Source organism: Arthrobacter sp. NtRootA1 (assembly GCF_019976975.1).
Taxonomy (GTDB): Bacteria; Actinomycetota; Actinomycetes; order Actinomycetales; family Micrococcaceae; genus Arthrobacter; species Arthrobacter aromaticivorans.
In genome coordinates this window covers 4072750-4130420 of record NZ_AP024630.1, presented here as the reverse complement: position 1 = coordinate 4130420, position 57671 = coordinate 4072750, and the positions used below count along the sequence as shown (strand labels likewise).

General features: G+C 62.7%; 51 protein-coding genes and 1 tRNA gene (2 of these 52 only partly in view). 31 read left to right on the top strand and 21 right to left on the bottom strand.

The features are described 5' to 3' along the window. Together LDN90_RS18790 and LDN90_RS18785 are read right to left on the bottom strand one after the other, a co-directional pair. Positions 1–1273, bottom strand: the start of a protein-coding gene (locus LDN90_RS18790) for an aminotransferase class I/II-fold pyridoxal phosphate-dependent enzyme (protein WP_223946644.1). Its footprint begins 1535 nt before the window's first position; the window shows 1273 of its 2808 coding nt (coding positions 1–1273); it begins with the start codon at positions 1271–1273; its stop codon lies beyond the left edge, outside the window. Between the two features lie 17 nt (positions 1274–1290). Beyond that, a complete protein-coding gene (locus tag LDN90_RS18785; RefSeq protein WP_223949331.1) occupies positions 1291–2742 on the bottom strand; it encodes an amino acid permease in 1452 nt (483 codons plus the stop codon). 388 nt (positions 2743–3130) lie between these two features. Here LDN90_RS18785 and LDN90_RS18780 point away from each other — a divergent pair, with 388 nt between their 5' ends. The 6 genes from LDN90_RS18780 (at position 3131) to LDN90_RS18755 (ending at position 11525) form a co-directional block, all read left to right on the top strand. Continuing rightward, positions 3131–4747, top strand: coding sequence for a helix-turn-helix domain-containing protein (locus LDN90_RS18780; protein WP_223946643.1), 1617 nt, complete (start codon positions 3131–3133; stop codon positions 4745–4747). Positions 4748–4751: 4 nt separating this feature from the next. Then, positions 4752–5663, top strand: coding sequence for a glutaminase (locus LDN90_RS18775; protein ID WP_216927365.1), 912 nt, complete (start codon positions 4752–4754; stop codon positions 5661–5663). Between the two features lie 160 nt (positions 5664–5823). Next, the gene (gene cobA, locus LDN90_RS18770; RefSeq protein ID WP_223946642.1) at positions 5824–7101 is read left to right on the top strand and encodes a uroporphyrinogen-III C-methyltransferase; all 1278 of its coding nucleotides are present in this window, start codon (positions 5824–5826) and stop codon (positions 7099–7101) included. A 103-nt stretch (positions 7102–7204) separates the two neighbouring features. Further along, positions 7205–8671, top strand: coding sequence for an FAD-dependent oxidoreductase (locus LDN90_RS18765; protein WP_223946641.1), 1467 nt, complete (start codon positions 7205–7207; stop codon positions 8669–8671). Positions 8672–9029: 358 nt separating this feature from the next. Continuing rightward, entirely contained in the window at positions 9030–10094 is a 1065-nt protein-coding gene (locus LDN90_RS18760) for an IS110 family transposase (protein ID WP_216927813.1), read from the top strand. 39 nt (positions 10095–10133) lie between these two features. Next, entirely contained in the window at positions 10134–11525 is a 1392-nt protein-coding gene (locus tag LDN90_RS18755; protein WP_223946640.1) for an MBL fold metallo-hydrolase, read from the top strand. A gap of 60 nt (positions 11526–11585) precedes the next feature. On the opposite strand, the gene LDN90_RS18750 is transcribed toward LDN90_RS18755, so the two are convergent. The 3 genes from LDN90_RS18750 to LDN90_RS18740 form a co-directional block, all read right to left on the bottom strand. Further along, on the bottom strand, positions 11586–12266 hold the full coding sequence (locus LDN90_RS18750) for a FadR/GntR family transcriptional regulator (protein WP_223946639.1): 681 nt from the start codon (positions 12264–12266) through the stop codon (positions 11586–11588). Further along, entirely contained in the window at positions 12263–13546 is a 1284-nt protein-coding gene (locus LDN90_RS18745; RefSeq protein ID WP_223946638.1) for an MFS transporter, read from the bottom strand. Before LDN90_RS18745 ends, LDN90_RS18750 begins: the two co-directional genes overlap by 4 nt. Positions 13547–13623: 77 nt before the next feature. Then, positions 13624–15066, bottom strand: a complete 1443-nt coding sequence (locus LDN90_RS18740; protein ID WP_216927352.1) for a PucR family transcriptional regulator — start codon at positions 15064–15066, stop codon at positions 13624–13626. Between the two features lie 146 nt (positions 15067–15212). On the opposite strand from LDN90_RS18740, the gene LDN90_RS18735 reads away from it, so the two are divergent. From LDN90_RS18735 to LDN90_RS18720, 4 genes are all read left to right on the top strand, one after another. After that, a complete protein-coding gene (locus LDN90_RS18735) occupies positions 15213–16643 on the top strand; it encodes a gamma-aminobutyraldehyde dehydrogenase (RefSeq protein WP_223946637.1) in 1431 nt (476 codons plus the stop codon). 54 nt (positions 16644–16697) lie between these two features. Next, the gene (gabT, locus tag LDN90_RS18730) at positions 16698–18053 is read left to right on the top strand and encodes a 4-aminobutyrate--2-oxoglutarate transaminase (RefSeq protein WP_223946636.1); all 1356 of its coding nucleotides are present in this window, start codon (positions 16698–16700) and stop codon (positions 18051–18053) included. A gap of 409 nt (positions 18054–18462) precedes the next feature. Further along, positions 18463–18909, top strand: coding sequence for a hypothetical protein (locus tag LDN90_RS18725; protein WP_223946635.1), 447 nt, complete (start codon positions 18463–18465; stop codon positions 18907–18909). A gap of 38 nt (positions 18910–18947) precedes the next feature. Continuing rightward, complete coding sequence (locus LDN90_RS18720) at positions 18948–19916, top strand: IS3 family transposase (protein ID WP_223946634.1); 969 nt, start codon at positions 18948–18950, stop codon at positions 19914–19916. A gap of 124 nt (positions 19917–20040) precedes the next feature. On the opposite strand, the gene rarD is transcribed toward LDN90_RS18720, so the two are convergent. Continuing rightward, complete coding sequence (gene rarD / locus LDN90_RS18715) at positions 20041–21135, bottom strand: EamA family transporter RarD (protein WP_223949330.1); 1095 nt, start codon at positions 21133–21135, stop codon at positions 20041–20043. Positions 21136–21263: 128 nt separating this feature from the next. Between rarD and LDN90_RS18710 the strand changes: the two genes are divergently transcribed. From LDN90_RS18710 to LDN90_RS18685, 6 genes are all read left to right on the top strand, one after another. Further along, entirely contained in the window at positions 21264–22736 is a 1473-nt protein-coding gene (locus LDN90_RS18710; RefSeq protein ID WP_223946633.1) for an FAD-dependent oxidoreductase, read from the top strand. Between the two features lie 149 nt (positions 22737–22885). Continuing rightward, the gene (locus LDN90_RS18705; protein ID WP_223946632.1) at positions 22886–24229 is read left to right on the top strand and encodes a GAF domain-containing protein; all 1344 of its coding nucleotides are present in this window, start codon (positions 22886–22888) and stop codon (positions 24227–24229) included. Positions 24230–24325: 96 nt separating this feature from the next. Continuing rightward, the gene (locus LDN90_RS18700) at positions 24326–25849 is read left to right on the top strand and encodes an aldehyde dehydrogenase family protein (protein ID WP_216924995.1); all 1524 of its coding nucleotides are present in this window, start codon (positions 24326–24328) and stop codon (positions 25847–25849) included. 94 nt (positions 25850–25943) lie between these two features. Further along, positions 25944–26966, top strand: a complete 1023-nt coding sequence (gene adhP / locus LDN90_RS18695; protein ID WP_216924996.1) for an alcohol dehydrogenase AdhP — start codon at positions 25944–25946, stop codon at positions 26964–26966. Further along, the gene (locus LDN90_RS18690) at positions 26966–27400 is read left to right on the top strand and encodes a DUF779 domain-containing protein (protein WP_223946631.1); all 435 of its coding nucleotides are present in this window, start codon (positions 26966–26968) and stop codon (positions 27398–27400) included. Before adhP ends, LDN90_RS18690 begins: the two co-directional genes overlap by 1 nt. 156 nt (positions 27401–27556) lie before the next feature. Further along, complete coding sequence (locus LDN90_RS18685; protein ID WP_223946630.1) at positions 27557–29113, top strand: amino acid permease; 1557 nt, start codon at positions 27557–27559, stop codon at positions 29111–29113. A gap of 140 nt (positions 29114–29253) precedes the next feature. Here LDN90_RS18685 and LDN90_RS18680 read toward each other — a convergent pair whose 3' ends face one another. The 4 genes from LDN90_RS18680 to LDN90_RS18665 all read right to left on the bottom strand — a co-directional run bounded on the left by LDN90_RS18680 (position 29254) and on the right by LDN90_RS18665 (position 32819). After that, the gene (locus LDN90_RS18680) at positions 29254–29889 is read right to left on the bottom strand and encodes a DUF2461 domain-containing protein (RefSeq protein ID WP_223946629.1); all 636 of its coding nucleotides are present in this window, start codon (positions 29887–29889) and stop codon (positions 29254–29256) included. Positions 29890–30018: 129 nt separating this feature from the next. Continuing rightward, positions 30019–31500 carry a catalase gene (locus LDN90_RS18675; RefSeq protein ID WP_223946628.1) on the bottom strand — a complete coding sequence of 494 codons (1482 nt, stop codon included), beginning with the start codon at positions 31498–31500 and terminating at the stop codon, positions 30019–30021. 14 nt (positions 31501–31514) lie between these two features. Continuing rightward, the gene (locus LDN90_RS18670; protein ID WP_223946627.1) at positions 31515–31994 is read right to left on the bottom strand and encodes a Fur family transcriptional regulator; all 480 of its coding nucleotides are present in this window, start codon (positions 31992–31994) and stop codon (positions 31515–31517) included. Between the two features lie 30 nt (positions 31995–32024). Then, positions 32025–32819, bottom strand: a complete 795-nt coding sequence (locus LDN90_RS18665; protein WP_223946626.1) for a hypothetical protein — start codon at positions 32817–32819, stop codon at positions 32025–32027. A gap of 108 nt (positions 32820–32927) precedes the next feature. Between LDN90_RS18665 and LDN90_RS18660 the strand changes: the two genes are divergently transcribed. Continuing rightward, a complete protein-coding gene (locus tag LDN90_RS18660) occupies positions 32928–34199 on the top strand; it encodes an MFS transporter (protein ID WP_223946625.1) in 1272 nt (423 codons plus the stop codon). Positions 34200–34314: 115 nt separating this feature from the next. Beyond that, the gene (gene htpX / locus LDN90_RS18655) at positions 34315–35184 is read left to right on the top strand and encodes a zinc metalloprotease HtpX (RefSeq protein ID WP_223946624.1); all 870 of its coding nucleotides are present in this window, start codon (positions 34315–34317) and stop codon (positions 35182–35184) included. A 98-nt stretch (positions 35185–35282) separates the two neighbouring features. On the opposite strand, the gene efeB is transcribed toward htpX, so the two are convergent. The 4 genes from efeB to LDN90_RS18635 all read right to left on the bottom strand — a co-directional run bounded on the left by efeB (position 35283) and on the right by LDN90_RS18635 (position 39583). Next, positions 35283–36722 carry an iron uptake transporter deferrochelatase/peroxidase subunit gene (efeB, locus tag LDN90_RS18650; RefSeq protein WP_223946623.1) on the bottom strand — a complete coding sequence of 480 codons (1440 nt, stop codon included), beginning with the start codon at positions 36720–36722 and terminating at the stop codon, positions 35283–35285. Then, positions 36719–37915 carry an iron uptake system protein EfeO gene (gene efeO / locus LDN90_RS18645; protein ID WP_223946622.1) on the bottom strand — a complete coding sequence of 399 codons (1197 nt, stop codon included), beginning with the start codon at positions 37913–37915 and terminating at the stop codon, positions 36719–36721. The genes efeB and efeO overlap by 4 nt, the downstream gene beginning before the upstream one ends. 69 nt (positions 37916–37984) lie before the next feature. Then, positions 37985–38845, bottom strand: coding sequence for an iron uptake transporter permease EfeU (gene efeU / locus LDN90_RS18640; protein ID WP_223946621.1), 861 nt, complete (start codon positions 38843–38845; stop codon positions 37985–37987). Positions 38846–39091: 246 nt separating this feature from the next. Beyond that, on the bottom strand, positions 39092–39583 hold the full coding sequence (locus LDN90_RS18635) for a YajQ family cyclic di-GMP-binding protein (RefSeq protein ID WP_018776783.1): 492 nt from the start codon (positions 39581–39583) through the stop codon (positions 39092–39094). Positions 39584–39763: 180 nt separating this feature from the next. Between LDN90_RS18635 and LDN90_RS18630 the strand changes: the two genes are divergently transcribed. Both LDN90_RS18630 and LDN90_RS18625 read left to right on the top strand, forming a co-directional pair. After that, entirely contained in the window at positions 39764–40030 is a 267-nt protein-coding gene (locus tag LDN90_RS18630) for a hypothetical protein (RefSeq protein ID WP_216925007.1), read from the top strand. 128 nt (positions 40031–40158) lie between these two features. Beyond that, positions 40159–40240: transfer RNA gene (locus tag LDN90_RS18625), tRNA-Tyr, on the top strand. Positions 40241–40396: 156 nt separating this feature from the next. Here the strand turns inward: LDN90_RS18625 and LDN90_RS18620 are convergent. Both LDN90_RS18620 and LDN90_RS18615 read right to left on the bottom strand, forming a co-directional pair. Further along, the gene (locus LDN90_RS18620; RefSeq protein WP_223946620.1) at positions 40397–41185 is read right to left on the bottom strand and encodes a potassium channel family protein; all 789 of its coding nucleotides are present in this window, start codon (positions 41183–41185) and stop codon (positions 40397–40399) included. A 45-nt stretch (positions 41186–41230) separates the two neighbouring features. Next, entirely contained in the window at positions 41231–41452 is a 222-nt protein-coding gene (locus LDN90_RS18615) for a hypothetical protein (protein WP_223946619.1), read from the bottom strand. Between the two features lie 190 nt (positions 41453–41642). Between LDN90_RS18615 and LDN90_RS18610 the strand changes: the two genes are divergently transcribed. Next, positions 41643–42188 carry an acyl-CoA thioesterase gene (locus LDN90_RS18610; protein ID WP_223946618.1) on the top strand — a complete coding sequence of 182 codons (546 nt, stop codon included), beginning with the start codon at positions 41643–41645 and terminating at the stop codon, positions 42186–42188. A gap of 6 nt (positions 42189–42194) precedes the next feature. Here LDN90_RS18610 and LDN90_RS18605 read toward each other — a convergent pair whose 3' ends face one another. From LDN90_RS18605 to LDN90_RS18595, 3 genes are read right to left on the bottom strand one after another with little or no spacing between them, the layout of a single operon-like run. Further along, entirely contained in the window at positions 42195–42995 is an 801-nt protein-coding gene (locus tag LDN90_RS18605; protein WP_223946617.1) for an ABC transporter permease subunit, read from the bottom strand. Further along, positions 42988–43974 carry an ABC transporter ATP-binding protein gene (locus LDN90_RS18600; RefSeq protein WP_223946616.1) on the bottom strand — a complete coding sequence of 329 codons (987 nt, stop codon included), beginning with the start codon at positions 43972–43974 and terminating at the stop codon, positions 42988–42990. The genes LDN90_RS18605 and LDN90_RS18600 overlap by 8 nt, the downstream gene beginning before the upstream one ends. Beyond that, positions 43971–44648, bottom strand: a complete 678-nt coding sequence (locus LDN90_RS18595) for a TetR family transcriptional regulator (RefSeq protein WP_216925013.1) — start codon at positions 44646–44648, stop codon at positions 43971–43973. Before LDN90_RS18595 ends, LDN90_RS18600 begins: the two co-directional genes overlap by 4 nt. A 202-nt stretch (positions 44649–44850) precedes the next feature. On the opposite strand from LDN90_RS18595, the gene LDN90_RS18590 reads away from it, so the two are divergent. Both LDN90_RS18590 and LDN90_RS18585 read left to right on the top strand, forming a co-directional pair. Beyond that, entirely contained in the window at positions 44851–46665 is a 1815-nt protein-coding gene (locus LDN90_RS18590) for a GDSL-type esterase/lipase family protein (RefSeq protein ID WP_223946615.1), read from the top strand. Between the two features lie 81 nt (positions 46666–46746). Continuing rightward, positions 46747–47124, top strand: coding sequence for a thioredoxin family protein (locus LDN90_RS18585; RefSeq protein ID WP_223946614.1), 378 nt, complete (start codon positions 46747–46749; stop codon positions 47122–47124). Between the two features lie 120 nt (positions 47125–47244). Here LDN90_RS18585 and LDN90_RS18580 read toward each other — a convergent pair whose 3' ends face one another. Further along, positions 47245–47523, bottom strand: coding sequence for an antibiotic biosynthesis monooxygenase (locus LDN90_RS18580; protein WP_216925016.1), 279 nt, complete (start codon positions 47521–47523; stop codon positions 47245–47247). Between the two features lie 83 nt (positions 47524–47606). Here LDN90_RS18580 and LDN90_RS18575 point away from each other — a divergent pair, with 83 nt between their 5' ends. Both LDN90_RS18575 and LDN90_RS18570 read left to right on the top strand, forming a co-directional pair. Then, positions 47607–49283: an AMP-binding protein gene (locus tag LDN90_RS18575; RefSeq protein WP_223946613.1), complete on the top strand. Its 1677-nt coding sequence runs from the start codon at positions 47607–47609 to the stop codon at positions 49281–49283. 132 nt (positions 49284–49415) lie between these two features. Then, positions 49416–50336, top strand: coding sequence for a hypothetical protein (locus tag LDN90_RS18570; protein ID WP_223946612.1), 921 nt, complete (start codon positions 49416–49418; stop codon positions 50334–50336). Between the two features lie 66 nt (positions 50337–50402). On the opposite strand, the gene LDN90_RS18565 is transcribed toward LDN90_RS18570, so the two are convergent. After that, on the bottom strand, positions 50403–51377 hold the full coding sequence (locus tag LDN90_RS18565; RefSeq protein WP_223946611.1) for a 3-methyladenine DNA glycosylase: 975 nt from the start codon (positions 51375–51377) through the stop codon (positions 50403–50405). A gap of 132 nt (positions 51378–51509) precedes the next feature. On the opposite strand from LDN90_RS18565, the gene LDN90_RS18560 reads away from it, so the two are divergent. The 6 genes from LDN90_RS18560 to LDN90_RS18535 form a co-directional block, all read left to right on the top strand. Continuing rightward, positions 51510–51902 (top strand): VOC family protein, encoded by a 393-nt coding sequence (locus tag LDN90_RS18560; protein ID WP_216925020.1) that lies wholly within the window; start codon positions 51510–51512, stop codon positions 51900–51902. A gap of 57 nt (positions 51903–51959) precedes the next feature. Then, a complete protein-coding gene (locus LDN90_RS18555) occupies positions 51960–53345 on the top strand; it encodes a cystathionine beta-synthase (RefSeq protein ID WP_216925021.1) in 1386 nt (461 codons plus the stop codon). 48 nt (positions 53346–53393) lie between these two features. Then, positions 53394–54563 carry a cystathionine gamma-synthase gene (locus LDN90_RS18550; protein WP_223946610.1) on the top strand — a complete coding sequence of 390 codons (1170 nt, stop codon included), beginning with the start codon at positions 53394–53396 and terminating at the stop codon, positions 54561–54563. A 4-nt stretch (positions 54564–54567) separates the two neighbouring features. Next, on the top strand, positions 54568–55857 hold the full coding sequence (locus LDN90_RS18545) for a glycosyltransferase 87 family protein (protein WP_223946609.1): 1290 nt from the start codon (positions 54568–54570) through the stop codon (positions 55855–55857). 150 nt (positions 55858–56007) lie between these two features. Continuing rightward, complete coding sequence (locus LDN90_RS18540; protein WP_223946608.1) at positions 56008–56532, top strand: helix-turn-helix domain-containing protein; 525 nt, start codon at positions 56008–56010, stop codon at positions 56530–56532. Beyond that, positions 56529–57671, top strand: partial view of an MFS transporter gene (locus LDN90_RS18535; RefSeq protein ID WP_223946607.1) — the 5' portion only. 282 nt of this gene lie beyond the right edge of the window; the window shows 1143 of its 1425 coding nt (coding positions 1–1143); the start codon lies at positions 56529–56531; its stop codon lies off the right edge, out of view. The genes LDN90_RS18540 and LDN90_RS18535 overlap by 4 nt, the downstream gene beginning before the upstream one ends.

The following is a 57671-nucleotide window of genomic DNA, read 5'->3' as shown; positions in this document are numbered from 1 at the left end:
AGGGGTAGGCATCCAGATATGAAACGCGGGCCCCGGCGAGCACGAAGGCGTAGTGGTGGGACTTGTGGCAGTTCCGGTCAACCAGCACCACGTCACCAGGTGCCAACAGTGACTGATGAACGATCTTGTTGGCCGTGGACGTGCCATTGGTAACGAAGTATGTTCTCTGCGCTCCGAAGGCCCGCGCGGCAAGGTCCTGCGCCTGCTTGATGGATCCGTGCGGGTCAAGCAGGGAATCGAGGCCGCCGGACGTTGCCGAAGTCTCTGCCAACAGTAGGTTGGTCCCGTAAAAATCGGCCATGTCCCGGATCCAAGGGGAGTTCCCTACGGATCCACCACGCGAAATGGGCAGCGCGTGGAAGACGCTTGCAGGCCGGCGGCTGTAATCCTGCAGGGCAGTGAAGAACGGAGCGTCGTATCGTTCTGCAACCCCGGACAATAGTGACAAGTGCAGGTCCAGGTGATCCTGCCTGCGGAAAATCCTGCGGAATTTCCTGGTCAGTGATCCGGCCAGGGACTCGATGGAGACGCCCGCCACCAGATAGACATCCAACTCGGGCCTGAGACCGGATATCTCCTCGGCCAGACCCAGGATCCGTTTGACGGGCCGCAAGGCCTGGAGGCCTTCGGGAGTGTGCCCAGCCAGGAACCGGCGGAGGTCGCTGCCCAGCAGCTGGGAGCTGCGAACGGAAAAGCCCGGGCGAAGGATCACGGCCTGGATATCTGGATTAAGCAGGACGGCGACCAGCGCGTCTTCGTAGCTGGGAACCACATTGATTTCGTAGGTGAAAGCATCCGATGGGCGCCGCTGGGCTGCCATGTTGTTCTTCAGCGCCTCCGCTTCCTGGGGCGTGATGTTGTCCACCACCAGAACCTCGAAGCGCGGACGTTCAGCCTGCTCGGCTTGTGCAGCCTCGTCCTCCAGCGACTCCTGGACAAGCCCGGAAACTGAACCTTGCTCGGCTCCGGAAGCCAATGGAAGGTGCGCCAAACCGGCCAGAAGCTCGAGCGCGGCGTGGGGGTCGCCGTCGTCGACTAATTGGCGCAACTGTGCCACAGCGGCAACGCCCGGTTCTGCCCAGTAGGGCTCCACGGCGTCCAAGAGGGCAAAAGTCCGGCTGATCTGGGAGTGCAAACCCGAGTCGGACGATCCGGACTGACGGTCCAAGTCCAGCTGCTTGATGGCATATCCCAGGAACTCCCAAGCATCGGCGCGCGACCTCCAGGCGCGGCTGGGCGTGCCAATTTTTGGAAGGGGGGAGAGGGTGCTCATGTGACGTGTTTTCTCTTTCAAACTGAGGGCGGGTTCAAAGCGGACTGCTCATTACGGATTCGGCCACGGTGGGCATACCAGCCGGCCACCAGCAGCGGCGCCAGTACCAGCAGGGAAGCGAGCACCCATCGGCCCGTCTCCGAGAAGCCCATGGTGACCAGGACAAAGGCCAGGAATCCGAGGGTGAGATAGGAAGTAAAAGGGGCGCCGAAGAGTCGGAATGCGGGCCTGGCTACTTTGCCGCTGCGCACCCAAGCCTGCAACTTGATGTGGCAGAGCATGATGGTGGCCCAACCGCCGATGATGCCCAGCGCGGAGACCTCGAGCACGATTTCAAAGACCTGCGACGGAACGATGGCATTCAGGCCCACGCCCATCAAGGTGATGACGGCAGTCAGAAGGATGCCGCCGTAAGGGACACCGGAAGCGCTGATGCGGGCGGTAAAGCGGGGAGCTGAGCCCTTGATTGCCATGGAACGCAGGATCCGGCCGGTGGAGTACAAGCCTGCGTTGAGGCTTGAGAGGGCGGCGGTCAGAACCACGAAGTTCATCACGGAGGCCGAGATCGCGCCGGCCTGGGGATCGCCAAGGTGCGAGAAAAAGGTCACGAACGGCGATTCACCGGACTTGTAGGACGTGAAGGGCAGCAGAAGCGAAAGCAACAGGACGGAGCCGACGTAGAAAATGCCGATACGGAGGACCACCGTGTTGACGGCTTTGGGCATGACCTTGTGCGGGTTGGCGGTTTCGCCGGCGGCGGTGCCCACCAGCTCAACAGCTGCGTACGCGAAGACGACGCCGCTGATCGCCAGGAGCGGGGCCACCGCACCCGTAGGGAAAAGGCCGCCGTTATCGGCAATGACGTTCAGGCCGGGAACGCCCACATCCGTCCGGCCACCAAGGACAATGAAGCAGATTCCGACGACGAGGAAAGCCACCAACGCGCCCACCTTGATGAGGGCGAACCAGAACTCCATCTCGCCGAAGATCTTCACGGACAACAGGTTCAATGCCAGCACCACCACAAGTGCGATCAGGGCAATGAGCCACTGGGGGACGTCGTTAATGGGTTGCCAGAACTGGCCCCAAAACTTCACGTACAGGGCCACAGCGGTCACATCCACGATTGAGGTCATGGCCCAGTTCAGGAAGTACAACCAACCGGCCGTGTAGGCCATTTTCTCGCCGTAAAACTCACGGGCATAGGAAACGAACGAGCCTGAGGCCGGGCGGTAGAGAACAAGCTCACCCAATGCGCGCAGGATGAGGAAAGCAAAGAATCCGCACACGGCGTAGACCAGGACCAAGGCCGGGCCTGAACCATTGAGGCGGCCGCCGGCTCCCATGAACAGCCCCGTACCGATCGCGCCGCCTATGGCGATCATTTGGATCTGGCGGGGCTTGAGGGTCTTCCGGTAGCCCGATTCTTCCGTTGAGAAATCCTGGCCTGGCTCCTGGGCAACAAGCAGGGGGCCGGCCTCGTCGGACCGGTCGGGCGCAGCAGAATGCGCTGAAACTGACGTGGGTATCACTTGGGGGTCTCCTTTGACTCCGGCGCCGCCGTCGGCAGCTCAACAGTCCCAAATGGCACAGACGTGCTGTGTGCGCTGGCGCGATGCACAGCGTTTGTGGCGTTGGGGACAGTCAATAACTCTAGATCTCAGGCGAATCCCGCAAATTGGCTGGCGAACCAAATTCAGGGCCCGGCTCTTGTGCCAGCTGGACAACACTGGTGTCCTGAAGGCCCGGTAATGTTTCTGGCTGTGCGCGATTGCGCAGGAGCATGGGCAGGACTTCTTCAATGGCGAAGGACGTCCGGTTGACCCGAATTGAATACGAGAGGAAGCGATAGCTTCGTTGAAGGCCCTGGACATTGACGACGACGGCGTCGTCACCTTGCTGAGCGACGTACTTGAAGACCTGGGCGTGGACAACGCACGGTTGTTGCTTGCTCCGGACACGGACAACATGACGGTTCGTGAAACCGTCATTGTGGATGCAGAAGATGAGGATGCCACCCGTCCTGGGTCCTTGGTGATGCTCATCGGCGCCCGTGGACGTGTGGCGCTGCCGGCAATCCGCCGGATCATCAGCGGCCGGCCCACCGCGGTGGCAGTCAAGGGCAACGAACGTGAACTCGAAGCCGTGGCTGAACTGCTGCAATCCACCGGTATCGGATTGGTGGCCGTAGCCCCGGGCCTTCGCTGGGACAAGTTCGAAAGCGTCGCCGTGGACCGTATCCGGGAACGCGGTGTATCCGGGGGGAACCCCACCACGGTGCACAGGGACTTGTTCGCCATCGCCCAAACAACCGCAACCCTGACCAATGGCCACGTAGTTATCGAGGATCCAGGAAACAGGGTCCTCGCCTACTCGCCGGCATCCAACGATGTTGATGAGCTGCGTCGCCTGTCCATCCTTGCGCGGCGCGGACCGGAGCGGTACCAGAAACTCCTTAAGGAATCGGGCGTCTACAAGCATCTTCAGGCAACCGAGGAACCCGTCCATGTGGAGGCCAACCCTGATGCCGGCCTTCGGGAACGCGTGGCGATTGGCATCCACGCGGGAAGCCGGGTGATGGGCTACATCTGGCTGCAGGAAGGTGCCGAGCCGTTGGCGCCGAACACTGACAGGCTGATGATCGGTGCTGCCCGGCACGCCGCGATTGAACTGGTGCGCCACAGGAACCAACAATCCCAATCGATGCGCGAAGACCGGGTGTCCAGCCTGCTCAGCGGTACGGCACAAGTTCACTCGCAGGCCCAGTCGGCGGGCATCGACCCCTCCAAACCTGCTGCCTTGGTGCTGATTTCGGCGGGCGGGCTGGACCAGAGCGCCCCGGGGCAACAGCTCCGAAGGGGTGAGCTCTCCAATCTCGCATCCATCCACGCGGCGGCTTACCGTCCGGGAGCAGTGGTGGGAGCCCTGGGCACGGAAACAGCGATCATCCTGCCGGACCTGGACCCGGTGAAGTCCCTGCCCGCGATCAACCGGCTGGTCAACACGATCGTGCGGGACGCCACCACGCACCTGCACTTCCAGGTCCAAGCAGCCGTGGGCCCGATTGTTCCGCGGCTGGACGCCCTGTATGCCACGCTCGACCACGTCCGCAGCGTCCTCAAAGTGCTGCAGAGCACTCCGTCGATCCGTGTTGCGTCCTACCGGGATGTCGAAACCACGGTCCTCACCAACGAGTTGCTGGATCTGCTGGAAACCCGGAAAGGGCTACGGCACCAAGGCATAGCGAAGCTCTGCGACCGATACCCGGAGTTCGCTTTGACACTGCTCACGTACCTCGAATTCTTTGGCGACGTGAACCGCTGCGCGGAGGAACTGGCCATCCACCGCAACACCGTTCACTACCGGCTCCGACGTGCTTGCGAAGAGGCCGGCCTGGACCTGCAGTCAGCGGACGAACGATTGCTTGCCCACCTCCAGATAAGACTGTGGACCTACGCAGAGGCCAGGAGCTAGAACCTTGGACATCCAGAATCTCCTCGACGACATCGTCGGGGCAGTACAGCCGCACGTCGGGCAAGGCAACGTTGCCGACTACATTCCGCAGCTGGGAGCCGTAGACCCCCACCAGTTCGGCATCTCCATCGCAACCCGGGACGGTGACGTCTACTCCTCAGGGGACGCGCACGTGCCCTTCTCCATCCAAAGCATTTCCAAGGTGTTCGCGCTCGCCTTGGTGTTGGCCTTCGACGGCGATGGCATCTGGAAGCGCGTCTTCCGTGAACCTTCGGGCAACCCATTCAACTCGTTGATTCAGTTGGAGAGCGAGGACGGGATTCCCCGGAACCCCTTCATCAACGCCGGCGCGATCGTCGTCAGCGACCGGCTCCTCAGCGTCACGGGAAGCGCAGCCCTGGCTGTCCGCGACCTGATGCGCCGCGAAACCGGCAACTCTACTGTGGCCGCGGACCACTATGTGGCGGCGTCAGAACTCCGCAACAGCCACCGCAATGCCTCCCTTGCCCACTTCCTGGCCAGCTGCGGCAACCTGGAGAACCCCGTGGAAGCCGTCCTCGAGTCCTATGTGGAGCAGTGCGCCCTGGCCATGACGTGTGAAGACCTCGCGCTCGCAACCCGGTTCCTGGCCGCGAACGGCGTAGGAGCGGACGGCACGCGGTTGCTGTCCCCAGCCCAGACCAAGCGGATCAATGCCGTCATGCTCACTTGCGGGACTTACGACGCCGCCGGTGAATTCGCATATCGCGTCGGTCTCCCGGGAAAGAGCGGTGTCGGGGGCGGAATCGTCGCGGTGGTCCCCAACAAATGCGCCATCAGTGTCTGGAGCCCGGGCCTTGGGCGGTCCGGGAACTCGGTGGCAGGTGTGGCAGCCTTGGACGAATTCACGACGCGCACGGGCTGGTCTGTTTTTTAGAGGCTTGGGTTTTTTGCGGCACGCGTTTTTTGCGGCACGCGTTTCCTGACGTTTGCCCAAGGAAACAAGGGATGAATCGTATGTGACGCTGGATTACCCAGCGTTACCGGGTGTTTCCGAGCCTTTGAAGCATGTTACGGCGCCGCCCTACAGTTTTTTCATGGCAATACAGGACATTTACCCCACGGCGCTTCGGCTGCTCGGCCGCCCGGTGCTGGTTGTGGGCGGCGGACCGGTCGCGGAGCGCCGTGCCAAGGGACTGCTCGACGCCGGTGCGAAAGTCACCGTGGTCGCTCCCGTTGCCTCCGAAAACCTCCGCGGACTCGCCGATGCCGGACTTCTCACCTGGGAGCCGCGCGAGTACCGCACGTCAGACCTCGACGGCGTCTGGTTCGTTCAGACCGCCACGGGCACTGCCGCTGTGGACACCCAGGTAGCAGACGACGCCGAAGCGCAGCGCATCTGGTGCGTCAACGCCTCTGACCACGAATCCTCAGCTGCCTGGACGCCCGCAGTGGCCGTGGTGGATGACGTCAAGATCGCCATCAACGCCGGGGGAGACCCGCGCCGTGCCATGGCCCTTCGCAATGCTGTTGCCACTGCCCTGGAAGCGGGGGACCTGCCCCTGCGCCGTCACCGCAAACCGGACGCATCCGGCACGACGCCCGCTGGCTCTGTTGCGCTCGTTGGCGGCGGCCCTGGCGACTCGGGACTCATCACAGTCCGGGGTCGACGCTTGCTGGGCCAGGCCGACGTCGTGGTTGCTGACCGTCTTGGCCCGCGTGAGCTGCTCAAGGAACTGGCTCCGGATGTCCGGGTGATCGAGGTCGGCAAGACGCCGGGCCACCATCCCGTGCCGCAGCTTGAGATCAACCGCATCCTCGTTGACGAAGCCCTCAAGGGCAACCGCGTGGTCCGCCTCAAAGGCGGCGACCCCTATGTCCTGGGCCGCGGTGGCGAGGAAGCAGAGTTCTGCCGGCAGAACGGCGTCGAGGTTGAAGTGGTGTCCGGTGTGACGTCGGCCATTTCGGTTCCTGCCGCTGCAGGTATTCCCGTTACGCATCGCGGCTTGGCCAAGGGTTTCAGCGTCGCCACCGGTCACGAAGAGCTTTCCGAAGTGCCGGCTCGGCCGGATCACACTGTGGTGTTGCTCATGGGAGTGGCGCAATTGCGCGATTCCGCGGCTGCCCTTGCTGGCTCGGGTCTGCCTTTGGACACTCCAGTGGGTATCGTTGAGAACGGGTATTTGCCGGACCAGCGCGTCACTATCGGCACGTTGGGAACCATCGCGGACCAGGCTGAGGCCGTCGGCGTGGCCAATCCCGCGGTCATAGTGATCGGCGATGTTGTCCGTGTCAGCCCCTTCGCCCCACAGCATTTCAAGACCGCTGATTACAGCACGATTTCCCCCAACCGTCCCCGCGTCCGCACCAACTAAGCCCCCTTACCCAACTAGGTCGCACTTAAGCGCGTTTTGAGCCCTCAAAACGCGCACAGCTGCTACTTAGTTGGGAGGACTGAGAAGAAGAAGGAACACAGCCGTGTCAATTAGCACCCCCGTAGGTTCTGCGGACCGTCCGCTTCGCGTCGCCGTCATCGGCTCCGGCCCTGCCGGCGTGTACGCAGCAGACATCCTGACCAAGAGCGAAGCCGTCAAGAGCGGCGAACTCAACGTCAGCATCGACCTCTTTGACCGCTACCCGGCACCGTACGGCCTCATCCGCTACGGCGTCGCCCCGGACCACCCGCGCATCAAGGGCATCGTCAACGCCCTGCACAAGGTCCTGGACCGCGGCGACATCCGCTTCTTCGGCAACGTTGACTACGGTACGGACATCTCCATCGAGGACCTCCGCAAGCACTACGACGCCGTCATCTTCGCCACTGGCGCCATCAAGGACGCGGACCTGAACATCCCGGGCATCGAGCTTGAGGGTTCCTTCGGCGGTGCCGACTTCGTCTCCTGGTACGACGGACACCCTGACGTTTCACGCGAATGGCCGCTGGACGCCAAGGAAATCGCCGTCCTCGGCAACGGCAACGTTGCCCTTGACGTCGCCCGCGTCCTCTCCAAGCACGCTGATGACCTCCTGGTCACCGAAATCCCGGACAACGTCTACGCTGGCCTGAAGAATTCCCCGGTCACAGACGTCCACGTCTTCGGCCGCCGCGGCCCGGCGCAGGTGAAGTTCACCCCGCTGGAACTCCGCGAACTCTCGCACTCCAAGGACGTAGACATCATTCTCTACGCCGAGGACTTCGAATTCGACGAAGAGTCCGACCGCCAGGTCCAGACGAACAACCAGACCAAGACCATGGTTGGCACGCTCACCAACTGGATCGCCGAGCAGCCCGAGGACCTCTCCGAGCTCAAGGCCTCCCGTCGCCTGCACCTGCACTTCCTGCACAGCCCGGTTGAGATCGTTGACTCCCCGGAAACCCCGGGCAAGGTTGCCGGCATCAAGTTCGAGCGCACCGAGCTGGATGGCACGGGCAACGCCCGCGGTACCGGCGAGTTCGTCGACTACCCGGTCCAGGCCGTTTACCGCGCTATCGGCTACTTCGGTTCGGCCCTGCCGGATGTCGAGTTCGACCACAAGAAGGGCGTCGTGACCAACGACGGCGGCCGCGTCCTGGACGCCGACGGCCAGCACGTGCCGGGCCTTTACGCTACGGGTTGGATCAAGCGTGGTCCCGTGGGCCTCATCGGCCACACCAAGGGCGACGCCCTCGAGACCGTTACGTACCTCTTGGAGGACCGCGAAAACCTGCCGTTCGCCGAGGTTCCTGCGGCAGACGCCGTCGTGGATCTGCTCGACTCCCGCGGCGTGCAGTTCACCAGCTGGGAAGGCTGGCTGGCTCTGGACGCCCACGAGCTCGCGCTCGGTGCAGCAGCCACCGAGGCCGGCGGCTCCCACGGTGTTGAGGTTACGCGTGAGCGCATCAAGGTTGTGCCGCGCGAGGACATGGTCAACATCTCCCGCGACGGGGTCTCCGCCCAGGTCTAAACCAACGCGGGGTCACTTTCGGCCCATTAAGGTCTCTCCCATGGGCCGTAAGTGACTGTGAGGATTGGGGTGGCTGGTCTGGGACTGGCTGGCAGAGTGGTAGTAGTCGTTCTGCCTCGCGGGTGTGACTCTGTAAGTGACTGGCCCTGTAGAGGGTGCCTTTGAGTGGGATCTGTCCGTCCGCGGGGTGGAGCGGCCGGTACCGCCCGGCCCACCTCGGTAACTTGATCAGAAGGTTGTCCGCCCTCAGGCGTGACTCGTCACAGTGTTGTTCCGAAGTGACCTCTACCCGGGACCGGTACCGGCCGTTTTACGGCCCTGACCACATCCGCGAATAGAGGAAGACGCCAGAACCGCCATGACTATCGTCGCGCATTCCCGTCCTTTTGTCGTCGGCGTCGACACGCACGCCAAAAACCATGTCTACGCCATCATCACCGCAGGCACCGGTGAATTGATTGCCACCCGGGCCTTCCCGACCACCGGGGCAGGCATCAACCGTGCCATCGCCTGGGTCGCGCGCCACACCGGCGCTGACCTGGCTGCCTTATGGGTCGTTGAAGGAGCCGCGTCCTACGGCGCCCTGTTGGCCGGCGCGGTCGGCGCCGCCGGCTACGAGGTCGCCGAAGCCGCGCGCATGGATGCACGTCAGGGAACCGGTAAATCCGATCCGCTCGACGCGCACCGGATCGCCGCAGCCGTTCTGCCCTTGGATGAGCAGCAGCTGCGCCAGCCACGGCTGAACGAAGGGGTCCGCGCCGCCTTGCGGGTCCTGGTCTGCGCACGGGAAGCCATGACCACCGACCGTACCCGGGCGGTCAACGCCTTGACCGCCCTCCTGCGCGTAAACGACCTCGGCCTGGATGCCCGCAAACCCCTGACCGGAGCACAGATCGCCGAGGCGTCCCGGTGGCGTTCCCGGGAGGAACCACTGGCACTGACCGTCGCCCGGTCCGAAGGGGTCCGGCTAGCCAAACGCATCAGCGAGCTCGACGCGGACATCAAAACCAACAACCGCCAAATCACAGAACTGGTCCAAATAAGCGAAGCCGCCCCGCTCCTGCAGGAACCAGGCTTCGGTCCCGTCACTGCCGCCATCTGCCTTACCGCCTGGTCCCACCACGGACGGATCCGCTCAGAAGCAGCCTTCGCGTCCCTAGCCGGGGTCAACCCGATTCCGGCGTCCTCCGGCAACACCGTCCGGCACAGACTCAACCGCGGCGGCGACAGAACCCTGAACAAAGCCCTGCACATGGTCGCCCTGAGCAGAATGACCTTCGACCCGGCCACCATCGGATACGTCCACAAACGACAAGCCGAAGGACGAACCAAAAAGGAGATCCGCCGGTGCGTGAAACGCTATCTCGCCCGACGGACCTACCGAACCCTTAACGCCACAAACACGGACCCACGCCACCCTTGACAACCATAGAAGGATCCCCGCGTTGCTTTAACCTGAGGTATGGACGTCGTCGTCATTGAAACGCCCCAGTTGGGGGACCGGAGCTACCTGGTGCATGACGGCAGCGTGGCCTTGGTGATCGACCCCCAGCGGGACACCGATCGGATAGAGGCGGCAGCGAGGGAAGCCGACGTCCGGATCACCCATGTGGCCGAAACCCATCTTCACAACGACTACGTCACTGGCGGTCTGCTGCTCGCCGAGGCGCATGGTGCCGCTTACCTGGTCAATGCCGATGACCATGTTGAATTCAGTCGCGTGCCCGTCTCTGACGGACAGGTGCTTCACGTCGGCCGGCTCACTGTGACGGTGGTTGCCACGCCTGGCCACACGCACACTCACCTCTCGTACGTGGTGCGGGAGGACGCGCACGACGGCGGCACTGAGGCTGTGTTTTCCGGCGGCAGCTTGCTCTATGGTTCAGTCGGGAGGACGGACCTGGTGTCTCCTGATGACACTGCAAAGTTGGCCCACGATCAGTACTCTTCCGTCCGGCGCCTTGTTTCCTCGGCATCGCCGGGCGCAGCGCTTTATCCAACACACGGCTTCGGTTCCTTTTGCTCCGTGGGGCCCTCCAGCAAGGTGAACGCCTCAACCATTGGCCAGCAAGCCGCCGCCAACCATGCCCTGACTGATCCCAACGAGGACCATTTTGTGGCCGAGTTGCTGGAGAACATCACAGCCTATCCGGCCTACTACGCACACATGAGCCCTCTCAACGCCGCCGGCCCCGGTGTAGCGAACTTGCAGGTGCCTGATTCCGTGGACGCCGCAGAGCTGAGCCGTCGCTTGGGAGCGGGGGAGTGGGTGGTGGATCTGCGGCACAGAGTGGCTTTCGCGGACAGCCATCTCCAAGGCAGCGTGAGCTTCGAGTACGGGCGGGGCGATAACTTCACCAGCTACCTCGGCTGGGTGATCCCGTGGAATCAACCCCTTACCTTGCTGGGCCCGTTGGATGAGGTGGAGAAGGCGATCCGCGATTTGGCGAGGATTGGCATCGATGGGCCGGATGCCGCCGTCGGGCCTGATGCCACGGTTTTGAACGTTGGTGCGCTGGCACCTGACCATCCCCGGGCGAGCTACGAGCACGGGGACTGGGCTGCACTCCTCAAAGACCGGGAGCCTGAGGACGTGGTGCTGGATGTTCGCCGCCCCGAGGAATACAAGGCGTCGCACGTCAAGGGAGCGCTCAACGTTCCGGTCTATGAGTTGCTTGGCAGGATCACTGAGCTGCCGGACGCCAGGATCTGGGTGCACTGTGCCACGGGATACCGGGCGAGTGTCGCAGCGAGCCTCCTGGACCGGGCCGGGCGCGATGTGGTGCTGATCAACGCGAAGTTCAGGGATGCTGCCGGGGTGGGAATCGAGACCGTGTCCTACCAGGCCCGGTAATCCGTTGCAGGCCCGCTATCTCGTCGCTGGGCAACAACGGATCAGCGGGCTGGCAACGGATTAACGAGGGGTCTTGTCTGCGCAGAAATCCAGGTTCCGGTAAACGCTCTGGACAGCGGCGTCGGGATCGTGTGCTTCCAACGCGTCCACCAGTTCGTCGTGGCCTTCGCGGGGGATGCCGTTGAAGCCGCCCTTGCGCTGCTGGCGGAGGAGGTCGTTGTGGAAGACCCCGCCAAAGGAGACGTAGAGCTGATGTAGCAGCGGGTTTCCTGATGCCAAGGCAACGCGTTCGTGGAATTCCCAATCGGCGCGCGCCCACGTGGGGTAGTCCTCGGACTGCCAGGCGTCATGGCGCAGAGCCAGGAGGCGGCGCATCTCGGCCAAGTCTTCGGCTGTGGCGTGCTTGGTGGCGAGGCGGGCCGCCTGGGTGTCCAGGCCGAGCCGCACTTCCACGATGTGTTCCTGGGTGTGCTCCAAGTACATACGCTGTGCCGCGCCGGACATTTCGCTGTTGGCCCGCACGTATGTGCCGTCACCGCGGCGGACTTCGAGCATGCCCGAGTGCGCCAATGCCTTGATGGCCTCGCGGAGGGTTCCCCGGGAAACGCCCAGGGTTGCCATGAGTTCAGGCTCTGCCGGGATGCGCTCCTGAAGCGGCCATTCGCCTGATTTGATCATGTCCCGCAGCTTTGCGGTGATCTCCTCGGCGAGGGCCGGGCGATGCGAAGGGGTCAGGGTCATGCTGTCCTCGGTCCGGTCTTGGTAGCAGTGCGCTTGCTCGTGAGCATGTGGCAGGTAACCATGAGCGCCACCGCCACGATGGAGAGCAGGCTCATTGGCAGCGCCCAGCCGCCCGTTGCGCTGTGGAGCAGCCCCATGCCAAAGGGGCCAATTGCCGCAATCAAGTATCCCAGCGATTGGGCGATCGTGGAGAGCGCGGTGGTTTCCGCCGTCGACCGTCCGCTGCGGCTGATGATTACCAGGACCAACGGGAAGATGCCCAACCCGAAGCCGAACAGCACAGCAGGCACAACTGCCAGCGACGTCGACAGCCAGACCATGGCGGCAATGGCAACCAGCGTGGAGCTGCTTGCGAGGTAGAGGGCAGGCCGCAGCATTCCGGGCCTGGAGCCGAAGGCGAGCAGGATCATGCCTGCGGCCACGGAGACCAGCTGCATGACGCCAAACTGCAGACCGCTTTCGGAGGCGCTGAGGCCCTGGGACGTGAGGATGTAGGCGAACCAGCTCATCACGGCGTAGGCGAGGAAGGCCTGGAAGGTGAAGATGGCAGTGATCAGGATGCCCAGGCGAGTGCGGAGGAGGGGCCACATGGATATGCGCGGACGGTCCGTCCTGGTGGAGTTCCGGTGCGAGTGCAGGACCACCGGCAGGAAGCCCAGCAGTGCTGCGACGCCCAGGATTCCCCAAGCGGCAAGACCCATCGACGGCGAACCGAGCTGCTGCGCCAAGGGAACGCTGACGGCCGCTGCGAAGGTGGCACCACCGGACATCGTGAAGGTGTAGAGGCCGGTCATCATGGAGGTCCGGTCGGCGTGGTGCTCCCGGATGAACGACGGCATGGCCACGTTGCACACGGCAAGTCCGGACATCGCCAGGACTGTTCCGCCAAGGAGCGCTCCGGTGGCCGGTATGCCACGAACCAGTAGACCCCCGGCCAGCAAGGCCAAGGCAATCGCAATGGCCTTCTCCACGCCCACCCGGCGGGTTAGCCACGAGGTCCCCATCCCCGCAACCGCGAAGCACAGCAGCGGAATCGAGGGCAGGATCGATGCCACCAGCGGGCCGTAGCCCAGCACCTGCTGCAGCTCATGGAACAGGGCCGCAGCGCTGGTGATGCCGGCGCGCAGGTTCAGCCCAATCAGTACCACGGCGATGATTCCGACGACGGCGACGACGCGCGTCTTGGGTGCCTGCGCAGCGGGAAGGGCGCTCGCCGCAGGGGCAGGAGAGATCGTAGGGATGTTTCCTGTGGTGGGGGTAAGAGGGGTCGTCGCAGCCATATCTAAAGGTTAGACGTTTGACGTCTAATGTCTACACTTTTGTGGTGAACCTCTCCACGGGCTTCACAGCAGCGTACTTACCGCGGGTTTCGCGAACCCAAGCGCTGCACCGCCAAGGCGAGCCAAAGCTGCACGCGATCCTGCGTTTGGGACGGGTCATAGCCAGTCAGCTCGGTGATCTGGGCCAGCCGGTACCGCACGGTATTGCGGTGCAGGGTCAGGGCTTCGGCGACGGCGGCGACGGACCCGTTGTGGTTCAAGTAGCTTTCCAGCGTGGCTACCAGTTCAGCACCGTGGGCGGCATCGAACTTCCTCAATGGTGTGAGCGACTCGCTGGCCATGTCGGCCAAGGGGACATCCTCGCTCGCCAGCAGGAGGGATGTGAGGCTCAGCCGTTCGGGCTCGTTGACCGGTAAGCCGTGCGCCACGGCGTCGCGCGCTTCAAAGTAGCTCCAGCGCAGGCCGTTCGGCTTGGTGTAGGCGCCGCCGATTCCGATCACGGCGTGGATCCCGGCCTCCTGCAGGTGGTCGCTCAGGCTCTTGGCCAAGGCCGTCGCGGAGCTTCCGTCGTCGGTGATGACGGTGACCAGATCCTTCCCGACGACGGCGCTGACGCCGGCTTCCAGCGCCTGGGGCAGGGAGATGTTCACCAGTTGTTTATGGTGTGCCGTGGACTCCGCCACGAGCACCACGTTCTTCCGGGTGCTGTTGATTCCAACGCCTGCCAAACGGCGGGCAGCTTCTATGGTTTCCAGGGTCCCGTGGATGACGTCGTCCAGAACCTGTCCAGCCATGGCGCGCTGGGCCTGCCGCTGCTTGACCATGTTGTTCAGCTCCACGCTGATGAGGTTCTGCGCGTAGCTGACGATCCCCGAGTCCACGAACGGCTGGCGCAACCACAGTGTGCAGGCATCCCTGCGGCCGGTGGGGATCGGGTACGAAGCCCAGCCATCCGCCGTCGGGGCCGGTTTTCCGGGAACGCTGTTGTAGAGCTGCGCGCTGAACTGCGTGAGCACAACATCAGTGCGCAGCATGCTGCCCAACTGTTTCAGGAGCTCGCCCAAGCCGCCGCCAGTGAGGAGTGACCGGGCCAGGATCTGGTGTCCGGCCAGCAGCCGTTCCAGGTTTGAGTAGTGGTCAGCTGAATGTGACTCGGCGACGAGCTTTCCGATCGCGATAAAGGGAATCTCGTAGGGCACTTCAACCAGGGGCAAACCCCAACGGTTGGCTTCGGCGATGAGCGCCTCCGGAACGGACTCGTGGGTGAGGCCGATGCCGAAGCCGATGCCCACCGCACCTGCCCGCTGGACCTGCCGGACGAATCGGCGCTGGTCGGCGGCACTCTTCAGGCGCAGGCCCGTGGTGAGGACCAATTCCCCGCCGCTAAGGAAGCGCTGTGGATCCTCCAGCTCGGTTACGGCCACCCAACTGATGTCCTGGGTCCAGGTTGCCTCTGCGCTACCTGTTTTACGGAGCTTCAATGACGGGACAGCGACGAGCGAAGAGAGGGACATTGCCATGGTTACAAGCGTAACCCGGCGCTGGTCAAGCGCACTAAGGAGGGTATGCCGGTGTGTGCAGCTGACTATTCCTTGGACCCCTCCGCTGGCATAGGCTCTGATCAGCTAAAACCCATGCCCCAGACACCGAAAGAGGGTTGCACACCGTGGTTCAAACCTTGCAGAACTTCATCAACGGCGAATTCGTTACGCCGGCAGGTACGGGTCTCCTGGACATCGTGAACCCCACCAACGGGGAGATCGTTGCCAAGTCGCCGATTTCGGTGCAGGCCGATGTTGACGCCGCCATGACTGCAGCCAGCGAGGCCTTCAAGACGTGGAAGCACGTTACGCCGGGCCAGCGCCAGCTCATGCTGCTCAAGCTCGCTGACGCCGTGGAGGCCAACAGCGAAGAACTCGTTGACGCCCAGCACCGCAACACCGGTCAGGTCCGTTCCCTGATCGCTTCCGAGGAAGTTGCCGCCGGCGCAGACCAGCTCCGCTTCTTCGCCGGTGCGGCACGCATCATGGAAGGCAAGTCCGCCGGGGAATACTTTGAGGGCCACACCTCCTACGTTCGCCGCGAACCGATCGGCGTCGTTGCCCAGGTTGCCCCGTGGAATTACCCGTTCCTGATGGCCATCTGGAAGATCGGCCCCGCCCTCGCAGCCGGCAACACCGTTGTCCTCAAGCCCTCGGACACCACCCCGGAATCCACTCTGGTGCTGGCACGCCTCGCCGGTGAAATCTTCCCCGCCGGCGTGCTCAACGTTGTCCTCGGCACCGGCGAAACCGGCGCGATGATGGTCGACCACAAGGTGCCCGGCCTCGTGTCCATCACCGGTTCCGTTCGCGCCGGCATCGCGGTGGCCAGCGGCGCAGCCAAGGGCCTCAAGCGTGCACACCTGGAACTTGGCGGCAAGGCTCCGGCCATTGTCTTCAAGGATGCCGACATCAAGAAGAGCGCAGCGGCCATCGCCGAGTTCGCCTTCTTCAACGCGGGCCAGGACTGCACTGCCATCACCCGTGTGCTGGTGGAAGACTCTGTCCACGATGATGTTGTGGCAGCAATGGTGGAGCACACCAAGACCCTGCACACTGGTTCGCAGAACGACGAAGAGAACTACTTCGGCCCGCTGAACAACGTGAACCACTTCAACGCCGTCACTTCGGTGGTGGAGCACCTCCCGGCCAACTGCAAGATCGAAACCGGTGGCCACCGCGCAGGCGAGAAGGGCTTCTTCTTCGAGCCCACCATCATCACCGGCGCCAAGCAGACCGATGACATCGTGCAGAAGGAAACCTTTGGTCCGGTCATCACCGTCCAGAAGTTCAGCACGGAAGCCGAAGCGCTCGAGTTGGCCAACGACGTCGAATACGCCCTGGCGTCCAGCGTCTGGACCACTGACCACGGCACGGCCATGCGCATGAGCCGTGACCTGGACTTCGGTGCTGTCTGGATCAACACCCACATCCTCCTGACGGCAGAGATGCCCCACGGCGGCTTCAAGCAGTCCGGCTACGGCAAGGACCTCTCCATGTACGGCGTTGAGGACTACACGCGCATCAAGCACGTGATGAGTGCATTAGATGCATAACGCATTCGCGTAACCCGTACCCCCACCACAGCTTCCCAGAAAGGCCAATTCCCCATGACCACTACCGCGAATGAACTCTCGTACCGCATCGAGCAGAAGCGCAACATCAACGGCGCCTTCCCCGGCCCCAAGTCGCAGGCGCTGGCCGAGCGTCGCTCCGCCGTCGTTGCTGCCGGTGTCGCCTCCGGCGTCCCCGTTTATGTTGAAGACGCCGACGGCGGCATCATCCGCGACGTCGACGGCAACTCCTTCATCGACCTCGGCTCGGGCATCGCCGTGACCAGCGTCGGCGCGTCCGATCCCGCCGTCGTCGCCGCTGTCCAGGAAGCTGCTGCGCACTTCACGCACACCTGCTTCATGGTGACCCCGTACGAGGGTTACGTAGCTGTGGCCGAGCAGCTCAACCGCCTCACCCCGGGCGACCACGCCAAGCGCACCGTGCTGTTCAACTCCGGCGCTGAAGCCGTGGAGAACGCCGTCAAGGTTGCACGCCTGGCTACCGGCCGCGACGCAGTGGTTGCCTTCGACCACGCCTACCACGGCCGCACCAACCTGACCATGGCGCTGACTGCCAAGGCCATGCCGTACAAGACCAACTTCGGCCCGTTTGCGCCCGAGGTCTACCGCATGCCCATGAGCTACCCGTTCCGTGAAGAGAACCCGGAGATCACCGGTGCCGAGGCTGCCAAGCGCGCCATCACCATGATCGAGAAGCAGATCGGTGGCGACCAGGTTGCCGCAATCATCATCGAGCCCATCCAGGGCGAGGGTGGCTTCATCGTGCCGGCCGAAGGTTTCCTCCCGGCACTGTCCGCATGGGCCAAGGAAAAGGGCATCGTCTTCATCGCCGACGAGGTCCAGTCCGGCTTCTGCCGCACGGGCGAATGGTTCGCCGTTGACCACGAAGGTGTTGTCCCGGACATCATCACCATGGCCAAGGGCATCGCCGGCGGCCTCCCGCTGTCCGCGATCACCGGCCGCGCCGACCTGCTCGACGCCGTTCACCCGGGCGGCCTCGGCGGCACCTACGGTGGCAACCCGGTTGCTTGTGCAGCCGCCCTCGCTGCCATCGACACCATGGAACAGCACGACCTCAACGGCCGCGCCCGCCACATCGAAGAGCTCGCCCTCGGCAAGCTCCGCGAACTGGCGGCTGAAGTTTCCGTAGTTGGCGACGTCCGTGGCCGTGGCGCAATGCTGGCCATCGAGCTCGTACAGCCTGGCTCGAAGGAACCGAACGCCGAGCTCACCAAGGCCGTTGCGGCTGCCTGCCTCCAGGAAGGTGTCATCATCCTGACCTGTGGCACTTACGGCAACGTGATCCGCCTGCTCCCGCCGCTCGTGATCAGCGATGAGCTGCTCATCGACGGCCTCGAGGTCCTCGCTGCAGCCATCAAGGCCCACGCGTAAGATTCTCACGCTGTATACAAGGAGGGCCGGGATTCCCGGCCCTCCTTGTGCGTTAACGGGCGGCGCGTCGAGTTCGCCGGAACGCGTCCAGACCGCTGGAGCTATCCGGCGATTTCGCACTGTTCCCGCGTCCTCGGCGCAAGGAAGCCACGGAAGCGCTCGACGGCGGAGCTTGGCCATGTCCGTCGAGTTGTCGACTTCGCCGGAACGCGTCCAGGCCGCTGGAGCTGACCGGCGGTCTGGCAGTGTTCTCGCGTCCTCGGCAGGGGATCGGAGCTCACGAAACCAACTCCACTCCGAGAACGCGGGAAAGCGCTGAGTTCGCCGGAGGTTCCCTGTGTGTCAGGCTGTTGTGTGACAGTTTTGCTGTCCGTAGCGGCCTGACACACGGGGCGGGGAAAGGTCCGTCATGGATTTTGTTGTCCCCTTGCGTGCTTCGAAGCGGAGTCACTTCACTTTGGCCCAGAAACACATGATTCTGGATGAGTATGAGAAGTGTTTGGAGCGTGGATCAAAGATCGCGTTCTGCAGGGCTGTTGGTATCACCGATGGAACGATCCGGCTCTGGGGCAGGCAACGTGAGGCCGGGGAGTTGAGATCCCGGGCCATGACCGGAAAAGAGGACCAGCGTTTGAGAGAAGGAGACAGGCGGCTACTGAAGCAGGTCTTGAAGGAGAACGAGATCCTCAAGGCCAAGCTGGCCAAGTCCGAGGCCGCGGTGGACATCCTGGGAAAAGCTTCCGCGCTCTTGGATGCCATGGCCAGGAGCGCAGCGGCGACGGACCCCGAACTGAAGGATCCGGAGCCGCAGCGCCCGGACTGGTTGAACCCAAAATCTGGAAAGACATTGCCCTGACCTTTGTCGGGAATCTGGTCGCTGCTGGCTGGTCAGCTGTGAAGGCGTGCGCGGTTGTTGGGCTTCACCGCACCACGTGGTACCGGTATCTGAGCCCGCCGGCAGCGGCCGGGATCACTATCGCCCATGCCGACCGGGCGTATCCGAACCGGATTACCTCAGCCGAAGCTGAGGAGTTCATGACCGCTCTGAACTCCGAGGACTACGGAAACCTTTCGGTCACCCAGGCCTATTACCGGATGCTCGATACCGGACACTGCTCCTTCTCCATCGCAACAGCGCACCGTCTCGTTGCTGCGCGTGGACAGAACGGTGACCGGCGTGTTCAACGCGGAAACACCAGCCCGAAGCGGATCAAACCCGTCGTGGAAGCCACCGGCCCGAACCAGCTCTGGAGCTGGGATATCACCATGCTCCGCGGCCCGGGCAAACACACCTACAAGCTCTACGCGATCATCGATGCGTTCTCCCGCAAGGTCATCGCCCACCGCGTCGAACACCACGAGACCGCGGCCCTTGCCTCCACATTCATACGTGAGGCCGTGGACACGACTCACCAGCGGCCCTTGGTTCTGCACGCCGACAACGGAGCTCCCATGCGGGCCGGGACCACCGTGGACCTGGCCCGGGCGCTTGGCATCACCTTGTCCTACTCCAGGCCCCGGGTCTCGAACGACAACCCGTACTCCGAAGCGCTCTTCAAAACCGTCAAATACGACCTGGGATTCCCCCAACGGTTCCGGGACCTACAAGACGCCCGGGACTACATGGACCAGTTCTTTGCCGCTTACAACGCCCATCACAGGCACAGCGGCTTGAACTTCTACACCCCCGACACCGTCCACTACGGGCTGATCGAGCAGGCGCGCAGGCAACGACAACAAACCCTCGATGCCTGCTACGCCCGCAACCCGCACAGATACCACCGCAGACCCACCGCGCCAGGAATACCACCCACCGCCGGAATCAACCACAGAAAAACCACCCAGCTGTCACAAACAGCTTGATATATACCGGGTTTCCGGGTGACCTCGCACCGTTCCGGCGACCTCGGCGCGGGAAGCGCTCGACGGCGGAGTTCGCTTGGGCGCCTAGCGCCAGATGAGCGCCAGGTGACCGTTCAGCAGGTGCCTAGGCTCCCGCAGCAGCCGCGATCCGGGCCTTCTTCTTCAGCGACGAGTTCTTCTTCGCTGTGCGCAGCATGTCCACCGTGAGCACCAGCAGGGCGAGCCACACCACGCAGAATCCGATCCAGCGGGCCGTGGTCATGGCCTCGTTGAAAACGGCCAGCGCCACGATGAACTGAAGAATCGGTGCGAAATATTGGAGAAGGCCGATGGTGGTCATGGGCAGGCGACGGGCTGAGGCGCCGAAGAAGAGCAACGGCACTGCGGTGATGACGCCGGATGCCAGAAGCAGCCAGAAATGTCCCGGGCCAAGGGCCGTGAGGGTGGCGACGCCACTCACGCCCAGTACAACCATGGTGACGGCTGCAAAGGGAGCCAGGACCACTGTTTCAACGGAGAGGCTGGTGAGCGCATCAACCCTGGGACCAACGCGCTTCTTCACGAATCCATACAGGCCGAAGCTGAAGGCCAGGATAAGCGCGATCCAAGGGAGCTGCCCGTAAGAAAAGGTCAGCACGCCCACGGCAACAAAACCAATGCCCACTGCGGCCCACTGGAGTGGACGCAGCTTCTCCTTGAGCACGAATACGCCGAGCAGGACCGACACCAACGGGTTGATGAAGTATCCAAGGGACGTCTCCACTGCGTGCCCTGTGGTGACGCCGAAGGTATAGGTGAGCCAGTTGATGGCTATCAATCCAGCGGCCAAGGCCAACGGCCCAAAGACTGTGCGGTCCTTCACAGCGGCGCCGAAGACCCTCCACGCCCGCGTGACCGTGATCAGCAACGCGCAGAAGATCAGTGACCAAACGACGCGGTTGGCAACGATTTCGATGGCCCCCGCCGGCTGGAGCGCCAGGAAGTACAGCGGAAGCAGTCCCCACAGGCTGTAAGCGCCAATACCAAAGAGGATTCCCGCCGTCGACTCGCTCCAGACCAGCTTTCGTCCGCGGTTCCTGGCGCCGGAAGTATCGCCGTGAAGTTCACTGCTGGACGCACTCGCAGTCGCGGGCTGGCTGGAAGTGGACGAGTTTGCGGTGATCTGCTCGGGTGTCGACACAATGTCGCCAACACCAAACGTGAGCGCAATATTCCGCAATGTTGGCATCAATCGCCTGTTTTCGTGTGACTCCCGCCATATAGGAGGCCGGGTGCAGGGCAGACATCTAGAATTGGAATCTGCGCGCCCCAACAACGGCGTGGCTTACTGCTTCGGAAGGGCTTACGGTGTCCAACTCAGCCGGAACCACCCCCAAACGTCCGCTTCGCGTCGCCATCGTGGGCGCCGGTCCCGCCGGCGTGTATGCCGCCGACATCCTGACCAAGTCCAACGAGGTCAAGGACGGGGACGTGGAGGTCAGCATCGATCTCTTTGAGGCGTACCCTGCCCCCTATGGGCTGATCCGCTACGGTGTGGCACCGGATCACCCCCGCATTAAGGGCATCGTAAACGCCCTGCACAAGGTGCTGGACAGGGGGGACATCCGTTTCCTTGGCAACGTGACCTACGGCCGGGATCTGTCGCTTCACGATTTCCGTGCTTTCTACGACGCCGTGATCTTCTCCACGGGGGCCATTAAGGATGCGGACCTGAACATTCCGGGCATCGGGTTGGACGGGTCCTTCGGCGGAGCCGATTTTGTTTCCTGGTACGACGGGCACCCGGACGTTCCCCGCGATTGGCCGCTGGATGCCAAGGAGATTGCGGTCATCGGCAATGGCAATGTTGCCCTTGACGTGGCTCGCATGCTGGTCAAGCACCCCGATGAGCTGCTGGTCACCGAGATCCCGGAAAACGTGTACGAGGGGTTGAAGAAATCGCCTGTTACCGACGTCCACGTGTTTGGTCGCCGCGGTCCTGCACAAGTAAAGTTCACCCCGCTGGAATTGCGGGAGCTGTCCCACTGCAACGACGTAGACATTGTGCTGTACCCGGAGGACTTCGAGTTTGATGAAGCCTCCGATGAGGCAATCCGTACCAACAACCAGATCAAGACCATGGTCAACACCATGACCAACTGGCTGGTGGAGGAACATGCGGAATCCGATCAGCCATCCTCGCGCCGCCTGCACTTGCACTTCCTGCATAGCCCGGTGGAAATCCTGGACTCGCCGGAAACTCCCGGCAAGGTTTCCGGCATCAAGTTCGAGCGCATGCAACTGGACGGAACCGGCAACGTCAAGGGAACCGGGGAATTCGTGGAGTACCCGGTGCAGTCCGTCTACCGCGCGATCGGCTACCACGGCTCGCCGCTTGAGGAACTTCCCTACGATGCCCGCCGCGGTGTCATACCGAACGACGGCGGTCGCGTCCTGGATGCCGACGGCAAGCCCGTACCGGGAATTTACGCCACTGGCTGGATCAAGCGCGGGCCTGTGGGCCTGATCGGTCATACCAAGGGCGACGCGCTTGAGACCATCGGCTGCCTCCTCGAAGACCGGCTGACGTTGCCTCCAGCAGAGAACCCGGATCCGCAGGCGATCATCGATCTCCTCGAGGAACGTGGCATCGAATACACCACTTGGGAGGGCTGGAACCGCCTGGATGCCCACGAGGCCGCCCTCGGTGCGGCCTGGTCCCAGTCCCAGTCCCAGTCCCAGTCCCAGTCGGAGTCCGAATCCGGCAACGGCAATGGCGTGATCCGGGAACGCATCAAGGTAGTCCCGCGTGAGGAAATGATCCAGATCTCGCGCGGCTAACCCTTGGGATGATGCAGAGCCAACGTCCTGAATCGGCTTCCGAAAAGACGCCAGCTGTACACAAACTCCATTCGTGGAACTAGACTTTCGGGTACTGTGCCGCCAGCACATGCGCAGCGCACTGTCATTGCGGATTACCGGGGAGTTCGATGAGGAATCCAATCCATCCGCCTGTTCCAGGCAGCGAAGCCGGGAGGCTTCTGCAGAAGCGCGCCCTGGCGAGCCACGAACAACTGGATATGCTGCGGGCCGGGGCTCCGGAGGAAATCTCCGGCCTCCGACGCTTGGTGCGCGAATCCTGGCAGCGTTCGGCCAACCTGCTGGCCAATCCCGATGTTCCGGAAGCGCCACTCGCGATGGACCGCGACGAACTGGAGGACTACCGCCGTCAACACCCGCTGGCCGCGATCATGCCGGTCATCAGGAAGTTGCTGGTCCAGCCCAGCCATGACAGTGGGCTGCTCGTCGCGGTGGGAGATGACGTCGGGCGGCTTTTGTGGGTGGATGGCGATCCCGTCATGCAGCGCAGGGCCGAGGGAATGATGTTCGTTGCGGGCTCCGACTGGTCCGAAGCCTCAGTGGGTACAAGTGCCCCCGGGACGGCGCTTGCCTTGGATCGCAGCATCCAGATCTCCGGTGCCGAGCACTTCAAGAGATCAGTGCACCCGTGGAGTTGTACTGCTGTTCCCTTCCATGATCCCGATTCCGGTGCCGTGTTGGGCGTCGTGGACATCACCGGAACGGAGACCGCGGTTGCCCCGCACACGGTATCCCTGGTGGAAGCAACCGTTGCGGCCGCGCAGGCGCAGTTGCGCATCGAGCGTCTCCAGCTCGCTGCTGCCGTACGGGAAAAACCGCGACGCCGGAGCTCAATTTCCGCTTCCAGCCACACTCTTTACCGCAATAGCCTGCAGTTGTTGGGCCGCGACCAGGCCCTTCTCAGCATTGATGGCCGGACGGTTTCCCTGTCGGCCCGGCACAGCGAAATCCTGGCCATCCTCTGTAGCCAACCGGCCGGCCTCAGCGCGGATGACCTCTGCGCGCAGCTGTACCCCGGAGATGGATCGCCGGTGACGTTGCGGGCGGAAATGGTGCGCCTGCGCAAGGTTCTCCAGGAGCTCAGCCCCGAGGCGGTTCCAGAATCGAGGCCCTACCGCTTGCCTGTCGAGTTGCTTCCCGATTCGGGCCAGGTGCTCAGTTGCCTGCAGCGCGGTGCCCACCGGATCGCCTTGGAGATTTACAAAGGAGCAGTCCTGCCGCGCTCGGAGGCTCCCGGCGTCGTGCAGTTGCGTGAGCGGGTTGCGCATCTGTTGCGGGAAGCGCTGCTCAGCGATGGCAGCGTTGAGTCACTCCTGAAGTACGCTGAGCTGCCCGAGGCGAAGTACGACGTCGAACTCCGCCTTGCCGTGCTGAAGCTGCTGCCGCCGCGCTCACCCAAGCGGGCCGCCGTCGTGGCGGACCTTGAACGGATCGACACGGAATTGACAGCGTGAGCTGACTCACACTGTTGCAACGTAGCTGCAACCTGCCCGCTCCTAGGCTCGAATCAATGGCGACAGCCACCGTGATTCGCAGCAAAGGAGCTAGCAATGACCGTTTATGCACAGCCGGGTGCCGAGGGTTCGAAGGTCACCTTCAAGGACCGGTACGAGAACTGGATCGGCGGGGAATGGGTTGCTCCCGTCAAGGGCGCCTACTTCGAAAACATCACGCCCGTCACAGGCAAAGCTTTCTGCGAAGTTGCCCGTGGCACATCCGAGGACATCGAACTGGCACTCGACGCCGCGCACAAGGTCGCGCCCTCATGGGGCAAAACGTCAGCCACGGAACGCGCCGCGATTCTGAACAAGATCGCGGACCGGATCGACGAGAACGTGGAGCTGCTCGCCGTTGCGGAGACGTGGGACAACGGCAAGCCCGTCCGGGAGACCCTCAACGCGGACATTCCCTTGGCTGCCGATCACTTCCGCTACTTCGCTTCGGCTGTCCGTGCCCAGGAGGGCCACCTTTCCCAGCTCGACGAGGACACCACCGCCTACCACTTCAAGGAACCGCTGGGCGTGGTGGGCCAGATCATCCCCTGGAACTTTCCCATCCTCATGGCCGTGTGGAAGCTGGCCCCCGCGCTTGCCGCAGGTAACGCCGTGGTGCTTAAGCCAGCCGAGCAGACGCCAACGTCGATCCTGGTACTGATGGAATTGATCGGTGACCTGCTGCCCGCAGGCGTAGTGAACGTCGTCAATGGTTTCGGCGTGGAAGCCGGAAAGCCGCTGGCTTCCAGCCCCCGTATCCGCAAGATCGCCTTCACTGGCGAGACAACCACGGGCCGGCTTATCAGCCAGTACGCGTCCAACAACCTCATCCCTGTCACGTTGGAACTTGGCGGCAAGAGCCCCAACATCTTCTTCGACGACGTCGCAGCCCAGAATGACGCCTTTTACGACAAAGCACAGGAGGGCTTCACGCTGTTCGCCTTCAACCAGGGCGAGGTCTGCACTTGCCCGTCACGTGCCTTGGTCCAGGAGGGGATTTACGACTCCTTCATGGCTGACGTCGTCGCCCGCACCAACAAGATCATCCAGGGCAACCCGCTGGACACGGAAACCCAGATCGGTGCCCAGGCTTCCAACGACCAGCTGGAGAAGATCCTCTCCTACATCGACATTGGAAAGCAGGAGGGCGCCAAGGTCCTCACGGGCGGCGCACGGGCAGAGCTTTCCGGTGACCTTGCCGGCGGCTACTACGTCCAGCCCACCATCTTCGAGGGACACAACCGGATGCGCATCTTCCAGGAGGAGATCTTCGGACCTGTGGTCTCGGTGACCAAATTCAGTGACTACAACGACGCAATCGGCATCGCCAACGACACCCTCTACGGTTTGGGCGCCGGGGTTTGGTCGCGCAACGGAAATGTCGCCTACCGCGCCGGCCGCGAAATCCAAGCCGGCCGCGTCTGGGTCAACAACTACCACGCCTATCCGGCAGGTGCCGCTTTCGGTGGCTATAAGTCCTCAGGCATTGGCCGTGAAAACCACGCGATGATGCTGGACCACTACCAGCAGACCAAGAACCTCCTGGTCAGCTACAACGAGAACAAACTCGGCTTCTTCTAGGAATTTGTGCACAGCTGATGCCCCTCATCGCGTTCGCAAGGGGCATTGGCTGTGCACCATCCGCTTCATTCATAGAGATCAAAGGAGATCGTCAATGTCCACAACCATGCAAGCTGCAGTAGTTACGGAGTTCGGAACCGACCTTAAGGTCATGGACGTGGAAAGGCCGACGCCGGGTCCCGGCCAAGCGCTGGTGCGCCTGATCACGTCGGGGGTATGCCATACGGACCTGCACGCTGCCGAAGGTGACTGGCCGGTCAAACCCACCCCTCCGTTCGTGCCCGGTCACGAGGGAGTGGGCGAAGTAGTGGCGCTCGGCGAAGGAGTAACGGACGTCGCGGTGGGGGACATGGTTGGAAACGCCTGGCTGTGGTCTGCCTGCGGAGATTGCCAGTACTGCCGAACTGGATGGGAAACGCTGTGCGAGTCCCAGCAGAACGGTGGCTACAGCGTGGACGGTTCGTTCGGCGAGTACATGTTGGTGGACACACGTTTTGCAGCCCGCATCCCGAAGGGCTCGGATCCTGTGGAGGTTGCCCCGGTATTGTGCGCCGGAGTCACCGTCTACAAGGGACTGAAGATGACCGAAGCCAGGCCTGGCCAGTGGGTCACCATCTCCGGAATCGGCGGATTGGGACACATCGCGGTCCAGTATGCAGTGGCCATGGGACTTCGTGTGGCCGCCGTTGATATTGCCGACGACAAGCTGGCGTTGGCCAGGGAACACGGCGCTGAACTAACGGTCAACGCACTGCATGAGGATCCAGCAGAGGTCATCCAGCGCGAAACCGGCGGCTGCCACGGTGTCCTCGTAACGGCGGTGCACCCCTCTGCCTTCGGGCAAGCGATCGGAATGGCACGCCGTGGCGGGACCATCGTCTTCAATGGGCTTCCTCCCGGTGACTTCCCGGCGCCCATTTTCGAGATCGTCCTCAAGGGGCTCACTGTGCGGGGATCGATTGTGGGCACCCGCCAGGATCTTGAGGAAGCGCTGGAGTTCTACGCACAAGGCAAGATCAAACCCACGGTCTCCACGCGTGAGTTGTCCGAGGTCAACGCGGTCTTTGACGAGATGAAGCACGCCAAGATCGATGGCCGAGTGGTTCTGAAGTTCTGATGGACCAACCCCTATTGGAAGCTGCGGTGACGCTCGCCGGGGAGACCTTTTCCCGGGTGGCGCTCACCGCGGCCTCCGTCGAACTACTGCGGAAGCTCTGGGAGCAGCATGGCCCGCTCATGTTCCATCAATCCGGTGGTTGTTGCGACGGTTCCGCTCCCATGTGCTACCCGGCGGGCGAGTTCCTCACTGGTGATTCAGATGTGCTCCTGGGCCGGTTCGATATCAGTGCAGGCATCGGAACCGGAGCGGGCCAGGACCCAAAGCCTCTCGAGTTCTGGATGTCCAGGGAACAGTTCGCCTACTGGTCCCACACCCATCTCACCGTTGACGTGGTCCCAGGCCGTGGAAGCGGCTTCTCTATCGAGTCCCCGGAGGGGAAGCGGTTCCTGATCCGCTCCACCCTCATGGACTGGAACGTCCCAAGTGTTTAGCGGTGTGACGGGGGCTACTAGCCTCCGTCACACCAGTCACATCAGTAACGTGGACTCGCAGGCCGTCTCACTATCTGGGATAAATATGGCCGTCCACTGACCGGACACTATTCTTGATGAGTCCTATACCACCCCCATCCAGAATGTGGCATTTTTATGAACATTTTCAGGACCAAGTCGATCGAGCAGTCGATCGCCGACGCCGACGAGCCCGGGCGCAAGCTGAAGCGAAGCCTCAGTACCTGGGACCTGATGATCATGGGTGTCGCCGTCGCTGTCGGTGCCGGTATCTTCTCCGTTGGCGCCAAGGCTGCCGCAAACTTTGCCGGCCCGGCCGTCACCATCTCCTTTGCCATCGCAGCCGTCACGTGCGCCTTGGCCATCATGTGCTATGCCGAATTCGCCACGGCAATTCCCGTGGCAGGCTCCGCCTACGTCTTCACTTACGCCACCATGGGCGAGGTGCTCGCGTGGATCATTGGATGGAACCTCATCCTCGAACTCTTTACTGCTGCCGCGGTGATCGCCAAGTACTGGGGCATCTACCTCAGCAAAGTCTTCGCCCTGATGGGCCTGGACATTCCGCCGGCGCTCAGCCTGGGCGGCGTTGACCTCTATTGGGGCGCCTTCCTGATTGTCGCGATCTTCACCGTGCTGCTGGTGCTGGGGACGAAGTTGTCCGCGCGCGTGGGCAACATCTTCACTTTGATCAAGATCGCCGTAGTGCTGTTCGTGATCGTTGTGGGCTTTAGCTATGTGAAGTTCTCCAACTACACCCCCTTCATTCCCGCCTCCGAGCCCACTTCCGGAACGGGTGCCGCTGATGTCATGAAGCAGTCCTTCTTCGGCTTCCTGACCGGTGCTGCTCCTGCCCAGTACGGCACCTTGGGCATCTTCGCCGGGGCTGCCCTGGTGTTCTTCGCCTTCATCGGCTTCGACGTCGTTGCGACCTCCGCGGAAGAGGTAAAGAACCCGCAGAAGACGCTGCCCCGCGGTATCTTCGGCGGCCTGGCAGTGGTCACGCTGCTCTACATCCTGGTCTCCCTTGCCCTGACCGGCATGGTCTCCTACACCCAGCTTGCTGAGGAAAAGAACCCCACGCTGACCACAGCTTTCGAGGCCGTGGGCAACAACGACGCCGCAAAGGTCATTGCCTTCGGCTCCCTGGTTGGCCTGACGACGGTGATCATGGTGCTGCTCATGGGCCTTTCCCGTGTGGTGTTGGCCATGAGCCGCGATGGACTGCTCCCGCGATCCCTCTCCAAGACCAGCGACAAGCGCTCCACCCCTGCACGCCTGCAGATTATCTGTGGTGCGGCAGTGGCCCTGGTGGCCGGGCTGACCAACGTGGATCTCCTTGAGGAAATGATCAACATTGGAACGCTGTCCGCCTTTGTGATGGTCAGCCTGGGCATCCTGGTGCTGCGCAAGAAGCGTCCTGACCTCAAGCCTGCGTTCCGGGTCCCCTTCGGCAAGGTCCTGCCCTGGGTGTCCGCCATCCTGTGCATCTACCTCATGACCAACCTGGCAGTGGAAACCTGGATCTTCTTCGCGATTTGGCTGATCATCGGCATGGTCATCTACTTCGCCTACGGGCAGCGCCACTCGCGGCTCAACGAGAAGTTCGCTTCAGCCAGGGCAGCCGTCAATGGCGATTCTGCAAACCCCGCGGTCCAGGGCGACGAGGACGAAGACTCCTTCACCAAGGTCTAAACCAATTCCAGCTGCTTGTCAGACAGCTGGCTTGAATCACCATCGAAAGCGCTCGGGAGCATCAATTCCCGGGCGCTTTTGGTGTTCCTGGGCGCTCGACTGACGATGGACCGCGCGCTGTTCCGGGTGAGGACCAAAACCTAGGGCGCAGCGTGCTTCCCCACCCATTCCACCAGCGGCCTCAGCACTTCCCAGCGGTCCGTGATCTCCTGTTTTGCTGAAGGCGTGGAGACCCATTCCGGTTCACCAACCTCAACCCCGGCAGACAAGGACTTGTGCTTCAGGAGCTCGGCCCGTGGATGATCTTTGTCGAAGCCCCGCGGAACTGTCTTGAGCTTCTCGCCTTGGATGGCGAAACCCGCTGCGGCAACCACGTCCACAATCTGCTGTAGTTCCCCTCCACTGTCAGGAGCGTCCACAGCCGCGCGGAAGCGTGCCAATTGCGCGGGAGTATAGGAATGGCAGCCCCCACCGACCAACAGACCATCGGCGCTTACCTGGAGGTAGAACCCGAGGCCTTCATGTGATGCTGCGAAGGCGCCCTGGGCCGTTTTGTAGGGCGACTTGTCCTGGGAGAACCTGACGTCCCTGTTTGGCCGGAAGATCTTCGCCGGCCCGAACTCAGGCTCCAGCTCCGAAAGGAGCGCCGCCAGCGGTTCCTTCACGGCGGCGTCGTAGATGTCTTTGTGCTCCAACCACCACTCGCGGTTGTTGTTCTCTTCCAGTTCTTCGTAGAAGCGGAAGGCTGCGGACGGAATTCCCTCGAATGTGCTCATGGAAGGATCCTATGGACCACGGCACCAGAGCGGCCAGAGCCCAACCGGTCTATGTGGAAAACAAAGAAGAACACCCCGTTGCGGAGATCCGCAACGGGGTGTTCGCCTAATACTTACCGGCTCAGATGCTTAGAGCTTGTTGGCTGCTTCGGCGTCGGAAGCGGCCTGGCCTGCACCGAGGTTGGCGCGCAGCTTGGCGCCGAGTTCGGCGTCAACGTTGGTCCAGTACTGGATGGCGCGTTCCTTGATGTCGGCGCTCTTCACGCCACCCACGGCACCGGTGATGGTCTCCAGCAGACGGGCCTTGGCGGCGTCGTCGTAAACCTCGCGGTACAGGGTACCGGCCTGGCCGAAGTCGCTGTCCTCGGAGTGCAAGGTGTGCGCGGAGAGGGTGAGCTCGCCGTCGTTCTCCCAGCCACCTGCCGGTGAAGCGGGCTCAAGAGCAGCCGGGCCACCAACGGAGTTCGGTGCGTAGACCGGGGTGGTGGGGGCGTTGAACAAGTAACGTCCGGCGCCGTCCTGGCTGTAGTTGTTGACCTGGTTCTTGGGCTGGTTCACCGGGATCTGGGCGTGGTTGGTGCCAACGCGGTAGCGGTGTGCATCGGCGTAGGAGAAGATGCGGGCCTGCAGCATCTTGTCCGGCGAGGCAGCGATACCCGGTACGAAGTTCGACGGCGCGAAGGTGGCCTGCTCGATCTGCGCGAAGTAGTTCTCCGGGTTCTTGTTCAGTTCCATGGTGCCCACGTGGATCAGCGGGTAGTCCGCGTGCGGCCAAACCTTGGTGAGGTCGAACGGGTTGAAACGGTACGTCTTGGCGTCCTCGTAGGGCATGACCTGGACGTGCAGTTCCCAGGAAGGGAAGTTGCCGGCTTCGATGTTCTCGGAGAGGTCGCGGATGTAGAAGTCTGCATCCGAGCCTGCCAGCTCCTCGGCCTGGTCGCCGGTGATGGTCTTGACGCCCTGGTTGGACTTGAAGTGGTACTTGACCCAGAAGCGCTCACCAGCGGCGTTGATCCACTGGTAGGTGTGCGAGCCGTAGCCCTGCATTTCACGCCAGGAAGCCGGCAGACCACGGTCGCCCATGAGCCAGGTGACCTGGTGTGCGGATTCGGGGGAGAGGGTCCAGAAGTCCCACTGCATGTCAGCGTCACGCAGGTGGGTGCCCGGGAGGCGCTTCTGGGAGTGGATGAAGTCCGGGAACTTGATGCCGTCGCGGATGAAGAACACGGGGGTGTTGTTGCCCACGAGGTCGTAGTTGCCCTCGGAGGTGTAGAACTTCACGGCGAAACCGCGGGGGTCGCGCCAGGTGTCAGGAGAACCATTCTCGCCGGCAACGGAGGAGAAACGGATCAGCATGTCCGTCTCTACGCCCGGCTGCAGGAACGCGGCCTTGGTGTAGGCCGATACGTCCGAGGTGGTCTTGAACGTACCGAATGCGCCGCCACCCTTGGCGTGCACTACACGCTCCGGGACCCGCTCGCGGTTGAACTGCGCAAGCTTCTCCACCAGGTAGTGGTCGGTCAGGATGATGGCACCGTCGGCGCCGACGGACTTGGAGTGCGCGTCGGAAGTAACGGGGGCACCTGACTGGGTTGTTGAAATAGCAGTCATTGTTCTCCTTGTTCTTATTTTTGAGTTACGGACGTTTGTTTGGGGAGCTGTTGTTTTGCCTGGCAATCCTGGCAGATGCCCTGATAGAGGACGTCTGCGATCTGGATGGTCATTGGCTTGGAATTTTCATCCCAGTGCGGTGTGAGGCACGGTGCGTGTCCCACGGCGCAGTCCACGTCTTCCACGCGGCCGCAACTAACGCAGACGGCGTGGTGGTGGTTGTCGCCCACCCGGGTTTCATAGAGCGCCGGGGAGTGCGGGGGTTCAAAGCGGCGCAGCATCTGCAAATCCGTGAGGTCGCTAAGCACAACGTAAACGGACTGCGCCGTCAGTTCAGGGAGTTCTTTGCGGGCAGCGGCAAGGATGCCTTCTGCCGGGGAGTGCGGATGGTGCTGGACAGCGGCCAGCACTGCCAGCCGCTGTTTGGTCACACGCCTGCCGTGGGCATGCAGGGCACCGGCCCATGCTTCCTGGTCGGCTGTGTGATCGGTCATGCACTCATTGAATCACTTATTTTGAGCAGTTCACAATAAGGCAAAGCTAACTTCCGGCAAATTAAACAAATCCAGCATCGGATTGGCTTGCTCCGCAGCAGATCGACCCACCGCGTGGATGCGAAGGGCTGAACCCGGATTCCCGCCTTCGATAGCCACGCAGCTGAAGCCAGTGAGTCCACTTGTCAGCGGCAGGACACCCAGGGCGCTCCCCATCGCAACTAGTTCCCCCGGAAGGACACTGGAAATCGCGGCCGCCCCGCTGGCGGGCTCAATCACGCTGTGATGGCGGGCTGCGTCAACTGTCGCGACCAAGGGAACCGGCACCTGAACGGGTACGACGCCGGACGTGGCCGCAGGCGCGGACGCCACCTGCCCGGTGGGTGCTTCCGCGACGATGGCGGCACCAAGACCCAGCGAAACCCGGATCCGCGCATCGACGATGTCCAGGCTGTCCTCAGGCTCGGGCACGCGACGGTGGGCCGGCAGCGCGAGTTGGCGTCCCGGCGTCGTGCTTTCCGCCTCCCACCGAGCGAAGAGGTGAAACGTGGGCGTAGACGACTCAGCCACCGGCTCGCCAATAGCCGAACCTAGGGGGTGCCACCGGTTGGCGAACATCACGGCGAACCTCTTCGCTCCAAGGACGTCCTCCAATGCTGCCCGGGCGAGGTTGTGGCAGAACAACCAGTCGGCCGCCGAGGCTTCAGTAAATTCCGTGGAGGGGTCCGAGAGGCGGATCAGCACGTGCCCGGCCGTCAAAGGGTGGCGCGGCCTGGCAATTTCCCAGATGCCCGAGCGGAACAGCAAGCGTCGCGACAAGACCATGTGGACTCCTTCCCCCGGGTGAGCCTACCAACCAGCGCGTTACGGCGGGAGACGCACTATGGAAGCCAAACGGACAACAACGTCACTGGGGGTCGCTAGGGTGGCTAGGTGGCGAAATTACTGGCAGACATCACCCCGGTTAGGGAGAGCCCGGCTTTCCGGAGACTTTGGCTCGGGGCCTCGGTGGCTGCCATCGGTACCCAGCTCACGTTGGTGGCCGTCAGCTTGGAGGTTTACCGCCTGACCCAGGAGAGTTTCTACGTAGGCCTCCTGGGCATCTTCGCGCTGGTTCCGCTGGTCATCACCGGGCTTTACGGCGGATCCATTTCCGATGCCTACGACCGCCGCAAAGTAGCACTGATCGCATCCTTGGTGCTTTGGGCCACCACGGCTGGCTTGGCACTGCAAGCGTGGCTGGAGATCGGCAACATCTGGTTGCTTTATGCGTTGGTTGCCATCCAAAGCGGTGCACAAGGCATCAACGGTCCCGCCCGTAGCGCGATCATTCCGCTCCTTGTCCGCAAGGACCTGCTCCCTGCGGCGAACGCCTTGAGCCTGCTCACGTTCGGCCTGTCCATGACCGCCGGACCACTCCTGGCGGGTGTTTTGGTGGCCACCATCGGCTTCGGATGGACCTACACGATCGATGTCATCAGCTTCACTTTTGCCCTGTGGGGCCTCGCCAAACTCCCGCCGCTGCCACCATCAAAGGAGGCCGTCCGGCCCGGGCTTCGCTCCGTAGTTGAGGGTTTCCGGTTCCTGGGTACGCGGCCCAATGTCCGGATGACCTTCATCATTGACCTCATCGCCATGATCTGCGCCCAACCGCGCGCCCTGATGCCTGCAATTGGGGCAGTCATGATTGGCGGCGGTGAAACAACGGTGGGTGTGCTGTTGGCGTCTACCGCCGTGGGCGCCTTCCTGGCGGGATTGTTTTCCGGTCCCCTCGGCAGGGTGAGGCGCCAGGGCAGCGCAGTGGTGTGGGCAGTGGTTGGATGGGGCGCCTCGATTGCAGGCTTTGGCCTGGTGGTATTGCTGGCTGAAGATTCGGGCCGCGAGGGCGTAACTCCCTGGCTCCTTCCTGCTGCCCTATGTTGTGCGTTGGCGGGGATTTCCGATTCTGTCAGTGCGGTCTTCCGCACCACCATCCTCCAGTCAGCGACACCCGACCACCTGCGCGGAAGGCTGCAGGGAGTGTTCATTGTGGTGGTCGCAGGAGGCCCTCGAGTGGGGGACATGCTGGCAGGCGGTGTCACGCAATTCCTTAGCGAAGGCGGCGTGCTGCTGATTGGGGGGATCGTCTGCATTCTCTTGGCCTGGCTGGCATCGCGCATGCAGCCGGGTTTCGTCGCGTACGATGCGAAGCACCCGGTGCCGTAGCCAGCAGGGCTCGAGCGGGGCGACGCAGCCCAGGCGTGCTGCGGAACACGGCGACCGCCGTCGGCGTTAATCGATACAGAACTGTTCACGAGCCAACGAGAGTGGAAGAACAACCGTGCACAAACACAACAATGGACTCAAGACCGCGGCGCTTTTCGGTGTGCTGTGGGCGGTGCTGTTGGGTTTGGGCGCCATCATCGGGGCCGGCACGCGCAGCACCACGCCCATCTGGATCTTTGCCCTGATCGGGGTAGCCACTACTGCCTACGGATACTGGAACAGCGACAAGATCGCCATCCGCTCCATGGCGGCCTATCCGGTCACGGAAGCACAAGCCCCGCAGCTGTACCAGATTGTCCGGGAGCTTTCCGTGCGGGCAAACAAGCCCATGCCGCGGATTTACCTCTCGCCCACCATGACGCCGAACGCCTTCGCTACCGGGCGCAGCCCCAAGAACGCCGCTGTTTGCTGCACAGAGGGAATCCTGCATGTCCTTGACGCCCGCGAACTCCGGGGCGTCCTGGGCCATGAGCTTATGCACGTGTACAACCGTGACATCCTGACGTCTTCCGTGGCGGCTGCCGTTGCGGGCGTGATCACGTCCGTGGGGCAGATGTTGTTGTTCTTCGGCGGCGGGGATCGGCGCAACGCCAACCCGATCGCGATGATCGCCATGGCGCTGCTGGCGCCGTTCGCGGCCTCGCTGATCCAGATGGCGATCTCCCGCACCCGCGAGTACGACGCCGACGAGGATGGTGCCGAGCTGACCGGCGACCCACTGGCGCTCGCCTCGGCGCTGCGCAAGATCGAATCGGGCGTCTCCCAGCTTCCGCTCCCACAGGACCAACGGCTTGTGAATGCCTCCCACCTCATGATCGCCAACCCCTTCCGTGGCGGTGGCATGCGGCGTTTGTTCTCCACGCACCCGCCTATGCAGGAGCGCATCAGCAGGCTTGAACGGATGGCTGGGCGGCCGCTTTCCTAAGGACGCGGCTTACTCAACGCCTAAAACGTCGTGAACCCGCTATTCCGTGGTTGGCCAACAACGGGATAGCGGGTTCGCAACGTAATAGATGAATCAGCCTAGGCGAAAAGTCCTTCGCCGATGAAGCCGCCCTGCTGGGTCCCCGGAGGCACGGCAAAAAGCCCGGAGCCCGTGTGTTTCAGGTATTCCACGGACAAGGTATCGCCCTTGGCCAGCGCCAGCTGCATCGGAACGTAGTGGGTCCGTGGATCCTTCACGAACGCGATGAAGAACAATCCCGCGTCCAGATGCCCGAGTCCGTCTGAGCCGTCGGTGAAGTTGTAGCCACGGCGAAGCATCCGCACACCCCCATTCTGGTCGGGGTGGGCCAGCCGGACGTGCGAGTCCAAGGGAATGAGCGGGTCACCGTCGCGGCCCGCGAGCTTGAAATCGGGCGCCGTGAACTCTTCGCCACCGGACAACGGCGCTCCTACGCCCTTCGTCCGGCCGATCAGGCCTTCCTGTTCACGCAGGGACGTCCGGTCCCAGATCTCGATATGCATCTGGATCCTGCGCGCCACAAGGTAGCTGCCGCCCCTCATCCACTCTTCATTCGGTGAAGCGGGGGAGCCTACCCAGACATGCTCATCGAGGAGGGCGTTGTCCTCAACCTTGAGGTTGTTGGTGCCGTCCTTGAAGCCAAAGAGGTTGCGGGGCGTCACCTGCGCACGGGACGTGGAGGACGTGCGGCCAAAGCCCAATTGGGACCAGCGGACTCGCACCTTTCCGAAACCGATGCGCGCGAGGTTACGGATGGCGTGTACGGCTACTTGGGGGTCGTCGGCGCATGCCTGGACCACGATGTCGCCTCCGGTGCGGCCAGGTTGAAGGTCGTCACCCGGGAAATGCGGGAGGTCGATCAAGGCCTCGGGCCTGCGGCCGTCCAAGCCAAAGCGGACCTTGCCATTCTTCTCAAACAGCCCCGCGCCGAAACCGAAGGTCAAGGTCAATTGTGCGGCGGCCAGGTCCAGCGCCTCACCGGTATCTTCCGGCGGAGCATCGTAAGGGCCATCGACGGCGCCAGTCGCACCCGTAGTGCGGCCCGCCGTCATGGCCGCAGCCGCAGCAGTCCAGTCCTTCAGGAGCTTGATCAGCTCTTTCCGGTCCTCCGTGGTGACGTCGAACGCAGCCATGTGCAGGCGGTCTTGGGCCGGGGTGGTAATGCCGGCCTGGTGCTCGCCGAAAAAGGGAACAACAGCATCCCCTGCGTCGGATTCCGCGGCCGATGCAGCACCGGCTGTGACCAGGTCGTGGCCCAGGAAACCTGCGGCCAGACCAGCGACTGCTCCAGCGCCGCCCACTCCGGCAAGGGAAAGGAGGCCGCGGCGCGACAAGCGGGAGGTGCCAGCGGTGGCCGACGCACCGCCGTCGGACGTCCCCGTGGAAAGTTCGACGCCGGTCGCCTCGCCTGCGCGCGCGGAACCGTTCACATCCAGCGGCAGTCCGGCACCGGGGGCCTCCGGGGCGTCGCCGGTGTGCCCGTAGGGGCAGCCGCTCACAGCACGACGGCCGACGTGAGCTTGGACAGGGGTTCGCCCAAGGAGTCGACCAGTGCGGCGAGTTGCTGGATCTGATCCTCGCTCAGCTCGTTGTAGTAGGCGAAGCCATCGCCCTTGGCATGCTTCTTGAGCTCGGCCTGGAGGGCTGTGAACTTCTCGTCCAAGGACTTGGCAAGCTCTGCGTCTTTTTGAGCCAATGCCGGCTTCAGGCTCTCGAAGGCGATGCGGGCGCCGTCCACATTGGCCTGGAAATCCCAGAGGTCGGTGTGGGACCAGATCTCTTCCTCACCCGTCACCTTGCCGGTAGCAACCTCATCGAGGAGCTCCTTGGCGCCGTTGCCCAGCTTGTCGGCTGTCAGCTCCACTGTGCGGGTACGCGTTGCGAGGTCTGCAGTGTCTGAAACCAGCTGGGTGGATATCGCGCTACGTTCGGCCGGGGTCATGGCGGTGTAGTCCGCAGGCGGGAACAAGTCCTTCTCTGCGCGGTGCCAGCCGGTCCATTCCTGGCCGGGCTCGAGATCAGCCTCGCGTGCATCCAACTTGGGATCGAGATCGCCAAACGATTCTGCGACGGGCTCGATCCGCTCCCAGTGCATACGGGTCGCGGCGTAGAGCTCACGGGCCTTGGCGGCGTCACCGGCTGCGAAGGCGTCTGCAAAGGCTTTTGTGCCCGTGACGAGCTGCTCCGTTTGATCCTTGACATAGGCGGCGTACTGCTGGGACCCGGTCTCGAGGAGCTTTTGGAAATCAGCGTCCGCGCTCGGCTTGTTTCCCGATTCTGTGACCTCAAACGAAGCCCGGATGCCGTCGCCCTGCATACCCGGCTTGCAAGCGGTGGTGTACTTGCCGGCAGGAGCTGTAACTACAAGGTTGCGCGTAATTCCCGGGCCGATGTTTTCCACTTCACCGATGATCCGCAGGCCGTCCTCGGCCAGCAGATAGAACTCGGTGACCTCGGTGCCTTCGTTCTTCACGGCAAACGTCAGGTTGCCGCTGGGAGCGGTACCTGTGGAGACCTTGCACTCGTTCGCGGTGCTGCTGACCTGGATCGGCCCATCCTTGGCCGCCGTGGTTGTTTTCGTATTGTCAGTGCAGCCCACCACAAGCATGGGGACGGCCGCAGCCACACCGATGACGGTGAGGGTCCTGCGAAGCTTCGGGGACATGGACGGGGACAGGAACGTGCCAGGCATGGGGGTCCTTTGCGTTGGGGGAAGGCGCGGGGTGCGAGGGATGCCCACGAGTCGGGTGGGCTGCGGGTATTACTGCTGCAGGGCGACTGCCGGGTTCGGGGCCGACGTCTTCGCTGCTGCCGCCGGAGGATGGGAACGGTTGGCCCGGATGTACAGGAACAGGACGGGGATGACATACAACAGCCATGCTCCAGCTTCCAGCCAGGTGGTGGCCGGGGAGAAGTTCAGAGTGCCCTTCAGCAAGGTTCCGTACCAGGACGACGGCGGGACGGCGGCTGAGAGGTCGAAGGCCAGGCTATGCAGGCCCGGAAGGATGCCGGCTTCCTGGAGATCGTGGATGCCATAAGCAAGGACCCCTCCGGCAATGACGATGAGTCCCACTCCCGTCCAAGTGAAGAAGCGGCCCAGGTTGACCTTCAGGACGCCACGGTGGAGCAGGTATCCGAGTCCGGCGGCTGTCAGGAGGCCAAACAGGGCACCAAGGAGGGGGAACGTGGTTTCGCCTGTGGCTTGCGCTGCCGCCCAAATGAAGAGTGCAGTTTCGAGTCCTTCGCGGCCCACGGCCAGTGCCGCAACTAGCACAAGGCCCCATGCGGCGCCGTCGGCTGCTTTGTCCACGTGGGACCTGAGGTCGCTTCCGAGGCTGCGGGCAGTGCGCGCCATCCAGAAGACCATCCAGGTCACGAGTCCCACGGCAACAATGGACAGCCCTCCGCCGATCGCTTCCTGGGCCTCAAAGGTGAGGCCCCGCGGTCCGAAAGTAAGAAGGGCGCCGAAAGCGAGGGAGATGGCGATGGCCAGCCCGACGCCGGCCCAGAGCCGGGGGAGCAGGGACTGCCGGCCGGTCTTGATGAGGTAGGCCATCAAGAGGACCACGATGAGCGAGGCCTCGAGGCCTTCACGCAGGCCTATCAGGAAGTTGGCGGTCATGTGCGTTTCTTTCACTCAGGGGAGCCATACTTAGGCTTGCCTAATGAAGAAGAATACTGCCATGGGGTGATTACGCAAAAAGTTTGTGCCCTAATGTCCCCGGCCATTACGACAATCGATGTAGCCAGGCCGCAAAAACCGGGGCACAGCAAAAAACCGGGGCATAGCGCCAAAAAACCGGGGCCCAGCGCCCTGAGTGGCGCCGGACCCCGGCTTTTATGACGCTGACGGTCCAGCGTCGGCAGCCTAGCTGCGGAAGTTCACGAACTGCAGGTCTGCCTCTTCGAACTTCTTGAGGATGTTCATGGTTTCCTGCAGGTCATCGCGGGACTTGGAGGTGACGCGAAGCTCGTCGCCCTGGATCTGGGACTTGACGGACTTGGGGGCTTCGTCGCGGATGATCTTGTTGATCTTCTTGGCGATGTCCTGTGCGATGCCCTCCTTGATGGTGCACTCCAGCCGGAATTCCTTGCCGGACGGGTAAGGCTCGCCCTGGTCCAGGGACTTCAGTGAGATGCCACGCTTGATGAGCTTGGACTGGAAGACGTCCAGGACGGCGAGGACACGATCCTCCGAGTTGGCCTTCATCAGGATCTTTTCGCCGCTGAAGTCAATCTCCGCGCCGACTCCCTTGAAGTCGTAGCGCTGGGCGATTTCCTTCTGGGACTGGTTGAGCGCGTTGGCGACCTCTTGCTTGTCTACCTTGCTAACGACGTCGAACGTTGATTCGCCTGCCATGACTCTCCTTAGGTTGGGGGCCCGGTAAGGGCGGTTTGTCTGCCATCCAGCCTAGTACGGAAGGCGCGGGATGGGGCCGTGGATAACTCTCACAGTTCGCTCACAGCACATGCTTGGTTGGAACCGAGGTGGATGTTTGAGAGTTGTACCAGTTGGAAGAGCCCACCCCCGGAGGTAAGCATGAGCCACAAAGCCGTCCACTACGTCACGAAGTCCGCATCCGCGGCGGCTGGTTCGATCGGTACGGCGGCCGCAGCCGCGGCGAGTGCGGTGGCAGCGGTGACCGTAGCGGCGTCGATCGTCCTGAGTCCGGTGCCGGATGCGGCTTCGCGTATGGATGGGGTGCATGCGGATTTGCAGCGGGCTGTGGAGCTTAACCAAATCACGGCTGAGCAAGCTGAAAAGTTTGAAGCGAAACTGGCTGGCCGGATCCTCGGAGAAGCCTGAAATACAGGCCATTCGGGCGTGTCTGCCCTCGATTAGATTCTTGGCCGGAAGTTCTGTAAGGTTGTCTCTGCCTTCGGTTACCGGATCGAAAAGAAACGGTCTCCGGAAGTGATCTTCTTTTGAAGTTCGGCAGATTACCCGAGCGGCCAAAGGGGGCTGACTGTAAATCAGCTGGCAACGCCTACGGGGGTTCGAATCCCTCATCTGCCACCCAATGGGAAATCCCCGGAACCAACAGGTTCCGGGGATTTTTCGCGTTCGAGGGTACACGCGTCAGGAATGCGGGGCCAGGGAACCCGCGGCTCCCGCTCTTGTTCGCTGACCTCACCCTTGTGCGGAGGGGAATTCGAACGATTCCGGGACTTCTCAGCTGGCCGTTGACTCCGTGCCAGTGTCACGCCCAGCAACCGCGCTCTCCCGAAGCTCGGCGATCTCACGCCGCAGCGCTGCAATTTCAGTGACAAGGTCTGCCAACTCAGCGCGGACCGGTTCTTCGGCGGCTGCTGCTTTGGTTTCCGCGGCGGCAGCCACGTCTTCTGCGTTTTCCTCGATTCGTTGCACCAGCCACGAGGCAATGGAGGCCGTCACGATACCCAGGACGGCAATCCCGCTCATCATGAGCGCTGCCGCCACGATCCTGCCGATGGGGGTGACGGGGTAGAGGTCTCCGTAGCCAACTGTGGTGATGGTGGTGATGGCCCACCATGCAGCGTCGCCGAAGGTCAGGATCTTGGCGTCCGGGGCGTTCTGTTCCACATCAAGGACTGCCAAGGCGCCGATAAGCACCAACATGGCGGCCGACCCTGCAACGTATGTGGCGACGCGTCCGCGCAGGGTTTCTCCCACGGTGCGTTGCAGTACGGACAGGAGAGTGACTAGCCGAAGGAGTCGGAGTGGCCGGAAGAAGGGGAGCACCACGATGAGGAGCTCATGCAGGTTCCAGATGAACCATCGCCTTCGATCCTCGGCCAGCCAAAGGTTGGCGAAGTAGTCCAGCGCGAAGATCCCCCAGGTAATCCAGAGGATTATTTCGAAGGGAAGGCCGGCCGCGCCGTCTACCCGTCCTATGACCTGCCAGGCATATGCCGCGAGGAAAATCAGTGCGGTCGCCATCAGGGGCCATTCGACGAGGTCCCGGTATCGCGCTTGAGTCATACGGGAATCCTAGCCACAGCAGCAACGCACGCCACTGAAAACGGATCAGACGCTGGGCGTCTCCAGCCAGTATCCGTCCATGTGGTGAACCAGTTGCCGGCCCAAACCGCCCTTGAGCTGAACCCAGAGAGTGCTGCGGTCATCGGTCATGCCGTCGATGGTTCCTTCGATGCGGTTGCCCCGGGCGTCCCGGAGCACGACGTCCTGGTGCCGGGCGAGCTCGGGCCAGACGTCGGCGTGCGGCTTCGTGGTTTGCAGTGTGCTCAAAGGGATCTCCCTAGGTGTGAGTCGGTGTTTCCGGGTTTCAGATATTGTGCACGGGATGGATGAACTGGCGGTAAACGTTTGTGCAATCGTTGGACATAAAGCCCCGGATGTACTACCGCGGCGCCTGCAGCATGTCCACCATGCGGTCGGCCTATTCCCCCGGAAGTTACTCGCAAGTAACATTGATTGCATGCATTTGCTTCTTCGCACCCTCATGCTGCTGTTTACTTCATCCAAGCGTTCACCCTTGGGTGCTTGGGAAGCGTCCTCGCTGCCCCTGCGGGTTCTGCCGACGGACATCGACATCGCGATGCATGTGAACAACGGTATGTATTTCTCCTTAATGGACCTTGGCCGTTTCGACCTCATGGTTCGGAGCGGTATCTGGAAAAAGATGCGCAGACGCGGTTGGAGCCCCGTTGCAGCCGGAGAGACCATCTCTTTCCGCAAGTCATTGCAACTCTGGCAGCGCTACACCATCGAAACGCGCATCATCGGACTGGACACCAAAGCTATCTACTTTGAGCAGCGCATGGTGGTGGACGGCGAGATTTACGCACGCGCCCACATCGCAACGCGCCTGGTAAGCAAGGGGAAGCCAGTGACGCAGGAGGAGATCATTGCTGAGTTCGGCGCGCCACCGGCTGATCTGGAATTACCGGAGTGGATCCATGAGTGGCGGGAAAACAATGCGCTCCCAGGAGCGCGCCGGCCAGCTCCGCATATGTGGGCCTAGGGGAGCTCAAACACCTACGTCCCGCCGCTGAAGCGCAACCGCGCCCAGGGCGATAAGCGCCGCGGAGATACCAAGTAAGCCTGCAGCCGCTCCCCAATCAGCGCCGTTCGTTATCGGTGAATTGCCGTACGCCCAGTGGTACGGCGAAAGGTTCAGCAGCCAGTCGACGTCGGGGCTTTGCCTCCCAACAGCGTTGAAGACATAGCCGAGGACGGCGACGGCCGCACCGGCAGCAATTGCATAGACCTTCCGCCCCGTCAGCGCACCCACGCACAGCGCCGCTGTTCCACTCAGCAGTGCCAAAGCGGCAAACAGCACTACCGCGCCGAAGAGATGCCCGACGTCGATGTCCAGTTTCGAGGGCCCGTTCAGCACCAGCACCAGCAGGAAGACCAAGGCCGAAAGGATCCCGACGCGCACCACGAGTGCCAGGGCTCGTTCAAGGACCACCTGGATTCGGGTCACGCTATGGGCAAGGGTCAATTCCAGCAGCCCCGATTCTTCGTCCCCGCCCACTGCAGCCGCGCCCCAGCCTACGGATGCCATGGACATCAGCAGGAAACCGATCAGGCCGAACATGGTGGCCTGTGTATAACCAGGTCCGGTGGCTATCTGGTCATAGTTCAGGGCTTTGGTCATCTCTTGGGGGAGTGCGTCGATCATTTGCTGCATTTGCGCGCTGCCCCCGATGGACGGATAAAGGGGCAGGTACAGCATGATCGCGCCCGTCAGTCCCAAGGCCCACGCGAGGGTGGACCGCCACGAGTCTGTCAAGGCTTTGGTGAAGAGGGGGAGGAACCTAGGCATGGTGCGCTCCTTCCGTGTGGCTCACGGATTTGTGTCCATTTCCATTCCCCACATAGTGCCCCGTGTAGAGAGTCAACACGGCCTCCTCCAAATCCGGTTCCTCCAGGACGAGGTTTTTGAGGTTCAGCCGAGCCAGCTCCTGCACCAGTGGCTGGACCTGACCGGAAAGTGTCGCCGTTGCTTCGACGGCGGCTTCCGCTGCGCCGTCGCCGGGAAGCTCCCGCAGCACAACGTTGGCGACGCCAGGCACTCGCGCCAGCAGCGCGCCGACGTCGTTCGCTTCCGCGCCGGCCGCGTTGAACCGCAACTGCCGTACAGCCGCGTTCCGCAAGGCCTCAACAGTGGAGATTGTCACGATGCCGCCATCGCGGAGGATAGCTACGGTGTCGGCGGCCTGCTGGACCTCGCTCAGGACGTGTGAGCTGAGGAAGACCGTTGCGCCGCCGTCCACCACTTCGCGGACCAGTGCATGGAACTCCTGTTGGACCAGGGGATCCAGGCCGCTGGTTGGTTCATCGAGCACCAGGAGCTCGGGGCGGTGCATAAATGCCTGCAGCAGGCCGAGCTTCTGCTTGTTCCCCTTGGAGAGCTTGCGGGTCTGCCGGTCCAAATCCAGATCCAGCCGCTCTGCCAACTCGTTAACATACTTGGGCTCTACCGGGCCGCTGATAGCGGCGAAGTGTTCAAGCATGCGCCGGCCCGTGGTTCGGTTCTCCAAGTGAAGTTCGCCCGGGAGATAACCGATCCTTCGGCGCAGCCCGGTTCCGGCGCGGCGTGGATCCCGCCCCAACACTGAAATGGTTCCCGCGCTTGGCCGGATGATATCCAGCAGGCAGCGCATGGTGGTGGTTTTGCCCGCTCCATTCGGTCCAATAACGCCGAAGACCGTTCCCGGTTCGACGGCGAAATCGAGTCCGTGGAGGACCTCGCGCTGGCCGAACTTCTTGCGCAACCCTTCGACGACGATTGCCTGGGTCACGGGGCATGCTCCCTTCCTTGGTTGTTGGTGTCTTGTTGCAGGGCGTCGCGGGCCGCATCCAGGAATCGCGAATCCGCATAGAAGCCGTTGGTGTAGATGTCCAGCGCGGGGACGGTCAGTTGCCGCAGCAGTTCCGGTCCTATGCCGTGCGGTTCTATTACGTCCGCTCCCAGCGCCCGTGAGAGGTGCCTGCCGAGCATGAGCATGGAGAGGCTGTTTGACGCGACGACGACGGCGGTGGATCGGACGTCGTCGAATTCGCGGATTGTGCCGGCGGCGATCCCGGCCTCGATAACGTCCTGCGTCTGGCGCACAACGGCGTCGAAGAATGCGTCGCCAGCCTCGGATTCGTCCCCCAGGGAGCGCCGAATGTAGGCGATCTCATCGGCGTACTGGTCCGGATGGTTGAGGTAGTCCTGGATCAATTGACGTGTAGTGGCGGGGTCGGTTTTCTCCTTGCCCTGGCTGGCGGTCTGCGCAAGGACATGCTGGTCGCATGCTTCGCGCAGACCTGCCTTGCTGCCGAAATGGTGGATCACCAAGCCGGGGCTGACCCCCGCCGCAGAGGCGACCGCCCGGACGGTGGCAGGGCCGAAACCATCGCGGCCGAACAGCCCGATTGCGGCATCGCGAATGCGCGCCCGGGTGGTTAAATCCTCTGCGGTTAAACGCATGTTTCATACACTAAACACTTGTTCAATCGCGATCAAGAGGCCGCGAACATAACGATGTGACACCGAACGTTGAGTCGTCGCTGCATGAAGTCCCGGCGTCGAAGATACTGGCTTCACTGTCTTCGTGGGGGAGCAGTGACGGGGCCCATGGGTCCGAAGATGCAGGGGTAGATAAGTGGGTTGTGCAGGGTCGGCTTCGTCCTTGAAGAAAAGCAAAATCGCCGGATCAGTGGCGGCGCTGCTGTTGGTCCTTGGCCAGCTCGGAACCTCGGTACCGGTGCAAGCCGTGCCGTCGGCGAGCATCCAGCTTGAGACTTCCACCCCTCCCGTTACGGGTGCCATCGGGCAGCTTTACAGCACGAGCACCTGGGCGCGAAGCGTGCTGATCCGGCCCACGGCAGCTGAGGAATGCTCCAGCACCGGCTGCGTGCAACGGTTCCTCGGTGGCGATATCGCTTGGTCGGCCCGCACGGGAGCGCGGGTGGTGGTCAATGGACCAGTCCGCAACGCATGGTGGGAAGCCGATGGCCCCGCGGGCTATCACGGCTATCCCACAACAGACACAGTCAGCGGCCTGCGTAACGGTGGTTCCAAGCAACTCTTCGAACGAGGAGCGATCAGCTACTCGGCAGCCACTGGAGCCCAACGCACAACAGGGTCCATCCACTTGGCGTGGGGGAGAGCGGGTTTTGAGGCTGGTTTCCTCGGGTACCCGGCTGGCAGCGAACGCACAGGACTGCCCGACGGCGGTGCCTACCAGCTCTTCGAGCGCGGCTTTGTCGTGTGGTCCCCTGCAACTGGGGCCCATCCCTCCATGGGCGCCATACGTGAGCGCTGGCGCCAATCGGGGCTGGAAGGCGGCGAATTTGGCTATCCCACGTCGGATGAAGCTACCGGCCTGCGCAACGGTGGCTCCGCACAGCAGTACCAGCACGGCACCATCATCTGGTCGCCCGCCACCGGCGCGAGGGCCTTGACGGGAGCTATCCGTAGTTACTGGTCCGCGACTGGAGGCCAGAACGGTGCCTTGGGGTATCCGGTCAGCGAGGAATACCGGCAAAACGACTTCGTCTACCAACTTTTCCAGGGCGGCACGGTCTATTGGTCGGCGGCAACGGGTGCGCATTCAACCACCTATGGCGACGTCCACAACCGCTACGTTTCCCTGGGTGGAGCTGCCGGACAGTTGGGCTTGCCCCTCACGGACAAACTGCCTCGTGCCGGGGGACTGGTGCAGCAGTTCGTCAACGGCTGGCTTGTGTGGGGGCCGGCCACGGGAGCACGGATCGTAGGGCACCCGACGTACAAAGTGTGGTCCATCAATCCGGGCGAGTTCGGCTGGCCGGTCCGCGATACCTGGTCCGATGCCAGGGGCTCCCACGTGGCCTTCCAAAAGTTGGAAACCATCTGGAACGATTCCACGCAGGAGTTGTATTCAGCCGAAGCAGTGGACGCCTCCACAGTGGTCTTCCTTGGCGACTCGCAGCTGGACCTTGACTCATGGGGCGAACAGGGTGCCCGAGCCGCTGGCTATACCCGCCAGGTGGTCCGGAGCATCGGTGGGATCGGATACGTTTCGGGGAGCCCCGCGGTCGGTGGCAATTCAGCGACGGATGCCGTGCTCCTGGATCGGATCCTTTTGCCCCAAGGGAACCCAGGGCTGGTGGTGGTCACACTTGGCGGAAACGACGCCCGGATTTTTGCCACCGATGCCGCGATCCTGTCCCAAGCCAACCGGTTGTGGGATGAACTGCGCCGCAAATATCCCCGCAGCACGATCCTTGTCACCGGGGTTCTCTCCCGCTATGACGCCAGCCATTTCCAACGTCGATGGGTGGACGGGCTCTTGACCCGCGAAGCCGCTGTCCGGGGCTGGCCCCGTATCTCGATGGCCGGCACAGCAACTATCGCCGGGGCCACCTGGAACTATCTGGATGATGTGCACATGAACCAAACCGGACACAACAAGGTGGCTCCGCTCTACGCGTCCGCGCTCAAGTACGTTCTGGGCAAGTAGCCGTTTATTCCCGGTGACGCGGGAAGCGAACAACGCCCCTCTCCACGGGACTTAGCGAGCGGGGTCGCGTACCGTGGAAACATGGCTACAGTTGACATCACTGGAGAACAGTTCGCATCGACCATCGAAGGCAATGACATTGTCCTGGTGGATTTCTGGGCTGCCTGGTGCGCCCCGTGCCGCCAGTTTGCGCCCACTTATGGGGCAGCTTCTGAGAAGCACCCGGACGTGGTCTTCGCGAAAGTGGACACCGAGGCTGAGCAGCAGCTCGCCGCCGAAGCCGGGATTACGTCTATCCCGACGCTCATGGCATTCCGTGAGAAAGTGCTTGTCTTCTCGCAGCCGGGTGCCCTCAACGGCCCGCAGCTGGAGCAGGTCATTGAGGCCGTGAAGGGCCTGGACATGGAAGAAGTCCACGCCCATGTGGCCAAGGCACGTGCCGAGGCCCAGGAAAGCTAGTACCAACCCGGCGAAATCGCCGGAAGCACATCGAGGCCGCCGGAGAGTTCCGGCGGCCTCGATGTTTAAAGGCGTTCCCGCAGTTTTGCAGCGGTTTCGCTGAGCTGGTGCTGGGAGAGATTAGAGCCGTTCGAGCTTGACCGGCTCGGCAAGCAGGGCGCTGAGGGACTCGTTCAGGTCCTGGACGGCAATGCCCTTGGAGTGCTTCTCCAAGGCCTCCTCAGACTCCCAGCGCTCTGTGAGCACCAGCTTCTCCTCAGTGGCTTCGGTCAGTTCATAACGGATGCAGCCGGGCTCGTTGACGACCTCGTCGATCGCGATTTCCAAGGCGAGCTTCACGCGGAAGAATTCGCCGTCGTTGGGGATGAACGTGGCCTGCAGGTCGATGGGTGCACTCATGGATCCAACCCTACCGGGAGGACACGGAGCGGAATGTCCACTTTACGGTTCTGTTGCGCGGACGGTCTTGGTAGCGTTCGGTCATGTTGTCCTACACCGCCGGAGACACTGACGTCCCGCTGCTAGAAGAGACCATCGGTGCCAATTTTGAACGAATCGCAGCGCAGTTTCCGCTCAGGGACGCCCTGATCGAAGCAGCTGCCACACCCGGCGGGGACGCCCGTCGGTGGAGCTACGAAAAGCTTAACGACGACGTCGATCACCTCGCCCGCGCGCTCCTCGCCCAAGGCGTGGAGAAAGGCGAGCGCATCGGCATCTGGAGCCCGAACTGTGCCGAGTGGACCATCCTGCAGTACGCCACGGCAAAGATCGGGGCCGTGCTCGTCAACGTCAACCCGGCTTATCGCAGACACGAACTGGAGTTCGTGGTCAGGCAGAACGGCATGAGGATGCTCGTGGCTGCGCCCTCCGATAAGAACAGCGATTACGTGGGCATGGCCAGGGAGACTGCCGGTGCGTGCCCCGAACTCAGGGAGATCGTCTTCCTCCCCGAGGACCCGGTTGCGGGCCTCTCGGCGGGTGTCCCCGAGGCCGGCCACGAAGTGACATACGCCGAACTCCTGACCCGGGCGGACGGCGTCGGGCCTTCTGCATTACGGGACCGCATGGCTGAACTGGGTCCGCACGATCCCATCAACCTTCAATACACCTCGGGCACTACGGGCTTCCCGAAAGGTGCCACCCTCACGCACCACAGCATCCTCAACAACGGCCATTCGATCGGCCGCCTCCTGGGATATACGGAACATGACCGCGTGGTGATTCCGGTCCCGTTCTACCACTGCTTCGGAATGGTGATCGGGAACCTGAATGCCCTGAGCTTCGGGGCGGCTACCATCATCCCCAGCAGGGGATTCAACCCGTCCGCGGCGTTGGAAGCCGTGCAGGACTTTGGCGGCACATCGCTTTATGGCGTGCCCACCATGTTCATTGCCGAGCTCGCGCTGCCCGACTTCGCCACGTTCGATCTCTCTACGCTCAGGACGGGCGTCATGGCGGGGTCGCTGTGTCCCATGGAGGTGATGCGCCGGGTCATCGATGAGATGCACATGGTGGACGTGGCCATTTGCTACGGCATGACGGAGACTTCGCCGGTATCCACCATGACCCGGGCGGGGGACACTTTGGAACATCGGACCAGCACGGTTGGCAGGACCATGCCGCACCTTGAGAGCCGGATCGTGGATCCGGGTACGGGTGAAGTGGTGGAGCGCGGTGTCATCGGCGAACTGTGCACGCGCGGCTACGCGGTGATGCAGGGTTACTGGGGCCAGCCGGAAAAGACGGCGGAAGCCATTGACGTTGAGGGCTGGATGCACACGGGCGACCTCGCCCGAATGGACGAGGACGGGTATCTGGTGATCGAAGGCCGGATTAAGGACATGGTGATCCGTGGCGGCGAGAACATTTATCCCCGGGAGATCGAGGAGTTCCTGTATCTGCATCCGTCCATCCAGGACGTGCAGGTAATCGGTGTTCCGGATGTCAAATACGGGGAGGAGCTCATGGCCTGCATCATCCTCAAACCGGGGGCGGAAACCCTGACCGCCGAGGACATCGCCGAGTACTGCAGGGGCAAGCTGGCGCATTACAAAATTCCGCGGTACGTCGATGTCCGCGAGAGCTTCCCGATGACCGTCTCGGGCAAGGTCCGGAAGGTAGACATGCGCCAGGAAGCCGTGTCCCGCCTCCACCTCTAAATGCAACGCGGAGTCACTTACGGCCCATGTTGACGACGTTTATGGGCCGTAAGTGACTCCGCGTTGTTGTCATCGGTATCCGGGCTGTGGATAACCCCGTGCTGACAGTTCCAAGCCGACACACTGGAATGCATGGTCCGTATCAACCCTCTGCCCGACGAACTCCAGTACCGTGCCTTCACGACGTACGAGTCCCGGGAGCTCGGTATCCCAGCTAAAAGGCTCAGGGCGAAGGACCTTTCCGACGGCGGTCGGCTGATTCATCTGCCAACGGGACGTGAGATTGAACTGCTGGAACGCGCGCGGGTTCTGGCCGCCGCAACACCCGGCGCCTGGGTTTCGCACGAGACTGCTGCCCTCTTGACCGGGCTGGGGCTTCCCCCTTGGATGGGCGGGGGAGACGCCATCCACCTCAGCAAACCGCATACCCTCCCGAGGGTCCGTCGTGCCGGGGTGACGGGGCATAGAGTGCGCGTCCACCCCGGTGAAGTCATGGATTTCGAGGGAATACCGGTTGCAGTTCGTCCTCGCACCTGGCTGGACTTGGCCAAGGACCTGTCTCTTCCCTATGTCATAGCGATGGGCGACCAGCTGATCCGTCGCCCTCGACCAAGCTTCGAATCACGGTCCGAACCCTATGCTTACCCTTCTGGTCTTCGACTGTTGATTCGGCAGCACCCCAACCTCCAAGGGGTGGAGAAGGCCCGCCTGGCGCTGGACGAAATGCGGGTGGGCGCGGACTCGTATCCAGAAACATTCCTTCGTCTGGCCATGCGGGATGCCGGCCTTCCCGAACCTGAACTACAACTGCAGTTGGACCTGCTGGATCCGATATCACCAAGGGCCGACCTCGGGTACCGGCGGTTTCGAATCGCAGTGCAGTACGACGGCGCCCATCACCTGACACGTGAACAGCAGTCCCGGGACAACCGGCGCGACGAGGCATTCCTCAGAGCGGGGTGGTCTTACTTCAAAGTCAATGCAGACGACCTTGCCGAAGGCTTCGCCGGGGTGATCTCCAGGATCAAGAAGGCCAAACTACGCTCGCCATAAGCAACGCGGGGTCACTTACGGCCCATGGTGAGGGCAAACATGGGCCGTAAGTGACTCCGCGTTGCTTCAGTGGGCGCGGTGGTCCTGGATGGTCATCCGTGGGCCGAAGGTTGGCTTCCGGAAGCCGCTCAGGTAAAGCATGCGGACCAGCCGCTGCCTCTGTCCCCGCCAAGGTTCCAGCAGTTCCAGCATGCCGGCGTCGTCAATTTTCCGTCCCAGCAGCGCATAGCCCACGAACGACGCCAGATGGTAGTCGCCCACGGAAATCGAATCCGGGCAGCCGTGCGTACGTTGGACCACTTCCGCGGCAGTCCAGACGCCGATGCCGGGAATGGTCTGCAGTTTGGCTCCGGCCCGGGACGGGTCCAGCCCAGCCAAGCGTTCAAGCGCGACGGCGGATTGCAGCGCCCGCATTACTGTCGCCGAGCGTTGTGGCCCGACTCCCGCCTTATGCCACTCCCAGGACGGAATGGCCAACCATTGCCGCGCGGTGGGAGGCACGAGGAGCCCGGGAGGAGCCACACTGCCGGGGGCTTTGGTTCCGAAGCGGTACATCAAGTACCGGTAGCCACGCCTTGCCTCCAAGGTGGTGACCTTTTGCTCCAGAATGGTGGGCACCAGCGAGTCAACCAGCCGCCCGGTGGAGGGCAGCCGCAGCGCCAGGTTCCGGCGTCGTGCTTCCGTAACCAAGCGCGGCAGGGTTGCATGGAAGCCGGGTTCGTCGAAAGCCGACCAGTCATCGTCGGCGCCGAGTAGCCGGGGAACGCTGGAAATGGCCTCCTCCGCACCGGGCCCCCACGCCTGGGCGTCCACGAAAGTATCCTCGCCCAGTCCACCCGCAGAGAGCCGCAGGGTGACAGCGCCTGAAAGAGTGGTGAAGGACATCCAGAAACCGGTGGGATGGGCCGCGAAAGAGGGGTCGGCGTTGCCCCGCATCAGGGGAAACATGGTTTGGTCGAGCCTGTAGGAGGCGCCGGGGTGCCATCGGATGGAAGCGTCTGCCGCGGCCGCAACAAGGGGCGGGGCGTCTGCGATGGTCATGTTTTCATGGTCCCACGGCTGGCTGACAATTCACTCCTGTGAGCCTCTTACGGCGGCTGCTTCACGGGTCTAGACTCCCTGATGTGGCGCGGGTGGGCCGCGTCCGAACCCCAAATTCCAGGAGCGCGAACCATGGCCGGAATAGTGCATTTCGAGATTCCCACGGATGACAACGAGAGGGCCAACACTTTTTACCAAAGTGCTTTTGGCTGGAATCTCAGCCCTATGCAGGAAATGGATTACACGATCGCCATCACTACTCCGTCCGATGAAGAGACCGGCAGGCCCAGCGAACCCGGAGCCATCAATGGTGCGCTGTTTCCACGCACGGACAGCCTGAAAAATCCCATCCTCACCATCGATGTGGACGATGTGGATGCTGCCCTCGGCCAAGTGGAATCCGCCGGTGGCTCCATCGTCCAGGGTAGGGACGCCGTCCCCGGGATGGGCTGGTACGCCTACTTCAAGGACACCGAGGGCAACATCCTGGGCCTCTGGCAAACCGACTCCTCGGCCGGGAAGTGATGCTCCGCAAGTGAGGCACGGCGGGGCAGGCTATGGGCAGGCGGTAACTTTGTACCTATGAAGTACGCCCAGTCCGTGTTGGAACTCATTGGCAACACGCCGCTTATCAAGCTCAACCACGTAACGGACGGGATCAAAGCCACCGTCCTGGTCAAGCTCGAGTACGTCAATCCCGGTGGATCCATCAAGGACCGCATCGCTGTGAAGATGATCGAAGAAGCGGAAAAGGACGGGCGGCTGCAGCCGGGCGGGACCATTGTTGAACCGACGTCGGGCAACACCGGAGTCGGCTTGGCGCTTGTAGCCCAGCAGAAGGGCTACAAGTGCGTTTTCGTGGTTCCGGACAAGGTGGGCGAGGACAAGCGGGCGGTCTTGGCCGCGTACGGGGCGGAGGTCGTGGTGACGCCCACGGCTGTTGCCCCCGACAGCCCGCAAAGCTACTACGGCGTCTCAGATCGCCTGGTCAAGGAAATTCCCGGTGCCTTCAAGCCGGACCAGTTCTCCAATCCAGCAGCCCCGGACAGCCACTTCGAGTCAACAGGACCGGAGATCTGGCGCGACACTGACGGCAAGGTGACGCACGTCGTCATCGGCGCCGGAACGGGCGGCACCATCACGGGCACGGGCCGCTTCCTCAAGGAAGTATCGGCAGACAGGCCCGGGTCCGACGGCGGCCGGGTCAAGGTGATCGGCGCGGACCCGGAAGGTTCTGTGTACTCAGGCGGTTCGGGACGCCCCTATTTCGTGGAGGGCGTTGGCGAGGACATGTGGCCCGCCAACTACGACAAGACCGTGCCGGACCAGGTCATTGCAGTATCCGACGCTGATTCATTCGCCATGACCCGCCGCCTTGCACGCGAAGAGGGCCTCCTGGTGGGCGGCTCCTCCGGCATGGCCGTGGTCGCTGCCCTGGAGGCGGCCAAGGACCTGGACGAGTCGGCCGTCGTCGTGGTGATCCTCCCCGATTCGGGCCGCGGCTACCTTGCCAAGATCTTCAACGATCAGTGGATGCGCTCCTACGGCTTCCTCTCCGGCGGCGAAGAGTCATCCGTGGGCGAGGTGCTGAAGTCCAAGACAGGCGAGATGCCGGACCTAGTCCACATCCACCCGAACGAGAGTGTCCGCGACGTCATCAACATCATGAATGAGTTCGGCGTCTCACACATCCCGGTCCTCTCGCAGGAACCGCCGGTGGTCATGGGCGAGGTCCTCGGCGCAGTCGATGAACGCAGCCTCACCACCAAGCTGTTCCGGGGCGAAGCCAAACTAACGGACAAGATTGCCGAACACATGGGGGAGCGCCTGCCCGTTATTGGATCCCTGGAGACCATCTCCGCGGCACGCGAGCTCTTGTCCGACGTAGATACTGTCATGGTCACGTTCGTTGGGGCCCCGGTGGGCATCCTGACGCGCCACGACCTCCTGGCCTACCTGAGCAACTGAGCGCCACGCGCCCACTTCCAACCGTTGAACACTGAAAGAGGAGCTTCCATGTCCGTCAACAACAACGCCGGGTTCAACACGAGGGCCGTCCACGCGGGCCAGGCCTTCGAACCCCGGACCGGCGCTGTGGTGCCCCCTCTGCACTTCAGCTCAACCTACGCCCAGGACGGGATCGGCGGCCTGCGTTCGGGCTACGAGTACGGCCGTGGCGGCAACCCCACGCGTGACGCCCTGCAGGAGCAGCTGGCAGCCCTTGAGGGTGGTTCCGCCGCGTTCTCGTTCGGCTCTGGCCTTGCTGCCGAGGACTCGCTGATCCGCGCTGCGGCCCGCCCCGGGGACCACATCGTCCTGGGCAACGACGCCTACGGTGGCACATACCGCCTCATCGACCGTGTGCTCGGCGACTGGGGCATTGGCAACAGTCCTGTTGACATGTCCGATCTCGACGCTGTGGCACGTGCCGTTGCAGCGAACAAGACGCGCATGGTGTGGGTGGAAACCCCGTCCAACCCCTTGATGAAGATCACCGATATTGCGGCGCTCGCCGCCGTAGCGCACGACGCCGGTGCCCTCCTGGTGGTCGACAACACCTTCGCGTCTCCCTACTTGCAGACCCCGCTGGACCTGGGCGCCGACGTCGTGATCCATTCCACCACCAAGTACATCGGTGGCCACTCGGACGTGGTGGGCGGTGCGATCGTGGTCAACGATCCCGAACTCGCCGAGAAGATCGGCTTCATCCAGTTTGCCGTTGGTGCCGTTTCGGGACCGATGGATGCTTTCCTCACCACGCGGGGCCTGAAGACCCTGGGCGTGCGCATGGACCGGCACAGCGAGAACGGGCAGGCTGTAGCTGAATGGTTGCTACAGCGTCCCGAAGTTGAAGCCGTGCTGTACCCGGGCCTCCCGGACCACCCCGGCCACGAACTCGCTGCCAAGCAGATGAAGAAGTTCGGCGGCATGGTCTCTGTCCAGTTCAAGGGCGGCGAGGCCGCAGCCCGTACAGTTGCCGAATCCACCTCGATTTTCACCCTGGCCGAATCGCTGGGCGGAATCGAATCGCTCATGAACTACCCCTCGGAGATGACGCACGCATCCGTCAAGGGGACCGAACTGGCCGTCCCCGTGAACCTCTTGCGCCTGTCCTGCGGCATCGAGGAGTCCGAAGATCTGATCGCGGACCTTGAGCAGGCCTTCGCCAAGATCAGCAACGGCTGACACTGTGGCTTCTTCTTCACCCACGGTCGTTTCGGCTGCCCAGCGCGGCTGGATCCTGACCATCGCAGGCGTTCTGACCCTCGCCGTCGCCGTTTGGTTCCTCTACACGGACTACAAGCCGTTCCTGAACGACTTCGAGGTCTATTTCTACGGCGGCGGCAAGGTTCTCCAAGGCGGGGACCTTTATGCCGTGCGCGATGGCCTTCCGTTTACCTACCCGCCGTTCGCGGCCTTGCTCTTTGCCGGCCTGGCAGCAATGGGTTTCTTCGCGAGCAGCATGGTCTTCATCATCGCCGCCCTGGCAGGTGCCGCAGTGGTGGCTGCCTGGTTGGCACGCCACTACTTCGGCCCGAAGACATGGCGTTCAGCTTTCGCCGACTATCGCTTCAGGACCACGGCTTTGGTGGGAACGGGAGCGATCCTGCTTCTGGGCCCATGGCGGGATACGTTCGTTTTCGGCCAGATCAACATCATCCTGATGGGCGTGATCCTTGCCGACTTCGCGCTCTACGGTAAGGTGCGGGCGGGCCTCATCCGCTGGCCCGCGGGGCTGTTGATCGGCCTGGCCGCTGGCGTGAAGCTCACGCCGCTGGCGTTCGGACTGTATTTCCTGGTCCGCCGGGACTTCAAGGCCCTCGGGTGGATGGCCGCTGGGTTCTTTGGATCCATCGCCATCGCGTGGGCCATCCTGCCGCAAGCATCCCTGGCATTCTGGACCCAGATCCTCCCCGATACCGGGCGCATCGGTGGTCCGGCCTACGTGGACAACCTGTCCGTCAAGGGGCTGCTCCTGCACTTCGGCATGCCGGATTCCTCTCTCACCAGCTTGGTGTGGATGGTTCTTTCGCTGGGACTCGCGATCCTCGCGGCCTTGGTCATCAAATGGGCCGTGGATGTGGAAGAAAACTTCATCGCGGTCTCGGCCACAGCCATCCTGATGCTCCTGATCAGTCCTGTCTCCTGGTCCCACCACTGGGTGTGGGTGGCAGTGGCCCTGCCGAGCATGGCCTTCGCGATGCATCGGGTGCCGTCCCGCAGCGGGCGCATGCGAACAGCAGGGTGGATCATCGTGGCCTGTTCCACGGTTGCCTTCTATATGACGCCAAAGAACCTTGCCGTCTGGGCCGGTGCTGCCGAGTGGGGCAAGGACCCCCAGACGCAATGGCAGCTGATGGTGTCAAGCCTGGGTGTGGTGTGCGGAATCGCGCTGCTGGTGTACTGGGCCTTGGCTTACCGGCCTTCGCGCACGGGCCTCGTTCCCGCAGGAGCACGCGCTGGGAACGTGGCTTCCTGACTTCCTTTGCCGTGCTTTTCAGGGCAGATCAACCCAAATAGGGTGCTTCCGAGGATTTTGAACTGCAAAGAAGGTCAGGAAGCAGCGGCGCTCACCAGGACAACTGCAGCGAGCGTGGCTTTCTTTAGAAAAGTCATGTACTTTGTCCACATGCCTTTACGATCCGACTGGTCCGCCCGGACGTGCAGCCTGGCCCGCGGACTCGATGTCCTGGGCGATCCATGGGGAAGCCTGGTCCTGCGCGAGATCTTCTTCGGGAACGGGCGCTTCGACGCCATCAAGCAGCGGCTGGAAGTGGCGGACAACGTACTCAGCAAACGGCTCGGATGGCTCCTCGAGGCCGGTCTGCTGGCTCAACGTCCCTACCAGGATGGTGCCCGGACCCGCCAGGAATACGTGCTCACCCCCAAGGGCGAGGACGCTCTCCCGGTCCTCAACGCCATCATCATTTGGGCCGAGAAGCACCTGAACGCACCTAACGAGGTGTCCCACATGCGCGTCATTCATACTGACTGCGGACAAGTCACGGCATCAGCAGACACCTGCACCCACTGTGGGGTCCAGCTGACGGCCGCCAACACGAGCTGGCATAGTTTCACCCGCAGCGACCATCCGCTTCCACTGGCCGTCGCTCCCGCTTTAGCAACTTCCCCTGAAACGGAGTTCTCCGCATGACCGCTCCCGATGTCACAGGAACTCCGACAAGCGATGAAAAAGTCCCAACCAGCAAGCAACCCCGCAAGCAACCCCAACCCCGCAAGCAATCCAGTCGCAGGCTTCACCCGGCCTGGATCGTGGCCGCCGTAGCTTTCCTTGCCCTGGTTGGGGCGGCCGGCTTCAGGGCCGCGCCCGGAGTACTGATGGTCCCGCTGCAACAGGAATTCGGCTGGTCCACCACAGTGTTGTCCCTTGCGGTAAGCATCAACCTCGTCCTGTTCGGGCTAACGGCACCCTTCGCCGCTGCCCTCATGGAACGGTTCGGCATACGCAAAGTCACCTCGCTCGCGCTTTGCCTGATTGGTCTGGGCTCAGCGCTAACTGTCTTCGTGAACCAGTCTTGGCAGATCCTGCTCACCTGGGGCGTGCTTATTGGCCTGGGAACGGGATCAATGGCCCTCGTCTTCGCAGCCACCATCGCCAACACCTGGTTCGCCAAGAGTCGTGGCTTGGTCATTGGCATCCTGACCGCCGGCAGCGCCGCTGGCCAGCTCGTCTTCCTACCCTTCATCGCCGCCCTGGCCCAGAACCCGGGCTGGCGGGGCGCGTCGCTGCTCATTGCCGCCGGGGCGCTCGCTGTAGTACCGCTGGTCCTGCGCTGGCTGCGGAACTCACCAGCCGACGTCGGCGCGTTGCCTTATGGTGCGGAAGCACCTGGCGCCAATCCCTTCGGTTCAAAGACCACGACGCCGGGCGTTGCAGTTGCGTCGCCACCGGTGGGTTCCGTAACGGCCAAGCCGGACTCGGCGAACGCAGCCGTCCGGGCGTTGCAGGTCCTCAAACGTGCCAGCAAAGTCCGTACGTTCTGGGCGTTGGCGGCGGGTTTCGCCATTTGCGGCGCGACGACCAACGGGCTCATTGGAACGCACTTCATTCCCTCAGCGCACGATCACGGCATGCCGGAAACAACAGCGGCGGGCTTGCTGGCCGTCGTCGGGATCTTCGACATCGTGGGGACCATCGCCTCCGGGTGGCTGACAGACCGCTTCAACCCCAAGGTCCTGTTGGCGGTGTACTACCAGTTCCGGGGGATCGGGCTGTTGGTCCTGCCTCTGTTGTTGGGCTCATCCGTGGAACCCAGCATGATCATCTTCGTC

Bases quoted from the DNA above. Each gene is read 5' to 3' on its own strand.
- LDN90_RS18740 (WP_216927352.1), bottom strand. From the start codon at position 15,066: ATGGCAATGTCCCTCTCTTCGCTCGTCGCTGTCCCGTCATTGAAGCTC.
- LDN90_RS18665 (WP_223946626.1), bottom strand. From the start codon at position 32,819: ATGGTCTTGTCGCGACGCTTGCTGTTCCGCTCGGGCATCTGGGAAATT.
- LDN90_RS18680 (WP_223946629.1), bottom strand. From the start codon at position 29,889: ATGAGCACATTCGAGGGAATTCCGTCCGCAGCCTTCCGCTTCTACGAA.
- adhP (WP_216924996.1), top strand. From the start codon at position 25,944: ATGTCCACAACCATGCAAGCTGCAGTAGTTACGGAGTTCGGAACCGAC.
- LDN90_RS18565 (WP_223946611.1), bottom strand. From the start codon at position 51,377: ATGACCATCGCAGACGCCCCGCCCCTTGTTGCGGCCGCGGCAGACGCT.
- LDN90_RS18570 (WP_223946612.1), top strand. From the start codon at position 49,416: ATGGTCCGTATCAACCCTCTGCCCGACGAACTCCAGTACCGTGCCTTC.
- LDN90_RS18550 (WP_223946610.1), top strand. From the start codon at position 53,394: ATGTCCGTCAACAACAACGCCGGGTTCAACACGAGGGCCGTCCACGCG.
- LDN90_RS18630 (WP_216925007.1), top strand. From the start codon at position 39,764: ATGAGCCACAAAGCCGTCCACTACGTCACGAAGTCCGCATCCGCGGCG.
- LDN90_RS18620 (WP_223946620.1), bottom strand. From the start codon at position 41,185: ATGACTCAAGCGCGATACCGGGACCTCGTCGAATGGCCCCTGATGGCG.
- LDN90_RS18755 (WP_223946640.1), top strand. From the start codon at position 10,134: ATGGACGTCGTCGTCATTGAAACGCCCCAGTTGGGGGACCGGAGCTAC.
- LDN90_RS18540 (WP_223946608.1), top strand. From the start codon at position 56,008: ATGCCTTTACGATCCGACTGGTCCGCCCGGACGTGCAGCCTGGCCCGC.
- LDN90_RS18725 (WP_223946635.1), top strand. From the start codon at position 18,463: ATGGATTTTGTTGTCCCCTTGCGTGCTTCGAAGCGGAGTCACTTCACT.
- LDN90_RS18675 (WP_223946628.1), bottom strand. From the start codon at position 31,500: ATGACTGCTATTTCAACAACCCAGTCAGGTGCCCCCGTTACTTCCGAC.
- efeU (WP_223946621.1), bottom strand. From the start codon at position 38,845: ATGACCGCCAACTTCCTGATAGGCCTGCGTGAAGGCCTCGAGGCCTCG.
- LDN90_RS18705 (WP_223946632.1), top strand. From the start codon at position 22,886: ATGAGGAATCCAATCCATCCGCCTGTTCCAGGCAGCGAAGCCGGGAGG.
- LDN90_RS18760 (WP_216927813.1), top strand. From the start codon at position 9,030: ATGACTATCGTCGCGCATTCCCGTCCTTTTGTCGTCGGCGTCGACACG.
- LDN90_RS18690 (WP_223946631.1), top strand. From the start codon at position 26,966: ATGGACCAACCCCTATTGGAAGCTGCGGTGACGCTCGCCGGGGAGACC.
- LDN90_RS18685 (WP_223946630.1), top strand. From the start codon at position 27,557: ATGAACATTTTCAGGACCAAGTCGATCGAGCAGTCGATCGCCGACGCC.
- cobA (WP_223946642.1), top strand. From the start codon at position 5,824: ATGGCAATACAGGACATTTACCCCACGGCGCTTCGGCTGCTCGGCCGC.
- LDN90_RS18635 (WP_018776783.1), bottom strand. From the start codon at position 39,583: ATGGCAGGCGAATCAACGTTCGACGTCGTTAGCAAGGTAGACAAGCAA.
- gabT (WP_223946636.1), top strand. From the start codon at position 16,698: ATGACCACTACCGCGAATGAACTCTCGTACCGCATCGAGCAGAAGCGC.
- LDN90_RS18750 (WP_223946639.1), bottom strand. From the start codon at position 12,266: ATGACCCTGACCCCTTCGCATCGCCCGGCCCTCGCCGAGGAGATCACC.
- LDN90_RS18595 (WP_216925013.1), bottom strand. From the start codon at position 44,648: ATGCGTTTAACCGCAGAGGATTTAACCACCCGGGCGCGCATTCGCGAT.
- LDN90_RS18670 (WP_223946627.1), bottom strand. From the start codon at position 31,994: ATGACCGATCACACAGCCGACCAGGAAGCATGGGCCGGTGCCCTGCAT.
- LDN90_RS18560 (WP_216925020.1), top strand. From the start codon at position 51,510: ATGGCCGGAATAGTGCATTTCGAGATTCCCACGGATGACAACGAGAGG.
- LDN90_RS18585 (WP_223946614.1), top strand. From the start codon at position 46,747: ATGGCTACAGTTGACATCACTGGAGAACAGTTCGCATCGACCATCGAA.
- LDN90_RS18745 (WP_223946638.1), bottom strand. From the start codon at position 13,546: ATGGCTGCGACGACCCCTCTTACCCCCACCACAGGAAACATCCCTACG.
- LDN90_RS18580 (WP_216925016.1), bottom strand. From the start codon at position 47,523: ATGAGTGCACCCATCGACCTGCAGGCCACGTTCATCCCCAACGACGGC.
- efeO (WP_223946622.1), bottom strand. From the start codon at position 37,915: ATGCCTGGCACGTTCCTGTCCCCGTCCATGTCCCCGAAGCTTCGCAGG.
- LDN90_RS18605 (WP_223946617.1), bottom strand. From the start codon at position 42,995: ATGCCTAGGTTCCTCCCCCTCTTCACCAAAGCCTTGACAGACTCGTGG.
- LDN90_RS18555 (WP_216925021.1), top strand. From the start codon at position 51,960: ATGAAGTACGCCCAGTCCGTGTTGGAACTCATTGGCAACACGCCGCTT.
- LDN90_RS18700 (WP_216924995.1), top strand. From the start codon at position 24,326: ATGACCGTTTATGCACAGCCGGGTGCCGAGGGTTCGAAGGTCACCTTC.
- LDN90_RS18610 (WP_223946618.1), top strand. From the start codon at position 41,643: ATGCATTTGCTTCTTCGCACCCTCATGCTGCTGTTTACTTCATCCAAG.
- LDN90_RS18575 (WP_223946613.1), top strand. From the start codon at position 47,607: ATGTTGTCCTACACCGCCGGAGACACTGACGTCCCGCTGCTAGAAGAG.